48 protein-coding genes and 1 pseudogene (1 of these 49 running past the window's edge) are annotated in these 57671 nt (G+C 71.4%); 38 read left to right on the plus strand and 11 right to left on the minus strand.

The features are described 5' to 3' along the window. Positions 1–49 precede the first annotated feature (49 nt). The gene (locus AXW62_RS03710) at positions 50–1279 is read right to left on the minus strand and encodes a DUF349 domain-containing protein (RefSeq protein WP_060943221.1); all 1230 of its coding nucleotides are present in this window, start codon (positions 1277–1279) and stop codon (positions 50–52) included. 208 nt (positions 1280–1487) lie between these two features. Continuing rightward, a complete protein-coding gene (locus AXW62_RS03715; RefSeq protein WP_060943222.1) occupies positions 1488–2351 on the minus strand; it encodes a peptidylprolyl isomerase in 864 nt (287 codons plus the stop codon). A gap of 151 nt (positions 2352–2502) precedes the next feature. Between AXW62_RS03715 and AXW62_RS03720 the strand changes: the two genes are divergently transcribed. Continuing rightward, a complete protein-coding gene (locus AXW62_RS03720; RefSeq protein WP_060943223.1) occupies positions 2503–3219 on the plus strand; it encodes an MBL fold metallo-hydrolase in 717 nt (238 codons plus the stop codon). Positions 3220–3233: 14 nt separating this feature from the next. Beyond that, positions 3234–4496, plus strand: a complete 1263-nt coding sequence (hisS, locus tag AXW62_RS03725) for a histidine--tRNA ligase (RefSeq protein ID WP_060943282.1) — start codon at positions 3234–3236, stop codon at positions 4494–4496. 10 nt (positions 4497–4506) lie between these two features. Here hisS and AXW62_RS03730 read toward each other — a convergent pair whose 3' ends face one another. Together AXW62_RS03730 and AXW62_RS45405 are read right to left on the minus strand one after the other, a co-directional pair. After that, positions 4507–4716 carry a helix-turn-helix domain-containing protein gene (locus tag AXW62_RS03730; RefSeq protein ID WP_060943224.1) on the minus strand — a complete coding sequence of 70 codons (210 nt, stop codon included), beginning with the start codon at positions 4714–4716 and terminating at the stop codon, positions 4507–4509. 49 nt (positions 4717–4765) lie between these two features. Then, positions 4766–5117 (minus strand): annotated as a pseudogene (locus tag AXW62_RS45405) (ATP-binding cassette domain-containing protein); the annotation flags it as partial. A 178-nt stretch (positions 5118–5295) separates the two neighbouring features. Between AXW62_RS45405 and AXW62_RS03735 the strand changes: the two are divergent. Together AXW62_RS03735 and AXW62_RS03740 are read left to right on the plus strand one after the other, a co-directional pair. Beyond that, positions 5296–5952, plus strand: coding sequence for a vitamin K epoxide reductase family protein (locus tag AXW62_RS03735; protein WP_030826743.1), 657 nt, complete (start codon positions 5296–5298; stop codon positions 5950–5952). Positions 5953–6079: 127 nt separating this feature from the next. Continuing rightward, positions 6080–7468 (plus strand): replication-associated recombination protein A, encoded by a 1389-nt coding sequence (locus AXW62_RS03740; protein WP_060943225.1) that lies wholly within the window; start codon positions 6080–6082, stop codon positions 7466–7468. A 483-nt stretch (positions 7469–7951) separates the two neighbouring features. On the opposite strand, the gene AXW62_RS03745 is transcribed toward AXW62_RS03740, so the two are convergent. Next, positions 7952–8872 carry a DUF2470 domain-containing protein gene (locus tag AXW62_RS03745; RefSeq protein ID WP_079105465.1) on the minus strand — a complete coding sequence of 307 codons (921 nt, stop codon included), beginning with the start codon at positions 8870–8872 and terminating at the stop codon, positions 7952–7954. 55 nt (positions 8873–8927) lie between these two features. Here AXW62_RS03745 and rpsD point away from each other — a divergent pair, with 55 nt between their 5' ends. The 14 genes from rpsD (at position 8928) to nusB (ending at position 23299) form a co-directional block, all read left to right on the plus strand. Beyond that, the gene (gene rpsD, locus AXW62_RS03750) at positions 8928–9539 is read left to right on the plus strand and encodes a 30S ribosomal protein S4 (RefSeq protein ID WP_060943227.1); all 612 of its coding nucleotides are present in this window, start codon (positions 8928–8930) and stop codon (positions 9537–9539) included. A 299-nt stretch (positions 9540–9838) separates the two neighbouring features. Then, the gene (locus tag AXW62_RS03755) at positions 9839–10285 is read left to right on the plus strand and encodes a DUF948 domain-containing protein (RefSeq protein ID WP_060943228.1); all 447 of its coding nucleotides are present in this window, start codon (positions 9839–9841) and stop codon (positions 10283–10285) included. 8 nt (positions 10286–10293) lie between these two features. Next, a complete protein-coding gene (locus tag AXW62_RS03760) occupies positions 10294–10626 on the plus strand; it encodes a DUF6167 family protein (protein ID WP_030826728.1) in 333 nt (110 codons plus the stop codon). Further along, positions 10626–13295: an alanine--tRNA ligase gene (alaS, locus tag AXW62_RS03765; RefSeq protein ID WP_060943229.1), complete on the plus strand. Its 2670-nt coding sequence runs from the start codon at positions 10626–10628 to the stop codon at positions 13293–13295. Before AXW62_RS03760 ends, alaS begins: the two co-directional genes overlap by 1 nt. A gap of 5 nt (positions 13296–13300) precedes the next feature. Continuing rightward, positions 13301–13765, plus strand: a complete 465-nt coding sequence (gene ruvX / locus AXW62_RS03770; RefSeq protein WP_037645482.1) for a Holliday junction resolvase RuvX — start codon at positions 13301–13303, stop codon at positions 13763–13765. A 91-nt stretch (positions 13766–13856) separates the two neighbouring features. Then, positions 13857–15731 (plus strand): endolytic transglycosylase MltG, encoded by a 1875-nt coding sequence (gene mltG, locus AXW62_RS03775; RefSeq protein WP_060943230.1) that lies wholly within the window; start codon positions 13857–13859, stop codon positions 15729–15731. A gap of 6 nt (positions 15732–15737) precedes the next feature. Next, a complete protein-coding gene (locus AXW62_RS03780; RefSeq protein WP_060943231.1) occupies positions 15738–16565 on the plus strand; it encodes a shikimate dehydrogenase in 828 nt (275 codons plus the stop codon). 197 nt (positions 16566–16762) lie between these two features. Beyond that, the gene (aroC, locus tag AXW62_RS03785) at positions 16763–17947 is read left to right on the plus strand and encodes a chorismate synthase (protein WP_060943232.1); all 1185 of its coding nucleotides are present in this window, start codon (positions 16763–16765) and stop codon (positions 17945–17947) included. A gap of 20 nt (positions 17948–17967) precedes the next feature. Continuing rightward, the gene (locus tag AXW62_RS03790) at positions 17968–18468 is read left to right on the plus strand and encodes a shikimate kinase (protein ID WP_236259074.1); all 501 of its coding nucleotides are present in this window, start codon (positions 17968–17970) and stop codon (positions 18466–18468) included. Further along, entirely contained in the window at positions 18465–19622 is a 1158-nt protein-coding gene (gene aroB, locus AXW62_RS03795; protein WP_060943233.1) for a 3-dehydroquinate synthase, read from the plus strand. The genes AXW62_RS03790 and aroB overlap by 4 nt, the downstream gene beginning before the upstream one ends. Before the next feature lie 341 nt (positions 19623–19963). Next, a complete protein-coding gene (locus AXW62_RS03800; RefSeq protein WP_060943234.1) occupies positions 19964–20845 on the plus strand; it encodes a Pro-rich N-terminal domain-containing protein in 882 nt (293 codons plus the stop codon). Positions 20846–21070: 225 nt separating this feature from the next. Beyond that, complete coding sequence (locus tag AXW62_RS03805) at positions 21071–22183, plus strand: aminopeptidase P family protein (RefSeq protein WP_030826705.1); 1113 nt, start codon at positions 21071–21073, stop codon at positions 22181–22183. A gap of 103 nt (positions 22184–22286) precedes the next feature. After that, positions 22287–22853: an elongation factor P gene (gene efp, locus AXW62_RS03810; protein WP_030826702.1), complete on the plus strand. Its 567-nt coding sequence runs from the start codon at positions 22287–22289 to the stop codon at positions 22851–22853. A 2-nt stretch (positions 22854–22855) separates the two neighbouring features. Then, positions 22856–23299 carry a transcription antitermination factor NusB gene (gene nusB, locus AXW62_RS03815; RefSeq protein WP_030826699.1) on the plus strand — a complete coding sequence of 148 codons (444 nt, stop codon included), beginning with the start codon at positions 22856–22858 and terminating at the stop codon, positions 23297–23299. 140 nt (positions 23300–23439) lie between these two features. Here nusB and bldD read toward each other — a convergent pair whose 3' ends face one another. Next, the gene (bldD, locus tag AXW62_RS03820) at positions 23440–23940 is read right to left on the minus strand and encodes a transcriptional regulator BldD (protein WP_014056259.1); all 501 of its coding nucleotides are present in this window, start codon (positions 23938–23940) and stop codon (positions 23440–23442) included. A gap of 222 nt (positions 23941–24162) precedes the next feature. On the opposite strand from bldD, the gene pyrR reads away from it, so the two are divergent. The 13 genes from pyrR (at position 24163) to metK (ending at position 38640) form a co-directional block, all read left to right on the plus strand. Beyond that, the gene (gene pyrR / locus AXW62_RS03825) at positions 24163–24744 is read left to right on the plus strand and encodes a bifunctional pyr operon transcriptional regulator/uracil phosphoribosyltransferase PyrR (protein WP_030826696.1); all 582 of its coding nucleotides are present in this window, start codon (positions 24163–24165) and stop codon (positions 24742–24744) included. A 138-nt stretch (positions 24745–24882) separates the two neighbouring features. After that, a complete protein-coding gene (locus AXW62_RS03830) occupies positions 24883–25863 on the plus strand; it encodes an aspartate carbamoyltransferase catalytic subunit (RefSeq protein ID WP_030826693.1) in 981 nt (326 codons plus the stop codon). Between the two features lie 2 nt (positions 25864–25865). Then, positions 25866–27161, plus strand: coding sequence for a dihydroorotase (locus AXW62_RS03835; protein ID WP_060943235.1), 1296 nt, complete (start codon positions 25866–25868; stop codon positions 27159–27161). Then, positions 27158–27793, plus strand: coding sequence for a PH-like domain-containing protein (locus AXW62_RS03840; protein ID WP_060943236.1), 636 nt, complete (start codon positions 27158–27160; stop codon positions 27791–27793). Before AXW62_RS03835 ends, AXW62_RS03840 begins: the two co-directional genes overlap by 4 nt. After that, entirely contained in the window at positions 27790–28929 is a 1140-nt protein-coding gene (gene carA / locus AXW62_RS03845) for a glutamine-hydrolyzing carbamoyl-phosphate synthase small subunit (protein WP_060943237.1), read from the plus strand. The genes AXW62_RS03840 and carA overlap by 4 nt, the downstream gene beginning before the upstream one ends. Then, positions 28922–32233 (plus strand): carbamoyl-phosphate synthase large subunit, encoded by a 3312-nt coding sequence (gene carB / locus AXW62_RS03850; protein WP_060943238.1) that lies wholly within the window; start codon positions 28922–28924, stop codon positions 32231–32233. Before carA ends, carB begins: the two co-directional genes overlap by 8 nt. A gap of 112 nt (positions 32234–32345) precedes the next feature. Then, positions 32346–33455: a quinone-dependent dihydroorotate dehydrogenase gene (locus AXW62_RS03855; RefSeq protein ID WP_060943239.1), complete on the plus strand. Its 1110-nt coding sequence runs from the start codon at positions 32346–32348 to the stop codon at positions 33453–33455. Beyond that, positions 33452–34303 carry an orotidine-5'-phosphate decarboxylase gene (gene pyrF, locus AXW62_RS03860; protein WP_060943240.1) on the plus strand — a complete coding sequence of 284 codons (852 nt, stop codon included), beginning with the start codon at positions 33452–33454 and terminating at the stop codon, positions 34301–34303. The genes AXW62_RS03855 and pyrF overlap by 4 nt, the downstream gene beginning before the upstream one ends. A gap of 204 nt (positions 34304–34507) precedes the next feature. Next, positions 34508–34831: an integration host factor gene (locus AXW62_RS03865; protein ID WP_009713618.1), complete on the plus strand. Its 324-nt coding sequence runs from the start codon at positions 34508–34510 to the stop codon at positions 34829–34831. A gap of 38 nt (positions 34832–34869) precedes the next feature. Then, entirely contained in the window at positions 34870–35436 is a 567-nt protein-coding gene (gene gmk, locus AXW62_RS03870) for a guanylate kinase (protein WP_060943241.1), read from the plus strand. Between the two features lie 58 nt (positions 35437–35494). After that, positions 35495–35755, plus strand: coding sequence for a DNA-directed RNA polymerase subunit omega (gene rpoZ / locus AXW62_RS03875; RefSeq protein WP_020867048.1), 261 nt, complete (start codon positions 35495–35497; stop codon positions 35753–35755). A gap of 151 nt (positions 35756–35906) precedes the next feature. After that, positions 35907–37115: a bifunctional phosphopantothenoylcysteine decarboxylase/phosphopantothenate--cysteine ligase CoaBC gene (gene coaBC, locus AXW62_RS03880; protein ID WP_060943242.1), complete on the plus strand. Its 1209-nt coding sequence runs from the start codon at positions 35907–35909 to the stop codon at positions 37113–37115. 301 nt (positions 37116–37416) lie between these two features. Continuing rightward, the gene (gene metK, locus AXW62_RS03885) at positions 37417–38640 is read left to right on the plus strand and encodes a methionine adenosyltransferase (RefSeq protein WP_060943243.1); all 1224 of its coding nucleotides are present in this window, start codon (positions 37417–37419) and stop codon (positions 38638–38640) included. A gap of 73 nt (positions 38641–38713) precedes the next feature. On the opposite strand, the gene AXW62_RS03890 is transcribed toward metK, so the two are convergent. Genes AXW62_RS03890 through AXW62_RS03905 form a run of 4 tightly spaced genes read right to left on the minus strand, consistent with a single transcriptional unit; the run spans position 38714 to position 43802 of the window. Further along, entirely contained in the window at positions 38714–39826 is a 1113-nt protein-coding gene (locus AXW62_RS03890; protein ID WP_060943244.1) for an SdpI family protein, read from the minus strand. After that, the gene (locus tag AXW62_RS03895) at positions 39823–41760 is read right to left on the minus strand and encodes an nSTAND3 domain-containing NTPase (RefSeq protein WP_060943245.1); all 1938 of its coding nucleotides are present in this window, start codon (positions 41758–41760) and stop codon (positions 39823–39825) included. The genes AXW62_RS03890 and AXW62_RS03895 overlap by 4 nt, the downstream gene beginning before the upstream one ends. After that, positions 41760–42497 carry a toll/interleukin-1 receptor domain-containing protein gene (locus AXW62_RS03900; RefSeq protein ID WP_060943246.1) on the minus strand — a complete coding sequence of 246 codons (738 nt, stop codon included), beginning with the start codon at positions 42495–42497 and terminating at the stop codon, positions 41760–41762. The genes AXW62_RS03895 and AXW62_RS03900 overlap by 1 nt, the downstream gene beginning before the upstream one ends. Before the next feature lie 15 nt (positions 42498–42512). Then, complete coding sequence (locus tag AXW62_RS03905) at positions 42513–43802, minus strand: NsdA family TPR-like regulatory protein (protein WP_060943284.1); 1290 nt, start codon at positions 43800–43802, stop codon at positions 42513–42515. 202 nt (positions 43803–44004) lie between these two features. Here AXW62_RS03905 and AXW62_RS03910 point away from each other — a divergent pair, with 202 nt between their 5' ends. Continuing rightward, a complete protein-coding gene (locus AXW62_RS03910) occupies positions 44005–46179 on the plus strand; it encodes a primosomal protein N' (protein WP_060943247.1) in 2175 nt (724 codons plus the stop codon). A gap of 195 nt (positions 46180–46374) precedes the next feature. Here the strand turns inward: AXW62_RS03910 and AXW62_RS03915 are convergent, their stop codons facing one another. Continuing rightward, positions 46375–46890 carry a hypothetical protein gene (locus AXW62_RS03915; RefSeq protein WP_030826658.1) on the minus strand — a complete coding sequence of 172 codons (516 nt, stop codon included), beginning with the start codon at positions 46888–46890 and terminating at the stop codon, positions 46375–46377. 297 nt (positions 46891–47187) lie between these two features. Here AXW62_RS03915 and fmt point away from each other — a divergent pair, with 297 nt between their 5' ends. From fmt to AXW62_RS03945, 6 genes are all read left to right on the plus strand, one after another. Next, positions 47188–48120, plus strand: coding sequence for a methionyl-tRNA formyltransferase (gene fmt, locus AXW62_RS03920; protein ID WP_060943248.1), 933 nt, complete (start codon positions 47188–47190; stop codon positions 48118–48120). A gap of 87 nt (positions 48121–48207) precedes the next feature. Continuing rightward, positions 48208–50148, plus strand: a complete 1941-nt coding sequence (locus AXW62_RS03925; RefSeq protein WP_060943249.1) for an ABC transporter ATP-binding protein — start codon at positions 48208–48210, stop codon at positions 50146–50148. Positions 50149–50191: 43 nt separating this feature from the next. Then, positions 50192–51664, plus strand: a complete 1473-nt coding sequence (locus AXW62_RS03930; RefSeq protein WP_060943250.1) for an RsmB/NOP family class I SAM-dependent RNA methyltransferase — start codon at positions 50192–50194, stop codon at positions 51662–51664. 230 nt (positions 51665–51894) lie between these two features. Next, the gene (locus tag AXW62_RS03935; RefSeq protein WP_079115460.1) at positions 51895–54954 is read left to right on the plus strand and encodes a TnsA-like heteromeric transposase endonuclease subunit; all 3060 of its coding nucleotides are present in this window, start codon (positions 51895–51897) and stop codon (positions 54952–54954) included. Continuing rightward, a complete protein-coding gene (locus tag AXW62_RS03940; RefSeq protein WP_060943251.1) occupies positions 54951–56090 on the plus strand; it encodes a TniB family NTP-binding protein in 1140 nt (379 codons plus the stop codon). The genes AXW62_RS03935 and AXW62_RS03940 overlap by 4 nt, the downstream gene beginning before the upstream one ends. Further along, positions 56090–57671: the 5' portion of a TniQ family protein gene (locus AXW62_RS03945; protein ID WP_060943252.1), read on the plus strand. It continues 719 nt past the right edge of the window; the window shows 1582 of its 2301 coding nt (coding positions 1–1582); the start codon lies at positions 56090–56092; its stop codon lies beyond the right edge, outside the window. The genes AXW62_RS03940 and AXW62_RS03945 overlap by 1 nt, the downstream gene beginning before the upstream one ends.

Consider the following 57671-nt stretch of genomic DNA (forward strand, 5'->3'; position numbering starts at 1 on the left):
CGAGTGCGCCGGGGGCCGCCGCCGTATCGCACGGGCGCCACGGGTGGCGTCAGCCGCCGAACTCCTGCAGGCCCTTCAGCGCCTGGTCGAGCAGCGCCTGCCGGCCCTCGAGCTCCTTGGAGAGCTTGTCGGCCTTCGCGTTGTTCCCCGCCGCACGGGCCGCGTCGATCTGCCCCCGCAGCTTGTCGACGGCGTCCTGCAGCTGGCCGGTGAGCCCCTGGGCACGCGCCCGCGCCTCCGGGTTGGTCCGCCGCCACTCCGCCTCCTCGGCGTCCTGGATGGCGCGCTCCACCGCGTGCATCCGGCCCTCGATACGGGCACGGGCGTCCCTCGGCACATGGCCGATGGCCTCCCACCGCTCGTTGACCGACCGGAAGGCCGCGCGGGCCGCCTTCAGGTCCGAGACCGGCAGCAGCTTCTCCGCCTCGGCGACCAGCTCCTCCTTACGGGTGAGATTCTCCCGCTGCTCGGCGTCGCGCTCCGCGAAGACCTCGCTGCGCGCCTGGAAGAAGACGTCCTGCGCCCCGCGGAAGCGGTTCCACAGGTCCTCCTCGGCCTCGCGCTGCGCACGGCCCGCGGCCTTCCAGTCGGCCATCAGCTCCCGGTACCGGGCCGCGGTCGGACCCCAGTCGGTGGAACCGGACAGCGCCTCGGCCTCGGCGACCAGCTTCTCCTTGGTCTGCCGGGCCTCCTCGCGCTGGGCGTCCAGCGCGGCGAAGTGCGCCTTGCGCCGCTTGGAGAACGCCGAGCGGGCGTGCGAGAAGCGGTGCCACAGCTCGTCGTCCGTCCTGCGGTCCAGTCGGGGCAGGCCCTTCCAGGTGTCCACCAGGGCGCGCAGCCGCTCCCCGGCCGCCCGCCACTGCTCGCTGGCGGCCAGTTGCTCGGCCTCGGCGACCAGCTCCTCCTTGGCCCTGCGGGCCTCGTCGGCCTGGACCGCCTTGGCCGCCTTGCGCTGCTCGCGCCGGACCTCGACCTCCCCGGCGAGCTTGTCGAGCCGCTTCCTCAGCGCGTCCAGATCGCCGACCGCGTGGTGCTCGTCGACCTGCTGCCGGATGTGCTCGATGGCCGCCGTGGCGTCCTTGGCCGACAGATCGGTGGTCCTGACCCGGCGCTCGAGGAGGCCGATCTCGACGACCAGGCCGTCGTACTTGCGCTCGAAGTAGGCGAGGGCCTCGTCCGGAGATCCCGCCTGCCACGATCCGACGACCTGCTCCCCGTCGGCCGTACGCACGTACACGGTCCCCGTCTCATCGACGCGGCCCCAAGGCTCGCTGCTCACAGCGCCTCCTCCACATGATGCCGGGGCGGGCGCGCGGCCCGCGGGCATCGTCCACAGTTTCTTCCGGCCGGGATACGCCCGGCCGGTCTCACGGCAGGGCGGCGGCCACCGGGGGCAGGCGCCCTACACAACGCCAACATAGGCGACCGGTGCCCCGGCTGTCCGTATCCTGCGCGACCGAAATTTCGCAGTACGCACGTCAGGGACCTCAGGACGCGGTGACCGTCGCCTTGTTGATCACCACGCTGGCGTTCGGGGCGGTGTTCATCGTCTGGTCGGCGGGCGCGGCCCCGGCGGCGGCGATCTTCTTCAGGACCTTCATCCCGGCCTTGTCGACGGTGCCGAAGGGCGTGTAGTCCGGCGGGAGCCGGCTGTCCTGGTAGACCAGGAAGAACTGGCTGCCGCCGGTGTTCCGGCCCTGCTTGGTCTGGGGGTTGTACTGGTTGGCCATCGCGACCGTGCCGGCCGGGTACGTGCCGCCCTTGAGCGAGGAGTCCTTCAGGTTCTCGTCCGGGATGGTGTAGCCGGGGCCGCCCATACCGGTGCCCTGCGGATCACCGCACTGCAGCACGTAGATCTGCGAGTTCACCAGCCGGTGGCACTTGGTGTGGTCGAAGAAGCCCTTTCCGGCCAGGAAGTTGAAGGAGTTGACCGTGTGCGGCGCCTTCCCTGCGTCCATGGCGATGGAGATGTCCCCGCAGGTGGTCTGCAGCCGCATGGTGTACGAGGCCGACTTGTCGATGGTGACCGCCGGCTCCTTCTTCCACGACATCTTCTTCGGCTTCTTGTCCGCGACCGCCTTCGCCTCCTTGGCGCAGGGGTCCGGCGCCTTGCTGGTGGGGGCGGCTGAGGGGGTGCCGGACGCGGCGGCGTCGTCCTTCTTGTCCTTGTCGTTCCCGGACAGCGCGCCCGTGGCCGCCACGGCACCGCCCCCGGCCAGGACCACGGCCAGGACGGAGGCGATCACCACATTGCGCTGGCGCGCTTTGCGCCGGGCGGTTTCGCGCCGCTGCTGCTGCCGAAGGTACTTCTCCCGGGCGAGTTGCCGCCGCCGCTGCTCGTTACTGACCACCGGGTCGTCTCCTCATGGCGTGTGCCGTCGGTGTCCTGCTGTTGTGTATGAGGGTTCGGGCGTACCGTATACGGGTTCGCTGTGGCGAGGGCGCCGCCGGTAGGCTCTGAAGCCGCTGACAACTTCCACCGGACGACCCTGAAGGACGATCGTGCTCATTGCCGGGTTCCCCGCCGGGGCCTGGGGGACCAACTGTTACCTGGTCGCCCCCGCCGCCGGTGAGGAGTGCGTGATCATCGACCCGGGCCATCAGGCGGCCCAAGGCGTCGAGGAGGCGGTCGCCAAACACCGGCTCAAGCCCGTCGCCGTCGTCCTCACCCACGGCCATATCGACCATGTCGCCTCGGTGGTCCCGGTCTGCGGCGCGCATGACGTGCCGGCCTGGATCCACCCGGCCGACCGCTTCATGATGAGCGATCCCGAGAAGGCCCTCGGGCGCTCCATCGGCATGCCGCTGATGGGTGAACTCACCGTGGGGGAGCCGGACGACGTCAAGGAGCTGGCCGACGGCGCCGAGCTGAAGCTGGCCGGTCTGGAGTTCGGCGTCGCGCACGCCCCGGGCCATACCAAGGGGTCGGTGACCTTCCGGATGCCCGAGCAGGCGGACGTCCCGTCCGTCTTCTTCTCGGGCGACCTGCTCTTCGCCGGCTCCATCGGACGCACCGATCTGCCCGGCGGCGATCACGCCGAGATGCTCGAGTCGCTGGCCCGTGTGGTCCTGCCGCTCGACGACTCGACCGTGGTGCTGTCCGGCCACGGCCCCCAGACCAGCATCGGCCGTGAGCGCGCCACCAACCCGTATCTGCGCGAGGTGGCCGCCGGCCTGGGAGACGGCGCGCAGCGCCCGGCTCCGCGACGAGGAATGTGACGAGAGACTTCACCTTGAGCACCTTCAAGGCCCCCCGGGGCACGTACGACCTGATCCCGCCGGCCTCCGCGACGTACCTCGCGGTGCGCGAGGCGATCGCCGCACCGCTCAAGCGCTCCGGCTACGGCTACATCGAAACCCCCGGTTTCGAGAACGTGGAGCTTTTCGCCCGGGGCGTCGGCGAGTCCACCGACATCGTGACCAAGGAGATGTACACCCTCACCACCAAGGGTGGTGACCAGCTCGCGCTGCGCCCCGAGGGCACCGCCTCGGTGCTGCGCGCCGCCCTGGAGGCCAATCTGCACAAGGCCGGATCCCTGCCGGTCAAGCTCTGGTACTCGGGCTCGTACTACCGCTACGAGCGGCCGCAGAAGGGCCGCTACCGCCACTTCTCGCAGGTCGGCGCGGAGGCGATCGGCGCCGAGGACCCGGCCCTGGACGCCGAGCTGATCGTCCTGGCCCACGACGCCTACCGCTCGCTGGGGCTGCGCGACTTCCGCATCCTGCTGAACTCGCTGGGCGACGCCACCTGCCGCCCCGCCTACCGCACCGCACTCCAGGACTTCCTGCGCGGCCTGGACCTGGACGAGGACACGCGGCGGCGGGTGGAGATCAACCCGCTGCGGGTGCTGGACGACAAGCGCGAGGCGGTGCGCAAGCAGCTGGCCGACGCCCCGCTGCTGCGCGACCACCTGTGCGAGGAGTGCACGGCGTACCACGCGGAGGTCCGCGAGCTGATCACCGCGCAGGGCGTGAGCTTCGAGGACGACGCGAAGCTGGTGCGCGGCCTGGACTACTACACCCGGACGACCTTCGAGTTCGTCCACAACGGGCTGGGCTCACAGTCCGCGGTCGGCGGCGGCGGCCGCTACGACGGGCTGTCCGAGATGATCGGCGGCCCGGCGCTGCCCTCGGTGGGCTGGGCGCTCGGCGTGGACCGCACGGTGCTGGCCCTGGAAGCCGAGGGCGTCCAGCTGGACCTGCCCGACGCGGTCAGCGTCTTCGCGGTGCCGCTGGGGGAGAAGGCCCGGAAGGTCCTCTTCGGCGTGGTCGGCGACCTCCGTACGGCGGGTGTCGCCACGGACTTCGCCTACGGCGGCAAGGGGCTGAAGGCCGCGATGAAGGCCGCCAACCGCAGCGGTGCGCGCTACGCGATCGTGGCCGGCGAGCGCGACCTGGCCGAGGACGTGGTCCAGCTGAAGGACATGGAGTCCGGCGAGCAGGCGCCGGTGCCGCTGACCGAGGTGGTCGAGGCGGTCCGCTCGCGCCTGGCCTGAGCGAGGCTCGTCAGGGGAGGCTCGTCAGGGGGCCCGGGGGAACGCCCCGGGCCCCTTCTGCGGCTTCCTGCAGCAGGCCCAGCCGTATCGCGCTGGTGACCGCCGCGGTGCGGTCGTCCACGCCGAGCTTGCCGAAGGCCCGCAGCGGATGGGCCGACCGGGCCCGCCCGGCGACCAGGGCGCGGGCCTCCGCGAGGTTCTCCCGGGCGGTACGCCCCATGAGGCCCCAAGGGCGGCGGACCGGCGGCATGTCGTGGTGCCGGCTCCGACACGACCTCGTCGGGATCGCGCGAACGCGGGGAGGAGCGCGCGAAGTGCCGCACCGTCTCCCGCACCGTCAACTCGGCCGGGGCCGATTCATCCTGCCAAACGATGCCGACCCGGGAACGCCGCTGCCGCCCGCCGGAGGCGGGGTCCCGGCCCAGCACCGTGACCTCACCCGCGTCCCGGCTCCGGTGACCCCGGAGATCTCCACCGTGGTGCCCTCGCCCGCCCCGTCGGGCCCCAGGATCCCGAACCCTCACCGTGCCGGATGCCCAGGTCAACGCCGTCCGGCGCGGTCACCGCGCCGTATCGCTCGCGCAGCCCGCGCACCCGTACCGCTTCTTCCGCCATGGCCATGAGCCCGACGCTGCCGCGCGGGCCCCGGGGACGACCGGGAAGCCCGTCTTATGTCCTCCGAACGGAGGACCGGGCACCATGGCATGACCCCGCCGAGTGCGCCCTGCGGCGAGGGCGGGTGCGGCACAATGGCCGTGCCCGACGGGGCTGGCACTGTGGAGAGCGACGGACGGCGAGTATGGCGACGACAGTGATGGACGACGTGGAGTCCGGCGAGGCACACGAGGGCGGGCGGGGCGGGACGGGGGGCGGCCGTGCCTTCGCCCTGCTGCTCGTGATCACGGGCGCCCTGGGTCTCCTCGCGGCCTGGGTCATCACGATCGACAAGAACAAGATCCTTGAGTACAAGGCCGACGGTAAGGTCTTCACTCCCGGTTGCAGCCTCAACCCCGTCGTCTCCTGCGGCAACATCATGGAGAGCGACCAGGCGCAGGCGTTCGGCTTCCCCAACCCGATGCTCGGACTGGTCGCCTACGGCATCGTGATCTGCGTGGGCATGTCGCTGCTGACCGGGGCGCGCTTCCCCCGCTGGTACTGGCTGACCTTCAACGCGGGCTGCCTCTTCGGCGTCGGCTTCGTGACCTGGCTGCAGTACGAGTCGCTGTACGTGATCGGCTCGCTGTGCCTGTGGTGCTGCCTCGCCTGGGTCGCCACGATCGTGATGTTCTGCTACGTCACCGGCCACAACCTCAAGCACGGGTACCTGCCCGCCCCGGACGGGCTGCGGCGCGGGCTCATGGAGTTCCACTGGGTGGTCCCGGTGCTCTGGATCGGCGTGATCGGGATGCTGATCCTGACCCGCTGGTGGGACTTCTGGACGGGTGCGCAGGGCTGAGCCCGATCCCCGCCGGTACGTAGTCGCACCCGCGTCGGTACGGACCGCGCCCCCGCCGACACGGAGTCCGACCCCCGTCGGCACGGAGCCTGGCAGCGTTGTCGGTGGCTTGGCATAGGCTTCCCGCGTGGAGCCAGACCTGTTCACCGCCGCCGCAGAAGACCGCCAGGAGAAGGACCCGGCCAGCAGCCCGCTGGCCGTGCGGATGCGTCCGCGCACCCTCGACGAGGTCGTGGGCCAGCAGCATCTGCTGCGCCCCGGGTCCCCGCTGCGCCGGCTCGTGGGCGAGGGCGGCGGCGGCCCGGCCGGGCCGTCCTCGGTGATCCTGTGGGGCCCGCCCGGCATCGGCAAGACGACGCTGGCGTATGTGGTCAGCCAGGCCACCCAGAAGCGCTTCGTCGAGCTGTCGGCCATCACCGCGGGGGTCAAGGAGGTCCGGGCCGTCATCGACGGCGCGCGGCGCTCCTCCGGGGCGTACGGGCGGGACACCGTGCTCTTCTTGGACGAGATCCACCGCTTCAGCAAGGCCCAGCAGGACTCCCTGCTGCCCGCCGTCGAGAACCGCTGGGTGACGCTGATCGCCGCCACCACCGAGAATCCCTACTTCTCGGTGATCTCCCCGCTGCTCTCCCGCTCGCTGCTGCTCACCCTGGAGCCGCTGACCGACGACGACCTGCGCGGGCTGCTGCGGCGCGCGCTCACCGACGAGCGGGGGCTCGGTGGAGCCCTCACTCTTCCCGAGGACGCCGAGGCACATCTGCTGCGCATAGCGGGCGGGGACGCCCGGCGGGCGCTCACCGCACTGGAGGCGGGCGCCGGGGCGGCCCTGGACAAGGGCGAGTCCGAGATCGCGCTCGGCACGCTGGAGGAGGCGGTCGACCGGGCCGCGGTGAAGTACGACCGCGCCGGCGACCAGCACTACGACGTGGCCAGCGCCCTCATCAAGTCCATCCGCGGCTCGGACGTGGACGCGGCGCTGCACTATCTGGCCCGGATGATCGAGGCGGGCGAGGACCCGCGGTTCATCGCCCGGCGGCTGATGATCTCGGCGAGCGAGGACATCGGCCTTGCCGATCCGACCGCCCTGCCCACCGCCGTGGCGGCGGCGCAGGCCGTCGCCCTGATCGGTTTCCCGGAGGCGGCGCTCACCTTGAGCCACGCCACCATCGCCCTGGCGCTCGCGCCCAAGTCCAACGCGGCCACCACGGCGATCGGCGCGGCGCTGGCGGATGTGCGGGCGGGGCTCGCCGGTCCGGTGCCGCCGCATCTGCGCGACGGCCACTACCAGGGCGCCAAGAAGCTCGGCCACGCGCAGGGCTATCTCTACCCGCACGACCTGCCGGGCGGGATCGCGGCGCAGCAGTACGCACCGGACAAGATCCACGGCAAGCGGTACTACGAGCCGACGCGGTACGGCGCTGAGGCGCGGTACGCGGACGTGGTGGAGCGGGTGCGGGCGCGGCTGCGGGGCGATCCGCCGCCGTCCGCCGACGGTCCGGCCCCGGCCTCTTCCTAGCTCCGGCCCCGGCTTCTTCCTAGCTCCGGTCCCGGTCCTGGCCGTCTCCCGGCTCCGGCCCGAGGCTTGGCCGTGGCCCGGTCCCGGCTTCTTCCCAGCTCCGGTCCGAGGCCCGGCCTCGACCCGGTCCCCGGCCTCTTCTCCCTCCCCGGTCCCGTCCCCGGGTCTGATCCCGTCCCCGGGTCTGATCCCTGGGCCCGATCCCGGTCCCCGGCTCGGCCGCGGGCTTGGCCGGTCCCTGTGCCGTCCCCGGTCCCGGGCTCGGCCCGTCCCGATCCCGGATCGGGACGGCCCCGGCCCGGTCTCGGTCGCGGGTTCGGCCGCGGGCTTGGCCTGTCCCGGCCCCGGTTCCGGGCTCGGCCTCCCGGTCCCGGTCCCGGTCCCGGTCCCGGTCCCGGGACCGGGACCGGGACGGACTCGGCCTCCGTCCCGGCCCCCGCCGCCGCGCCCGGTCGTCCCGCCGCGCCGGTCCCGGCGGGCGTCTCAGCCGGTCGCCGCGTCGAACAGGGCGTGCATCGCCCGCCGCAGCTCGGACACGCCCCGCACCGGCTCGGGGAAGTCGAAGCGGGCGTCGAACGGCCGGTCCGCCTCGTCCGTGAAGCGCACCCGCAGGCCGAAGCGGTCCAGCGCCACCGGTGTGGCCGGGCCCCGGGTGCAGACCATGGCGGAGCGGTCGCCGAGCAGCGCGCACAGTCCGCGCACCTGCTCGCCGTGGGCGGCGTGCAGATGCTGGAGCAGATCGGCCTCGTGCCGGACGAGCGGATCGGGGGTGGCCGTCGCGAAGTCGTCCGGTTCCACGGTGTCCGCGCCCCACAGGTCGTCCACGTACGCCTCGCCGACCTCCAGCCGCAGCAGCGTCCAGGCGGCCCGCCCGGCGGGCCCGATCCCGGCGGCCGGGCCGCCGGGCTCCGGGGGCCGCATCGCGTGGTCGAGGGCGAGCAGTTCGCCCACCGGATGCCGCTCGGCCAGCAGCGCCGCCGCGGCGCGCGTCCGCTCACCGCACGGGACGGGGGTGAGCCAGCCGGCCACCCGGGCGCGGCCGCGGATCCGGTGGGGCATCGCGACGGGGGCGACGTCGGTGATCTCCATCACGCAGGTCAGCTCGTCGTCCCGGGCGTACCCGGCGGCGCGGGCGACGGGGGAGCCGCCGGGCACCAGCAGCAGCACATCGCCGTCGGGGGCGACGGTACGGGCGGCCGGACCGTCCGTCCCCAGGTCGTCCGGGGCCTCGTTTCCGGGACGGTCCTCGGTTCCGGGAATCGTCAGTGACGCCGTAGCCTTGGATTCCACGAGAGTCCGTACGCGCTCTGCCGGCGTTGGCCGCAGGGTGTCTTCCATGGGACGCGGCTGACCCTCCTCGGGGCTCTGACCAGTGCTGGGCAGGGGGATCCCAGGTCGAAACATGCGTTCTCCTCGGCTAAGGTAAGGCTTACCTAACGTACATGGAGGTCCGTTCCCCGTGAACCAGTCGCGTCCCAAAGTCAAGAAGTCGCGGGCGCTCGGCATCGCTCTGACCCCGAAGGCCGTCAAGTACTTCGAGGCTCGTCCCTACCCGCCGGGTGAGCACGGCCGCGGCCGCAAGCAGACCAGTGACTACAAGGTCCGGCTGCTGGAGAAGCAGCGTCTGCGCGCTCAGTACGACATCAGCGAGCGCCAGATGGTGCGTGCCTACGACCGCGCCCGGAAGGTCGAGGGCAAGACGGGCGAGGCCCTCATCGTCGAGCTCGAGCGCCGTCTGGACGCGCTCGTTCTGCGGTCCGGAATCGCCCGCACCATCTACCAGGCCCGCCAGATGGTCACCCACGGCCACATCGAGGTCAACGGCCGGAAGGTCGACAAGCCGTCCTTCCGGGTCCGCCCGGACGACGTGGTGATGGTCCGCGAGCGCAGCCGCGACAAGCACCCCTTCCAGGTGGCGCGCGAGGGTGGCTACGCCCCCGACGGCGAGACCCCGCGCTACCTCCAGGTCAACCTGAAGGCGCTCGCCTTCCGGCTCGACCGGGACCCCAACCGCAAGGAGATCCCGGTGATCTGCGACGAGCAGCTCGTCGTCGAGTACTACGCCCGCTGATCCGGCGGAGCGCACGGTACGCAGCAAGCCCGCGGGTTCCCCTCGACGCCGGTCGGCGGGGGACCCGCGGGCTTGTCCGGTAGCCGGTCCGGGCGGGCCGTCCGGACCGGCCGGACGGCGGGGTGGCCGGCGGCCCTTATCCGTTTCGGGTGCGCCTGCCCGGCGCGATAAGGTCGATACCTGCCGCCCGCGCCCGGAGACCGCCCGAGAGCGGCGGGCGACGACCCGAAGACAAGCAGCACGACCAGCACGACCAGAACGAACCAACGACGACGAGCGGCGACAGGGAGCGGTGCGACGTGTCCGGTGGAGAGGTGGCCGGGATCCTCGTGGCCGTCTTCTGGGCGATCCTGGTGTCCTTCCTCGCCCTGGCGCTGGTGAGGCTGGCCCAGACGCTCAAGGCGGCCACCCGGCTGGTGGCGGAGGTCACCGACCAGGCGGTGCCGCTGCTCAGCGAGGCGTCCGCGACGGTGCGCGAGGCCAACACCCAGCTCGCCCGGGTGGATTCGATCGCCGCGGACGTCCAAGAGGTCACCTCCAACGCCTCCGCGCTCTCCTCGACCGTCTCCACCGCCTTCGGTGGACCGCTGGTCAAGGTGGCCGCGTTCGGCTACGGCGTCCGGCGGGCGATCGGCCGCAAGGGCCGGGCGGAGGACGCGCCCGCGCCCGCGCGCACCGTCGTCGTCGGCAAGACCCTGCCGTCCGCCCGCCGGGGCGGCCGCCGCAACCGTGGATCGAAGGGCTGACAGACCGGATGTTCCGCCGCACATTCTGGTTCACCACCGGCGTCGCCGCCGGAGTGTGGGCCACCACCAAGGTCAACCGCAAGCTCAACCAGCTCACCCCGGAGAGCCTGGCGGCCCAGGCCGCCGACCGCGCGGTGCTGGCGGGCCGGCGGATCAAGGTCTTCGCCCTCGACGTACGGGACGGCATGGCCGACCGCGAGGCCGCGCTCAAGGACGCGCTCGGGCTCACCGCGCCGCCGCCGGACGACCGCAGACAGCTTCCGGCCCAGCGCGGCCGGGCCCAGCTCACCCGCACTTCCTCCCCCTACAAGCTCCACAAAGCCGGAAATGAGGACCACTGATGGAGTCGGCTGAAATCCGCCGCCGCTGGCTGCGCTTCTTCGAGGAGCGCGGGCACACCGTCGTGCCGTCGGCGTCGCTCATCGCGGACGACCCGACGCTGCTGCTGGTCCCCGCGGGCATGGTGCCCTTCAAGCCGTACTTCCTCGGCGAGGTCAAGCCGCCGTTCGACCGCGCCGTCAGCGTGCAGAAGTGCGTACGCACCCCGGACATCGAAGAGGTCGGCAAGACCACCCGCCACGGCACCTTCTTCCAGATGTGCGGGAACTTCTCGTTCGGCGACTACTTCAAGGAAGGCGCCATCCGTTACGCCTGGGAGCTGCTGACCAGCTCCCAGGACGAGGGCGGCTACGGCCTCGACCCCGAGCGGCTGTGGATCACCGTCTACGAGCAGGACGACGAGGCCGAGCGCATCTGGCGCGAGGTGATCGGCGTTCCGGCGGAGCGCATCCAGCGCCTGGGCATGGGCCCGAACTACTGGTCCATGGGCGTCCCCGGCCCCTGCGGCCCCTGCTCCGAGATCAACTACGACCGCGGTCCGGAGTTCGGCGAGGAGGGCGGCCCGGCCGTCAACGACGAGCGCTACGTGGAGATCTGGAACCTGGTCTTCATGCAGTACGAGCGCGGGCCGGGCGAGGGCAAGGAGGACTTCCCCATCCTCGGCGAACTGCCCAGCAAGAACATCGACACCGGCCTCGGCCTGGAACGCCTCGCGATGATCCTGCAGGGCGTGCAGAACATGTACGAGACCGACACGCTGCGCGTGATCATGGACAAGGCCACCGAGCTGACCGGCGTCGCCTACGGCGCCGCCCATGACACCGACGTCTCGCTGCGCGTGGTCGCCGACCACATGCGCACCTCCGTCATGCTCATCGGCGACGGCGTCACCCCCGGCAACGAGGGCCGCGGCTACGTACTGCGCCGCATCATGCGCCGGGCCATCCGCAACATGCGCATCCTGGGCGCCACCGAGCCGGTCGTCGGCGAGCTGGTGGACGTCGTCCTCAAGACGATGGGCCAGCAGTACCCGGAGCTGCTGACCGACCGCAAGCGCATCGAGACCGTCGCCCTCGCCGAGGAGTCGGCCTTCCTCAAGACGCTCAAGGCCGGCACCAACATCCTCGACACCGCCGTCACCGACACCAAGGCCGCCGGGGGCAGCGTGCTCTCCGGCGACAAGGCGTTCCTGCTCCACGACACCTGGGGCTTCCCGATCGACCTCACCCTCGAGATGGCCGCCGAACAGGGCCTCTCGGTGGACGAGGAGGGCTTCCGCCGCCTGATGAAGGAGCAGCGGGAGCGCGCCAAGGCCGACGCCAAGGCCAAGAAGACCGGCCATGCCGACCTGTCCGCCTACCGCGAGGTGGCCGACAGCTCCGGCCTCACCGAGTTCACCGGCTACAGCCACACCGAGGGCGAGTCCACCGTCGTCGGTCTGCTGGTCGACGGGGTGTCCTCGCCCGCCGCCTCCGAGGGCGACGAGGTCGAGGTCGTCCTGGACCGCACCCCGTTCTACGCCGAGGGCGGCGGTCAGCTCGCCGACACCGGCCGGATCAAGCTCGACACCGGCGCCGTGGTGGAGGTCCGGGACGTCCAGCAGCCGGTGCCCGGGGTCAGCGTGCACAAGGGCGTCGTCCAGGTCGGCGAGGTGACGGTCGGCGCCGGTGCGCACGCCCGGATCGACGTCAAGCGCCGCCGCGCGATCGCCCGCGCCCACAGCGCCACCCACCTCACCCACCAGGCGCTGCGCGACGCCCTGGGCCCGACCGCCGCCCAGGCCGGTTCGGAGAACTCGCCCGGCCGCTTCCGCTTCGACTTCGGCTCGCCGACCGCCGTGCCCGGCACGGTGCTCATGGACGTCGAGCAGAAGATCAACGAGGTGCTCTCGCGCGAGCTCGACGTCACCGCCGAGGTGATGAGCATGGACGAGGCCAAGAAGCAGGGCGCCATCGCCGAGTTCGGCGAGAAGTACGGCGACCGGGTGCGCGTGGTGACCATCGGCGACTTCTCCAAGGAGCTGTGCGGTGGCACGCATGTGCACAACACCGCCCAGCTGGGTCTGGTGAAGCTGCTCGGCGAGTCCTCCATCGGCTCCGGCGTGCGCCGGGTCGAGGCCCTCGTCGGCGTGGACGCGTACAACTTCCTCGCCCGTGAGCACACGGTCGTCTCCCAGCTCACCGACCTGGTCAAGGGCCGTCCCGAGGAGCTCCCGGAGAAGATCTCCGGCATGCTGGGCCGGCTCAAGGAAGCCGAGAAGGAGATCGAGCGGTTCCGCGCCGAGAAGGTGCTGCAGGCCGCCGCCGGTCTCGCCGCGGGCGCCAAGGACATCCGGGGCGTGGCCCTGGTCGCCGCCAAGGTGCCGGACGGCACCTCGGCCGACGATCTGCGCAAGCTCGTCCTGGACGTGCGCGGGCGCATTCCGGGCGACCGCCCGGCCGTCGTCGCCCTCTTCACCGTGGGCGGCGGCCGTCCGCTGACCGTGATCGCCACCAACGAGGCCGCCCGCGAACGCGGTCTCAAGGCCGGTGACCTGGTCCGCACCGCCGCCAAGACGCTCGGCGGCGGAGGCGGCGGCAAGCCGGACGTCGCCCAGGGCGGCGGGCAGAACCCGGACGCCGTGGGCGAGGCCATCGAGGCCGTCGAGCGGCTCGTCACGGAAGCGGCCTGATCGCCGTGCGACGCGGCAGGCGGATCGCCGTCGACGTCGGGGACGCCCGGATCGGGGTCGCCTCGTGCGACCCCGACGGGATCCTCGCCACGCCCGTGGAGACGGTGCCGGGCCGCGACATCCCGGCCGCCCACAAGCGGCTCGTGGCCGTCGTCGAGGAGTACGAACCCATCGAGGTCGTGGTCGGCCTTCCGCGCTCGCTCAGCGGGCGCGAGGGCCCGGCAGCGGCCAAAGTACGCACCTTCGCACGGGAGTTGGCGCGGCGGGTCGCCCCGGTGCCGGTGCGGCTGGTCGACGAGCGTATGACCACCGTCACAGCGTCCCAGGGGCTGCGCGCCTCGGGGGTGACGTCGAAGAAGGGCCGTTCGGTGGTTGACCAGGCGGCCGCCGTGGTGATCCTGCAGAGCGCGCTGGAGACGGAGCGGGTTTCCGGCCGGGCTCCGGGAGAAGCCGTCGAAGTGGTCATCTGATCGCGATACGGTAACGTTCCGCGCGACATGGCCGCCGTCGCTTGTGCCACGACCACACCGAGCGGCGGCCACCTCCGTCGCTAGGGGTTCGATGACTGAGTACGGCCGGGGACCCGGCTCCCAACCGTGGCATCCCGAGGATCCGCTGTACGGCGACCGGGAGTGGACCGGACACCAGACGGTGGCCGGCCAGGACGCCTACGCCCAGGGTGCCTACCCCCAAGACCCCTATGCGCAGGACGCCGCCTACGCACAGGACCCGTACAGCCAGGACCCGTACAACCAGGACCCGTACGGCCAGGGATCGCACGGTCAGGGCCACGGCCAGGGCCACGGCCAGGGCCACGGGCAGGGTGCCCACGGCCAGGGCCACGGCCAGGATCCGTACGCCCAGGACCCCTACGCGCACCAGCAGTATCCGCACGGATATCCGCAGGACCCGCACCAGCACCAGCACCAGCAGCCCCAGTGGGACGGCCAGGAGGCCGGCTACCCCCACCAGCCGCACCATCAGGAGCAGTTCCCCGGCCACGGCGGTTCCTACCCGGCCCAGGACGGCTCGTACGCGGGCGCGGACCCGCACGACCCCTACGGCGGCCAGGGCGCCTCGTATCCGGCCCAGGACGGCTACCAGGGGCAACAGCAGTCGCCGCAGCCCCCTCACGGGTCCCAGGACGGCCATGAGGTGCAGGGGACGCAGCAGATGCCCGTGGTGTCCGCGGAGCACCAGGTGCCGCGCCAGCGTCAGGCCCCCGAGGAGCCGGCCGCCGAGGAGCCTGAGGAGGAGCAGCACCCGTTCTTCCTCGACGGCGACGGCCGGGACGCGGACGAGGCGGACGACGACGAGCCCGTCGGGCGCACCGCCAAGAAGGGCAAGGGCAGACAGCCCAAGAAGCGCCGCAGCGGCGTGGCCTGCCTCTTCGTGACCGTCGTCCTGGTGGGCGCGGTCGGCGGAGGCGGCTACTTCGCCTACGACTTCTGGCAGACCCGCTTCGGCCCGGCCCCCGACTACTCCGGCGAGGGCACCGGCCGGATCGAGGTGGAGGTGCCGCCCGGCTCCGGCAACGCCGAGATCGGCTCGATCCTCGCCGACAAGGGTGTCGTCAAGAGCAGCGGCGCCTTTGTCGAGGCCGTGGAGGACAGCGGCAAGTTCGTCCAGCCGGGCACGTACAGCCTGCGCAAGGAGATGTCCGGCGCGGCGGCGGTCAAGCTGATGCTCGACCCCACCAGCAGCAACGCCCTGATCGTCACCGAGGGCATGCGCGACGCCGCCGTCTACGCGGCGATCGACAAGAAGACCGGCGTCAAGGCGGGGACCACCGCGGACATCGCCAAGAAGGAGGCCAAGAACCTCGGGCTGCCCTCCTGGGCCGATGACAACAGCAAGATCAAGGATCCGCTGGAAGGGTTCCTGTTCCCGTCCCGCTACAGCGTGGGCAAGGGCGCCAAGCCCGCGGACGTGCTGCGGAAGATGGTCGCCGAGGCCAACCGCAACTACGCCCAGCTGGACCTGGAGAGCAAGGCGAAGGACCTGGGCCTGGACGGCCCGTTCCAGCTGATCACCGTGGCCAGCCTGGTCCAGGCGGAGGGCGTCACCCACGACGATTTCCGCAAGATGGCCGAGGTCGTCTACAACCGGCTCAAGCCCACGAACCCCGAGACCTGGGGCAGGCTGGAATTCGACTCCACGTACAACTACATCAAGAACCAGAGCAAGCTGGACATCCCGATCAGTGAGATCAAGGGATACGACAACCCGTACAACACCTACTTCTACAAGGGCCTTCCGCCCGGTCCGATCGGAAATCCCGGCCATGACGCGCTGAAGGCCGCGATGAATCCGACCAGCGACGGCTGGTATTACTTCGTGTCGGTCGACGGCAAGACGAGCCACTTCACCAAGACCTACGCGGAACACCAGAAGTGGGTCGACAAGTTCAATAGACAGCGCACGAACAACGGCTGAGGAAAGATGTCGGAAAACCGCAGAGCAGCGGTGCTCGGCTCGCCGATCGCCCACTCCCTGTCACCGGTGCTGCACCGCGCCGCGTATCGCGAACTGGGCCTGACCGGCTGGACGTACGACCGCTTCGAGGTGGACGAGACCGGGCTGCCGGACTTCTTCAAGCGGCTCGGCGAGGACGGGGGACCGGCCTGGGCCGGGCTGTCGCTGACCATGCCGCTCAAGCGCGCCGTCATCCCGCTGCTGGACGAGATCAGCGACACCGCGGCCTCGGTGGAGGCCGTCAACACGGTGGTCTTCGGCGACGACGGCCGCAGGCGTGGGGACAACACCGACATCCCGGGCATGCTGGCGGCGCTGCGGGAGCGCGGCGTCGGGCGGGTGGCGCGCGCCGCCGTGCTGGGCGCCGGGGCCACGGCCTCCTCCGCGCTGGCCGCGCTCTCCCGGATCTGCGACGGCGAGGTCACCGCGTATGTGCGCAGCGCGGCCCGCGCCGCCGAGATGCGGCAGTGGGGCGAGCGGCTGGGCGTCGCGGTGCGCACGGCGGACTGGGGCGACGCGGCCGAGGCGCTCGGCGCGCCGCTGGTGATCGCCACCACCCCCGCGGGCACCACCGACGCGCTCGCCGCGGCCGTACCGGACCGCCCCGGCGCGCTCTTCGACGTCCTCTACGAGCCCTGGCCCACCCCGCTCGCCGCCGCCTGGTCGGCGCGTGGCGGCTCGGTCGTCGGCGGTCTGGACCTCCTGGTGCACCAGGCGGTGCTCCAGGTCGAGCAGATGACCGGCCGCGCCCCCGCGCCGCTGGCCGCGATGCGCGAGGCGCTGACCGCCCGCTGACCCCCTCACCGGCCCGCTGACCCTCTCGACGGCCATCCGCCCGGCCCGCCCCCGCCTCGCCTTCCGGATACCGGTCCACCCCATGGACCACCAACCGGGAAGACCCCCGCTCGTGGGAGGATCGAAAGGTGCGGGCCGGAGTCGCGCGGACCGGGCCGCGCCGCACGACGTCGAGGGACGCGCATGAGGGAGCACCGTTGAGCAGGTTGCGCTGGCTGACCGCGGGGGAGTCGCACGGCCCCGCACTCGTGGCGACGCTGGAGGGGCTGCCCGCCGGGGTGCCGATCACCACCGACATGGTGGCGGACGCCCTGGCCCGACGGCGGCTCGGCTACGGCCGCGGCGCCCGGATGAAGTTCGAGCGCGACGAGGTCACCTTCCTCGGCGGCGTACGGCACGGGCTGACCCTCGGCTCCCCGGTCGCGATCATGGTGGGCAACACGGAGTGGCCGAAGTGGGAGCAGGTCATGGCCGCCGATCCGGTGGACCCCGAGGTCCTCCAGGGGCTGGCCCGTAACGCCCCGCTCACCCGCCCCCGCCCCGGTCACGCCGACCTCGCGGGGATGCAGAAGTACGGCTTCGACGAGGCCCGGCCGATCCTGGAGCGCGCCAGCGCCCGGGAGACCGCCGCCCGCGTCGCCCTCGGCACCGTCGCCCGCTCCTACCTCAAGGAGACGGCCGGGATCGAGATCGTCTCGCATGTCGTGGAGCTGGCCGCCGCGAAGGCGCCGTACGGCGTCTACCCCAAGCCCTCCGACGTCGAGAGGCTCGACGCCGACCCGGTGCGCTGCCTGGACGCCGACGCGAGCAAGGCGATGGTGGCCGAGATCGACCAGGCCCACAAGGACGGCGACACGCTCGGCGGCGTGGTCGAGGTGCTCGCCTACGGCGTGCCGGTGGGCCTCGGCTCCCATGTGCACTGGGACCGCCGTCTCGACGCGCGGCTGGCCGGTGCGCTGATGGGCATCCAGGCCATCAAGGGCGTCGAGGTCGGCGACGGCTTCGACCTCGCGCGGGTGCCCGGCTCCCAGGCCCATGACGAGATCGTCCCGGCGGACGGCGGCATCCGGCGCGCCTCGGGCCGCTCCGGCGGCACCGAGGGCGGGCTGACCACCGGCGAGCTGCTGCGCGTCCGGGCCGCGATGAAGCCGATCGCGACCGTGCCGCGGGCGCTGGCCACCGTCGACGTGACCACCGGCGAGCCCACCAAAGCCCACCACCAGCGCTCCGACGTCTGCGCCGTCCCGGCCGCCGGGATCGTCGCCGAGGCGATGGTCGCGCTGGTGCTGGCCGACGCGGTCGCGGAGAAGTTCGGCGGCGACTCGGTCGCCGAGACGCGGCGCAACGTCAAGGGCTTCCTCGACCACCTGGCCATCCGGTGAGCGGGCCGAACGGTCCCGCCGTGGTGCTGGTCGGACCCATGGGGGTCGGCAAGACCACCGTCGGGCAGGTGCTCGCGGAGCGGCTCGGCACCACGTTCCGCGACACCGACATCGACATCGTCGCGACCGCGGGCAAGGAGATCTCGGAGATCTTCATCGACGAGGGCGAGCCGCACTTCCGCGAGCTGGAGCGGGAGGCCGTACGGACCGCCGTCGCCGAGCACCCGGGCGTACTGGCCCTGGGCGGCGGCGCGATCCTGGACGAGCGCACCCGGGCACTGATCGCCGGGCTTCCCGTCGTCTTCCTGGAGATGGGGGTCCACGAGGCGGTCAAGCGCACCGGGCTGGACGCCCCGCGCCCGCTGCTCGCGGTCAACCCGCGCCAGCGCTGGCGTGAGCTGATGGAGCAGCGCCGCCCGCTGTACACCGAGGTCGCCCGCGCCGTGGTGTCGACCGAGGACCGCACCCCCGAGGACGTCGCCGACGCCGTCCTGGACGCACTGGAGCTGAAGAACGCATGACCCCGCCCGTGTCCGATACCCCCACCCGCATCCAGGTCGGAGGCACCGCGGGCAGCGCGCCGTACGAGGTGCTGGTCGGCCGGCAGCTGCTCGGCGAGCTTCCCGGGCTGATCGGCGCGCCCGCCCGTCCGTCCCCCGGCACCGCCCGGGGCGGTGCCGCCGCGCGCCGCGGCCCCGTCCAGCGCGTGGCCGTCCTGCACCCCGAGGCGCTGGCCGAGACCGGTGAGGCCATCCGCCAGGACCTCGCCGAGCAGGGGTATGAGGCCATCGCGATCCAGCTGCCCAACGCGGAGGAGGCCAAGACCGCCGAGGTCGCCGCGTACTGCTGGAAGGCGCTCGGCCAGACCGGCTTCACCCGCACCGACGTGATCGTCGGCGTCGGCGGCGGCGCGACCACCGACCTGGCCGGGTTCGTCGCCGCGACCTGGCTGCGCGGAGTGCGCTGGATCGCCGTCCCCACCACCGTGCTGGCCATGGTCGACGCCGCCGTCGGCGGCAAGACCGGGATCAACACCGCGGAGGGCAAGAACCTCGTCGGCGCCTTCCACCCGCCGGCCGGGGTGCTGTGCGACCTGGCCGCGCTGGAGTCGCTGCCGGTCAACGACTACGTCAGCGGGCTCGCCGAGATCATCAAGGCGGGCTTCATCGCCGACCCGGAGATCCTGGAGCTGATCGAGCGGGACCCGGCCGCCGCCCGCACGCCCGCCGGCCCGCACACCGCCGAGCTCATCGAGCGCTCCATCCGGGTCAAGGCCGAGGTCGTCTCCAGCGACCTCAAGGAGTCCGGGCCGCGGGAGATCCTCAACTACGGGCATACGCTCGCCCACGCCATCGAGAAGAACGAGCGCTACAACTGGCGCCATGGCGCGGCCGTCTCCGTGGGCCTGGTCTTCGCCGCCGAACTGGGCCGCCTCGCGGGCCGCCTGGACGACGCCACGGCCGACCGGCACCGCGCCGTGCTGGAGTCCGTGGGGCTGCCGCTCACCTACCGCGGCGACCAGTGGCCCAAGCTGCTGGAGACCATGAAGGTCGACAAGAAGTCCCGGGGCGACCTGCTGCGCTTCATCGTCCTGGACGGCCTGGCCAAGCCCACCGTCCTGGAGGGCCCGGACCCGGCGGTGCTGCTCGCCGCGTACGCCGAGATCTCCCGCTGACCCGGCTCCGGTCCGTCGTTCTGCGTCCTTCTCCGGCGTTCTCCGGCGTTTTCTGTCGTTTCCGGCGTTTTCCGTCATCGGTACGTCACAACTTCGTCATCGCCCTCGAAAGCCCGCGGTCCCGCCGCGGGCTTTCGAACACCCCCCGGCCCCTTGCGGTTACCGGCCATGCGGGACGACATGCCTGGCCGGCCGGGGACGGCGGGCACGCGGCGGGTTCGTGGGGCGTTCACACAGCGGCGGTCCGGGCAGGTACCGTTCGGTAGAAGCGGCCTCACCGCCGTATCAGCACACGACAGTTGCCGGACGAGAACCGCCTGTACGAGACGGAGTGCCACCGGATGCAGCATGCAGTGGGAGCTCCGCTGCCGCCGCCCCACCAGCCGGGGCCGGTCCCCGGACCGCAGGGCGCGGGCTGGGCCCAGGGCGCGAGTGCGAGCCATCACCCGGGACCCGGGCCGCATCCCCCCGCACCGCCCGCGCCCCCCATGCCGGGACATCCCGCACCGCCCGCGCAGCATCCGGTGTCGCCTCCGCCGGCTCCGCAGGCGCCCCCCGGGGCGCCGCTGGAGACGGTGAGCACCACCGGCCATGTCCAGCTGCCGCCCGGCGGCCCGGTGCCGCTGCCGCACCCGCCGGCGGACCCGTCGGTCGCCGACGCCTCGCAGGCGGCGGTGGCGGTGCTGCTGATCGGGCCGGCCGGGGCGGGCAAGACCACGGTCGCGCGCTACTGGGCCGACCGCCGCCGGGTGCCGACCGCGCACATCAGCCTGGACGATGTGCGGGAGTGGGTCCGCTCCGGCTTCGCCAACCCCCAGTCGGGGTGGAACGAGCACTCCGAGGCGCAGTACCGTCTCGCCCGCCGCACCTGCGGCTTCGCCGCCCGTAACTTCCTGGCCAACGGCATCTCCTGCATCCTCGACGACGCCGTCTTCCCCGACCGCCCGGTGGTCGGCCTCGGCGGCTGGAAGCGCCATGTGGGCCCCGGTCTGCTGCCGGTGGTGGTCCTGCCGGGCCTGGAGATCGTGCTGGAGCGGAACGCGGCCCGCACCGGCAACCGCCGCCTCAGCGACGAGGAGGTGGCGCGGATCCACGGCCGGATGGCGGGGTGGTACGGCTCCGGCCTGCCGATCATCGACAACTCCACCTACGACGTGGAGACCACGGCCCGCATGCTCGACGAGGTGGTCACCCGCTCCATCGCGAGCCCGCCCAGCTGGTAGCCGCCTTGATTCCAGGCCCGGTCCGCCTCCGGGGCGCTTGAGCCTCCTGGCGGCTGCCGCCGGGACGGGGCCGCCGGCCTCCGGGCCCGGCATGACTGTTGCCCCCTGTACGCGCCCCTCCGGCTCACTCGCCGGGGCGGCCCGTGGACGGCGACACGCCCGCCGGCTCACTCGCCGGAGCCACTGGAGGGGCCGTTGCCGCCGGGCGTGCGTACGCTCGGGACCATGTCCGAGGTGTACGCGGCCCGACGTGCCCGTCTGCACGATCAGTGCACCGCGGCCGGGAGCGCGGCGGCGCTGGTGTCCCGGCCCGCCAATGTGCGCTATCTGTGCGGCGCCGTGCCGCCCGGCGCGGTGCTGCTGCTCGGCCCCGTCCAGGACGTGCTGGTGGCCGCCGAGGTCCCCTCCGTCCCGCCGCTCCCGTCCGCCCCACCGCGTGCGGAGGAGCCGCGGCTGCTGGTGCTGCCCGGTGCGGAGGGCGATCCGGCGGCGGCCGCGGCCGATCTGGCCGCCGCGGACGGCGCCGAGTCGCTGGCCGTCGAGGAGCACGATCTGACCGTCGCCCGCCATCGGGCGCTGGGCGCCGCCGCGCCCCGGATCCGGCTGGCCGATCTGGGCCGGGCCGTGGAGCAGTTGCGGATCGTCAAGGACGACGAGGAGATCTCCTGTATGCGGATCGCCGGGGAGCTCGCCGATCAGGCGCTCGGCGAGCTGCTGGAGTCGATCCTGGTGGGCCGCACCGAGCGTCATCTGGCGCTGGAGCTGGAGCGCCGGCTGGTGGACCACGGCGCGGACGGCCCGGCCTTCCCCACCGTCGTCGCGGCGGGGCCCAACGCGGGGCGCCCCGGCCATCTGCCCACCGACCGGCGGGTCGAGGAGGGCGACTTCCTCACCATCCGCCTCGGCGCCGACTACCGCGGCTACCGCTGCCAGGTGGGCCGTACCTTCGTCGTCGGGCCCTCGCCCGCGGACTGGCAGGTCGAGCTGTACGACGTCGTCTTCGCCGCTCAGCGGGCGGGGCGGGAGGCGCTGCTGCCGGGCCGGGCGTGCCGGGACGTGGACCGGGTGACCCGTCAGGTGCTGGACGCGGCGGGCTACGGAGACGTGCTGGAACCCCGCACGGGACACGGGGTGGGCCTGGAAATCGACGAGGACCCTCGGCTCAGCCCGTCCGCCATGGGTAAACTGGACGCTTGTGTGCCGGTCACCGTCGAGCCGGGGGTCCACCTCCCGGGCCGGGGCGGTGTCCGGATCGATGACACGCTCGTCGTCCGCCCCGAGGCGGACGGCGGACCCGAGCTACTCACCATCACGACCAAAGAGCTGCTCGCGCTCTAGGCTTCGGCCGCGGCTCGGCTACGGCCTCCGTCCCGGCTTCCGGCCGGGAGAGCGGCGCAGCGCTCTGGTCTCCGCCAGCTGCAGTCCAGGAGATCCCGCAACCGTGGCATCCACGAACGACCTCAAGAACGGCATGGTGCTCAAGCTCGAAGGCGGCCAGCTGTGGTCCGTCGTCGAGTTCCAGCACGTCAAGCCCGGCAAGGGCCCTGCTTTCGTGCGCACCAAGCTCAAGAACGTGCTGTCCGGCAAGGTGGTCGACAAGACCTTCAACGCCGGTGTGAAGGTCGAGACGGCCAATGTCGACAAGCGCGGCATGCAGTTCTCGTACAAGGACGGCGAGAGCTTTGTGTTCATGGACATGGACACCTTCGACCAGATCTACATCACCCCCGAGGTCGTCGGCGACAACGCCCGCTACCTGCTCGAGGGGTTCGAGGCCGTCGTGGCGATGTACGAGGGCAACCCGCTCTACGTCGAGCTGCCCGCGGCCGTCGAGCTCGTGGTCGAGTACACCGAGCCGGGCGTCCAGGGTGACCGCTCCACCGGTGGCACCAAGCCCGCCAAGCTCGAGACCGGCTATGAGATCGGCGTGCCGCTGTTCATCACCACCGGTGAGAAGATCAAGGTTGACACCCGCTCCGGTGAGTACCTCGGTCGGGTGAACAACTAGCCGTGGCTGCCCGCAACAAGGCCCGAAAGCGTGCCTTCCAGATCCTCTTCGAGTCCGATCAGCGCGGCAGCTCCGTGCAGACAGTGCTCGCGGACTGGATCCGGCACGCCCGGACCGACGACCGGCAGCCGCCGGTCAGCGAATACACGATGCAGCTCGTCGAGGGATATGCCCAGCACATCGACCGGATCGACGAGCTGATCGGCACCTACGCGGTGGGCTGGACGCTGGACCGGATGCCGGTCGTCGACCGGAACATCCTGCGGCTGGGCGCCTATGAGCTGGTGTGGGAGGACGCGACCCCGGACGCGGTGGTGATCGACGAGGCGGTGCAGCTCGCCAAGGAGTTCTCCACCGATGACTCGCCGGCCTTCGTCAACGGCCTGCTGGGCCGTATCAAGGAGCTGAAGCCGAGTCTGCGTCGCGATCAGGAGCGCCAGGCATAGCGCGCCGGACCATCAAGGCCGGACAAACGGACGCCTACGGGCGCGTCATGACGACAAAGCCGCCGGGGGCGGTGGCGGACCCGGAAGGGCCCCACCGCCCCCGGCGGCACGTTTCTGCTGGTGGCGGGGGAGAAGAGGACTCAGACGTCTTCGTGCTGGACCGCGCGGCGGGCGTCGGCGCCCAGCACGCCCCAGCTGATCAACTGCTCGGTCAGCACGGACGGCGACTGGTCGTAGATGACGGCGAGGGTGCGCAGATCGTCCTGGCGGATCGAGAGCACCTTGCCGTTGTAGTCACCACGCTGGCTCTGGATCGTCGCGGCGTACCGCTGCAGCGGTCCCGCCTTCTCGACCGGCACATGGGCCAGCCGCTCAAGGTCCAGTACCAGCTTCGGCGGCGGCTCCGCCGCCCCGGCCGGGCTCGTGCCCGGAAGCAGCTCCTGCACCGGGACGCCGTAGAAGTCGGCCAGCTCGGCGAGACGCTGCACGGTCACGGCACGGTCACCGCGCTCGTACGATCCCACCACCACGGCCTTCCAGCGGCCCTGGGACTTCTCCTCGACACCGTGGAGGGAGAGGCCCTGCTGGGTGCGGATGGCGCGGAGCTTGGCCCCGAGCTGTTTGGCGTATTCGCTGGACATAAAGCTCCCCGGACGCTGTATCGACGTGCGGCTGTGCCGCGCGGCTGGTCACTCACTGTGAGGTTACGCAGCGTAATTTCCATTCGTCAAGCCGAACGGAGCGGAGGGGCTCCCGCCAGGGGCGTTGACGGGGGCACTCCCTATCCCTGCTAGTGTGAATGGCGCAAATCCGACCGTCCTTTAAGGTCCGTCCCGTGAGGCGGAGAAGGAGGTCCGTTTCGTATGGACGCACATACCTCGGACGCCGCGCGCTCCGTGCTGGAAGCACCGGATATCGCCCGCGTTCTGACCCGCATCGCCCACGAGATCGTGGAACGCGCCAAGGGCGCCGACGACGTGGTGCTGCTCGGCATTCCCACCCGCGGTGTCTTTCTCGCCCGGCGGCTGGCCGCCCGGCTCGAAGAGATCACCGACAAGCCCGGCCGGATCCCGGTCGGCTCGCTCGACATCACGATGTACCGCGACGATCTGAGGCTGCGCCCGGCCCGCGCGCTCGCCCGCACCGAGATCCCCGACGACGGCATCGACGGCCGCCTGGTGGTCCTGGTGGACGACGTGCTCTTCTCCGGCCGCACCATCCGCGCCGCGCTCGACGCCCTCGGTGACATCGGTCGGCCGCGCGCCGTCCAGCTCGCGGTCCTCGTCGACCGCGGCCACCGTGAACTGCCGATCCGCGCCGACTACGTCGGCAAGAACCTCCCCACGTCGCTGCGGGAGACGGTCAAGGTCCAGCTCACCGAGGAGGACGGCCGCGACAGCGTGCTCCTCGGGCTGCGCGGGACCACCCCCGCGGACGGGAAGTAGCGCCCCGCACCGACGGCGGGTGCCGCCCGGCGACCGAAGGGAACCCGCCCGACGGACCACCGGTGCCCGCCAGGACACCGGCCCGCGCGCCTGCCCGCCCGCACGCCCGCTCATCTCCCTCACCCACGGAGCAACCGGATGAAGCGCCACCTCATCTCGGCCGCCGACCTCTCGCGCGATGACGCCGTCCTGATCCTCGACACCGCCGAGGAACTGGCCCGGCTCGCCGACCGGCCGATCAAGAAACTGCCGACCCTGCGCGGCCGTACCGTCGTCAACCTCTTCTTCGAGGACTCCACCCGCACCCGCATCTCCTTCGAGGCGGCCGCCAAGCGGCTGTCCGCCGATGTGATCAACTTCTCCGCCAAGGGCTCCTCGGTCTCCAAGGGCGAGTCCCTCAAGGACACCGCGCTCACCCTGGAGGCGATGGGCGCCGACGCCGTCGTCATCCGCCACCACGCCTCCGGCGCCCCGCACCGGCTCGCCACCTCCGGCTGGATCAACGGCGCCGTGGTCAACGCGGGCGACGGCACCCATGAGCACCCCACCCAGGCGCTGCTCGACGCCTTCACCATGCGCCGCCACCTGAGCGGGGAGGGCCCCGGCGTCGGACAGGACCTGGCCGGGCGCCGGATCACCATCGTCGGCGACGTCCTGCACAGCCGGGTGGCCCGCTCCAACGTCCATCTGCTGGCCACCCTGGGCGCCGAGGTCACCCTGGTCGCCCCGCCGACGCTGGTCCCCTTCGGCGTGGAGAGCTGGCCCTGCGAGATCAGCTACGACCTGGACGCGGTGATCGGCAAAACCGACGCCGTGATGATGCTGCGCGTCCAGCGCGAGCGCATGAACGCCGCCTTCTTCCCCACCGAGCGGGAGTACGCCCGCCGCTACGGCCTGGACGGCGACCGCATGGCGCGGATGCCGGAGCACGCCATCGTGATGCACCCCGGCCCCATGAACCGCGGTATGGAGATCACCGCGGAGGTCGCGGACTCCGACCGCTGCACCGCCGTCGAGCAGGTGGCCAACGGCGTCTCGATCCGCATGGCCGTCCTGTACCTGCTGCTCGGCGGGAACGAATCCGCCGTCGCCGCCGACCGCACCGAGGAGAGCAAGTGACCATGAGCGACACGGACAAGACGCTGCTGCGCGGCGCGAAGGTGCTCGGCGGCGAGCCGCGGGACGTGCTGATCGAGGGGGAGCGCATCGCCGCGGTCGGCTCCGGGCTGGACGCGGCCGGCGCCACCGTGATCGACGTCACCGGGCAGATCCTGCTGCCGGGCCTGGTCGATCTCCACACCCATCTGCGCGAGCCCGGCCGTGAGGACTCCGAGACGGTCCTGACCGGCACCAAGGCCGCCGCCGCTGGCGGTTTCACCGCCGTCCACGCCATGGCCAACACCTTCCCCGTGGCCGACACCGCGGGCGTCGTGGAGCAGGTGTGGCGGCTCGGCAAGGAGTCCGGCTACTGCGATGTGCAGCCGGTGGGCGCGGTCACCGTCGGCCTGGAGGGCAAGAAGCTGGCCGAGCTGGGCGCGATGCACGACTCGGCCGCCGGGGTGCGGGTCTTCTCCGACGACGGCAAGTGCGTGGACGACGCGGTGATCATGCGTCGGGCGCTGGAGTACGTGAAGGCGTTCGGCGGCGTCATCGCCCAGCACGCCCAGGAGCCCCGGCTGACCGAGGGCGCCCAGATGAACGAGGGCGTCGTCTCCGCCGAGCTGGGCCTGGGCGGCTGGCCGGCCGTCGCCGAGGAGTCGATCATCGCCCGTGATGTGCTGCTCGCCGCGCACGTCGGCTCCCGGGTGCACATCTGCCACCTGTCCACCGCGGGCTCGGTCGAGCTCATCCGCTGGGCCAAGTCCAAGGGCTGGAACGTCACCGCCGAGGTCACCCCGCACCATCTGCTGCTGACCGACGAGCTCGTACGCTCCTACAACCCGGTCTACAAGGTGAACCCGCCGCTGCGCACCGAGGCCGATGTGATGGCGCTGCGTGAGGCGCTCGCCGACGGCACCATCGACTGCGTGGCCACCGACCACGCCCCGCATCCGCACGAGGACAAGGACTGCGAGTGGGGCGCCGCGGCCATGGGCATGGTGGGCCTGGAGACGGCGCTGTCCGTGGTCCAGCACACCATGGTCGACACCGGGCTGCTGGACTGGGCGGGCGTCGCCGACCGGATGTCGGTGCGGCCCTCGGCCATCGGCCGCCTGGCCGGCCACGGCCGCCCCGTCGCCCCCGGGGAGCCCGCCAACCTCACCCTGCTCGACTCCGCTTACCGTGGTGTGGTGAACCCCGCGGGCTTCGCCTCCCGCAGCCGCAACACTCCCTACGAGGGCCGCGAACTGCCGGGCCGCGTGACGTACACGTTCCTGCGGGGGCGGGCGACGGTTGTGGACGGGAAGCTGGCGTGACACCTCTGAGTCATCCGGTGGCGGGCCTCGCGGGATACGCGGGCCTGGCGGCCGAACAGAAATCGCAGGAAGTGACGGACTGGGCCGCCCGGATCGGCTGGGTCGCCGGGCTGCTGCTGGTCATCGCGCTGGTCTACTGGCTGATGCGCGAGGGCTGGAAGTGGCGCGGAACCCTCCAGGGCGACCTCCCCGAGCTGCCCTCCGCCCCCGGCGAGCCCGGTGCGGCCCGCCTCGCGCTCAGCGGCCGCTACCACGGCTCCACGACCGCCGGACAGTGGCTGGACCGGATCGTCGCCCACGGCCTGGGCACCCGCAGCCGGGTCGAGCTCACCCTCACCGACCTGGGCGTGGGTGTCGTACGGCCGGGCGCCCGGGACTTCTTCATCCCGGCCGCCGCGCTGCGCGGCGCCCGGCTGGACAAGGGCATCGCCGGCAAGGTCCTCGCCGAGGGCGGGCTGCTGGTGATCACCTGGCAGCTGGGCGAGCGGCTGATCGACTCCGGTTTCCGCTCCGACCACGCCGCCGAGCACCCCGCCTGGGTCGACGCCGTCACCGCGCTGAGCCCCAGCGGCCCGAGCGACCCGAGCAACGCAAGCAACCCCAGCAACCAGACGGAAGGCGCCGCACGATGACGACCTCCACCCGGGGGGCCAGCGCCCCCGCCGTACTCGTCCTGGAGGACGGCCGCACCTTCCGCGGCCGGGCCTACGGGGCCGTGGGGGAGACCTTCGGCGAGGCCGTGTTCTCCACCGGGATGACCGGCTACCAGGAGACCCTGACCGACCCCTCCTACCACCGCCAGGTCGTCGTGATGACCGCCCCGCACATCGGGAACACCGGCGTCAACGACGAGGACCCGGAGTCGCAGCGGATCTGGGTCTCCGGCTATGTGGTGCGCGACCCGGCCCGTACGCCCTCCAACTGGCGCTCCCGTCGCTCGCTGGACGAGGAGCTGACCGCCCAGGGCGTGGTCGGCATCAGCGGGATCGACACCCGCGCCCTCACCCGCCACCTGCGCGAGCGCGGCGCCATGCGCGTCGGCATCTTCTCCGGTGAGGCGCTCGGGGACGAGGCCGCGCTGCTGGCCAGGGTGCGGGCCGTCCCGCAGATGAAGGGCGCCGACCTCAGCGGCGAGGTGGCCACCGCCGAGGCGTACGTCGTCCCCGCGATCGGGACCAGGAAGTTCACCGTCGCCGCGATCGACCTGGGCATCAAGGGCATGACCCCGTACCGGATGGCCGAGCGCGGCATCGAGGTGCACGTGCTGCCCGCGACCGCGACGGTCGAGGACGTCTACGCGGTCGGTCCGGACGGGGTGTTCTTCTCCAACGGCCCGGGCGACCCGGCCACCGCCGACCACCCCGTCTCGCTGATGCGGGCCGTGCTGGAGCGCTCCACGCCGCTGTTCGGCATCTGCTTCGGCAACCAGATCCTCGGCCGGGCGCTCGGCTTCGGCACCTACAAGCTCAAGTACGGGCACCGCGGGATCAACCAGCCGGTGCAGGACCGCACCACCGGCAAGGTGGAGATCACCGCCCACAACCACGGCTTCGCCGTGGACGCCCCGCTCGACGCGCCGTCCGACACCCCCTACGGCCGCGCCGAGGTCTCCCACGTCTGCCTCAACGACAACGTGGTCGAGGGGCTGCGGCTGCTCGACCGCCCCGCGTTCAGCGTCCAGTACCACCCCGAGGCGGCCGCCGGTCCGCATGACGCCGCGTACCTGTTCGACCGCTTCGTGTCCCTGATGGAGGGCCAGCGTGCCTAAGCGCACCGACATCCAGTCCGTTCTGGTCATCGGCTCCGGCCCGATCGTCATCGGCCAGGCCGCCGAGTTCGACTACTCCGGCACCCAGGCGTGCCGGGTCCTGAAGTCCGAGGGCCTGCGGGTCATCCTGGTCAACTCCAACCCGGCCACGATCATGACCGACCCGGAGATCGCCGACGCCACCTACGTCGAGCCGATCACTCCGGAGTACGTCGAGAAGATCATCGCCAAGGAGCGCCCCGACGCGCTGCTGCCCACCCTCGGCGGCCAGACCGCGCTCAACACCGCGATCTCCCTGCACGAGGCGGGCACCCTCGAGGAGTACGGCGTCGAGCTGATCGGCGCCAACGTCCAGGCGATCCACAAGGGCGAGGACCGCGACCAGTTCAAGGAGGTCGTCGAGGCCGTCCGCGCCAAGATCGGCCACGGTGAGTCCGCCCGCTCGGTCATCTGCCACTCCATGGACGACGTGCTCGCGGGCGTCGAGCAGCTCGGCGGCTACCCCGTCGTGGTCCGCCCCTCCTTCACCATGGGCGGCGCGGGCTCCGGCTTCGCCCACGACGAGGACGAGCTGCGCCGTATCGCCGGCCAGGGCCTGACCCTCTCGCCGACCACCGAGGTGCTCCTGGAGGAGTCCATCCTCGGCTGGAAGGAGTACGAGCTGGAGCTGATGCGCGACAAGCGCGACAACGTCGTGGTCGTCTGCTCCATCGAGAACTTCGACCCCATGGGCGTGCACACCGGTGACTCGATCACCGTCGCCCCGGCGATGACGCTCACCGACCGCGAGTACCAGATCCTGCGGGACATCGGCATCGCCGTCATCCGCGAGGTCGGCGTCGACACCGGCGGCTGCAACATCCAGTTCGCGGTCAACCCCGAGGACGGCCGGGTCATCGTCATCGAGATGAACCCGCGCGTCTCCCGCTCCTCGGCGCTCGCCTCCAAGGCCACCGGCTTCCCCATCGCGAAGATCGCGGCCAAGCTGGCCGTCGGCTACACGCTGGACGAGATCCCCAACGACATCACGCAGGAGACCCCGGCGTCCTTCGAGCCCACGCTCGACTACGTCGTGGTCAAGGTGCCGCGCTTCGCCTTCGAGAAGTTCCCGGCCGCCGACGCCCGGCTGACCACCACCATGAAGTCGGTCGGCGAGGCCATGGCCATCGGCCGCAACTTCACCGAGGCGCTCCAGAAGGCGCTGCGCTCGCTGGAGAAGAAGGGCAGCCAGTTCGACTTCACCGGGGACCCCGGCGACAAGGCCGCACTGCTGGAGGCGGCCACCGCCCCGACCGACGGCCGGATCAACACCGTGATGCTGGCGATCCGCGCCGGGGCCACCCCCCAGGAGGTCTTCGACGCCACCCGGATCGACCCGTGGTTCGTGGACCAGCTCTTCCTGATCAAGGAGATCGCGGACGACCTCGCCGCCGCCGACAAGCTCCACCCCGAGCTGCTCGCCGAGGCCAAGCGGCACGGCTTCTCCGACGCCCAGATCGCCGGTATCCGCTCGCTGCGCGAGGACGTGGTCCGCGAGGTGCGGCACGCGCTGGGCATCCGCCCCGTCTACAAGACGGTCGACACCTGCGCCGCCGAGTTCGCCGCCAGGACCCCGTACTTCTACTCCTCCTACGACGAGGAGTCCGAGGTCGCCCCGCGGCAGACCCCCGCGGTGATCATCCTCGGCTCGGGCCCCAACCGCATCGGCCAGGGCATCGAGTTCGACTACTCCTGCGTCCACGCCTCCTTCGCGCTGCACGACGCGGGCTACGAGACCGTCATGGTCAACTGCAACCCGGAGACCGTCTCCACCGACTACGACACCTCCGACCGGCTCTACTTCGAGCCGCTCACCCTGGAGGACGTGCTGGAGATCGTCCACGCGGAGACGCAGGCCGGACCGGTCGCGGGCGTCATCGTCCAGCTCGGCGGCCAGACCCCGCTGGGCCTGGCCCAGGCGCTCAAGGACAACGGAGTGCCGATCGTCGGCACCTCGCCCGAGGCGATCAACCTCGCCGAGGAGCGCGGCGCCTTCGGCCGGGTGCTGACCGAGGCCGGGCTGCCCGCGCCCAAGTACGGCACCGCCTTCTCCTTCGACCAGGCCAAGGGCATCGCGGCCGAGATCGGCTACCCGGTCATGGTCCGCCCCTCGTACGTCCTGGGCGGCCGCGGGATGGAGATCGTCTACGACGAGCCCTCGCTCGCCGCGTACCTGGAGCGGCACGCCGGGCTGATCTCCGAGCACCCCGTGCTCATCGACCGCTTCCTCGACGACGCCATAGAGATCGACGTGGACGCGCTCTACGACGGCCAGGATCTCTACCTCGGCGGTGTCATGGAGCACATCGAGGAGGCCGGGATCCACTCGGGCGACTCGGCCTGCGCCCTGCCCCCGATCACCCTCGGCGGCTTCGACATCAAGCGGCTGCGCGCCTCGACCGAGGCCATCGCCCGCGGGGTGGGCGTCCGCGGACTGATCAACATCCAGTTCGCGCTGGCCGGGGACATCCTCTACGTACTGGAGGCGAACCCGCGCGCCTCCCGTACCGTCCCCTTCACCTCCAAGGCCACCGCCGTACCGCTGGCCAAGGCCGCCGCCCGGATCTCGCTGGGCGCCACCATCGCCGAGCTGCGCGCCGAGGGGCTGCTGCCCTCCAGCGGCGACGGCGGCACGCTGCCGCTGGACGCGCCGATCTCCGTCAAGGAGGCCGTGATGCCGTGGAGCCGGTTCCGGGACGCCTCCGGGCGCGGGGTGGACACCGTCCTCGGCCCGGAGATGCGCTCCACCGGGGAGGTCATGGGCATCGACTCGGTCTTCGGCGCGGCCTACGCCAAGTCGCAGGCCGGGGCGTACGGCGCGCTGCCGTCCAAGGGGCGTGCGTTCGTCTCCGTCGCCAACCGCGACAAGCGCTCGATGATCTTCCCCGCCCGGGAGCTGGTCGGCCTCGGCTTCGAGCTGCTGGCCACCTCGGGCACGGCGGACGTGCTCAAGCGCAACGGCATCAACGCCACCGTGGTCCGCAAGCACAGCGAGGGCGAGGGCCCGAATGGTGAGAAGACCATCGTCCAGCTGATCCACGAGGGCGAGGTCGACCTGATCGTCAACACCCCGTACGGCACCGGCAGCCGGCTGGACGGCTATGACATCCGTACGGCGGCCGTCGCCCGCGGCGTCCCGTGCCTGACCACCGTCCAGGCGCTCGCGGCCGCCGTACAGGGCATCGAGGCGCTGGGCCGGGGCGCGGTCGGCGTCCGGTCGCTCCAGGAACACGCGGACCATCTGACCGCCGCCCGCGAGGAGTGAGGCGGGGGAGGGGGACACCGGCCGGTGTCCCCCTCTTCATGAGCCCGCCCCCACGGCAGCCCGCCCGCCTCCCTCCCCCCCGGCCCGTCCCCCGCGATCCGAAAGCCCCCGCATGTACCCGCTCCTGTTCCACCTGATCTTCCGGCGAATGGACCCGGAGAAGGCCCACCACCTGGCCTTCTCCTGGATCCGGCTGGCCGCCCGCACTCCGGTCCTGCGCACCTTCGCCGCCGCCGTCCTCGCCCCCCGCCACACGGCGCTGCGCACCGAGGCGCTCGGCCTGCGGATGCACGGGCCCTTCGGGCTCGCCGCCGGCTTCGACAAGAACGCCACCGGGATCGACGGCATGGCCATGCTGGGCTTCGACCATGTCGAGATCGGCACGGTCACCGCCCAGCCGCAGCCCGGCAACCCCAAGCGGCGGCTCTTCCGGCTGGTCGCCGACCGCGGCCTGATCAACCGGATGGGCTTCAACAACGAGGGCTCGGCGGCGGTCGCGGCCCGGCTCGCGGCCCGCCGCCCGGTCTTCCGCACGGCGGTCGGCGTCAACATCGGCAAGACCAAGGTCGTCCCGGAGGGGGAGGCCGTCGCCGACTACGTGACCTCCACCGAGCGGCTCGCCCCCCACGCCGACTACCTCGTCGTCAACGTCTCCTCGCCCAATACCCCCGGACTGCGGAATCTCCAGGCCGTGGACCAGCTGAAGCCGCTGCTGACCGCGGTCCGCGAGGCCGCCGACCGTACGGTCACCGGCCGCCGGGTGCCACTTCTGGTCAAAATCGCGCCGGACCTCGCCGACGAGGACGTGGACGCGGTCGCCGATCTCGCGGTCGAGCTCGGCCTGGACGGCGTCATCGCCACCAACACGACCATCGCACGGGACGGCCTCGGCCTGGCGTCCCCCTCCCGGCTCACCGCCGAGACCGGCGGTCTGTCCGGCGCCCCGCTGAAGGCGCGCTCCCTTGAGGTGCTGCGCCGCCTGTACGCCCGAGTGGGGGACCGGCTGACTCTGGTCGGGGTCGGCGGGATCGAGACCGCGGACGACGTGTGGGAGCGGATCCTGGCCGGTGCCACGCTGGTGCAGGGCTACAGCGGCTTCATCTACCGGGGCCCGTTCTGGTGCCGTGAGATCCACCGCGGCCTGGCCGCCCGCCTGGCCGCGAGCCCGTACGCCACCCTCGCCGAGGCGGTGGGGGCGGACGCCCACAAGGAGAACGCATGACGACCCCCTTCGGCGCCCGCCTGCGCGCCGCCATGGACGCCCGGGGCCCCCTGTGCGTCGGCATCGACCCGCACGCCTCCCTCCTCGCCGACTGGGGCCTGGGCGACGACGTGGCCGGTCTGGAGCGGTTCACCCGGACCGTCGTGGACGCCCTCGCCGAGCGGGTCGCCGTCCTCAAGCCGCAGTCGGCCTTCTACGAGCGGTTCGGCTCCCGGGGCGTCGCGGTGCTGGAGCGGGCCGTCGCCGACGCCCGCGCCGCCGGGGCGCTGGTGCTGATGGACGCCAAGCGCGGCGACATCGGGTCGACCATGGCCGCGTACGCCTCCGCCTACCTGGACCCCTCCGGCCCGCTGTTCTCCGACGCGGTCACCGTCAGCCCCTACCTCGGCTTCGGCTCGCTGCGCCCGGCGCTGGACGCGGCGCGGGCCGCCGGGGCGGGCGTCTTCGTCCTGGCCCTGACCTCCAACCCGGAGGGCGCCGAGGTGCAGCACGCGGTCCGGCCCGACGGGACGACCGTCGCCGCCTCGGTGCTGGCCTCGCTCAAGGCCGAGAACGCCGCCGAGGCCGCCGGGGGCCGCCTCGGCTCCTACGGCGCGGTCGTCGGGGCGACGCTGGGCGGGGCGGCCGGGGAGGCGGGCGCCGATCTGGCGATCGACGGGCCGCTGCTGGCCCCGGGCATCGGCGCCCAGGGCGCGACCCCCGCCGATCTTCCGGCGGTCTTCGGCCCGGCGGTCCGGAACGTCGTTCCGAGCGTCAGCAGGGGGGTGCTCCGGCACGGCCCGGACGCCGCGTCGCTGGTCGAGGCCGCGTCCCGAATGGCTGAGGAAGTGCGTGCCGTGGCCGAATAACCCAGTTACTTTGTCCGTAAATGTCTGAGTCGAGCGAGTCTGACCAGGACTTTTCGTCTGTTCTCGCTGACTGGAGCGGAATGGGCCGCTAGTCTCCGACGAGAGCGAACGCGCGCTTGCGTTGCGCGTTGCTCCCCAGGTGAGGGGCGACTAGGTTCCTCACCGGTCCATATCCGACAGTTCGACATCCGAGGTGACGTAGGCGTGGCTCTTCCGCCCCTTACCCCTGAACAGCGCGCAGCCGCGCTCGAAAAGGCCGCCGCGGCTCGCCGGGAGCGCGCCGAGGTCAAGAATCGACTCAAGCACTCCGGCGCGTCCCTGCACGAGGTCATCAAGCAGGGCCAGGAGAACGACGTCATCGGCAAGATGAAGGTGTCCGCTCTCCTCGAGTCCCTGCCCGGCGTCGGCAAGGTCCGCGCCAAGCAGATCATGGAGCGGCTCGGCATCTCCGAGAGCCGTCGTGTGCGGGGTCTGGGCTCCAACCAGATCGCATCGCTCGAGCGTGAGTTCGGCGGCGCCGCCGGCTGACGTTTCCAGGCACTCCCGGGAACCTGGATAATCGCTGCATGGCAGCACACTCCGCACGACCGCGACTGACCGTGCTCTCCGGCCCCTCCGGGGTCGGCAAGAGCACGGTCGTCGCCCATCTGCGCAAGGAACACCCCGAGGTCTGGCTCTCGGTCTCCGCCACGACCCGCCGGCCGCGCCCGGGTGAGCGGGACGGCGTCCACTACTTCTTCGTGGACGACGGGGAGTTCGACAAGCTCATCGCCAATGGTGAGCTGCTGGAGTGGGCGGAATTCGCGGGCAACCGCTACGGCACCCCGCGCGAGGCGGTCATGGACCGCCTCGACGCGGGCGAGCCGGTGCTGCTGGAGATCGATCTGCAGGGCGCCCGGCAGGTCCGCGACTCCATGCCGGAGGCACGGCTGGTCTTCCTCGCGCCGCCGAGCTGGGAGGAGCTGGTGCGCCGGCTCACCGGCCGGGGGACCGAGGCGCCCGAGGTCATCGAGCGGCGGCTGGAGGCCGCGCGGACCGAGCTGGCTGCCGAGTCCGAGTTCGATACGACCCTGGTCAACACCTCCGTCGAGGACGTGGCGAACGAGCTGCTAGCCTTGACGCGAGTGGCTTGATCTTCGATTCACTCCTGCCATGAGGCGAAATAAGGAAGGCTAGAGAGTGTCCTCTCCCATGACCGCGCCCGAGGGGATCATCAACCCTCCGATTGATGAGCTGCTCGAGGCCACCGACTCCAAGTACAGCCTGGTGATCTACGCGGCCAAGCGTGCGCGGCAGATCAACGCGTACTACTCCCAGCTCGGCGAGGGCCTGCTCGAGTACGTCGGCCCCCTGGTGGACACCCACGTCCACGAGAAGCCCCTCTCGATCGCGCTCCGCGAGATCAACGCGGGCCTGCTGACCTCCGAGGCCATCGAGGGCCCGGCGCAGTAGGTTCCGGATCGCCCACCACCGGCCCGGCAGCGATGCCGGGCCCGTGGTGTGTCATGGGATACGTGAGGTGACCGGGCGCACCGCGACCGGGCGTACCGTAACGGGGCGTACAACGTACGGCGTACGACGTACCGGTGGGGAGAGCCGAGCGATGGACAAGCCCAAGGTGGTCCTGGGGGTCAGCGGCGGGATCGCCGCCTACAAGGCGTGCGAGCTGCTGCGCCGCCTCACCGAGTCGGGCCACGAGGTACGGGTCGTACCGACCGGCTCGGCGCTGCACTTCGTCGGCGAGGCGACCTGGTCGGCGCTGTCCGGACAGCCGGCGGCGACCGAGGTCTGGACTTCCGTCCACGAGGTGCCCCACGTCCGCATCGGCCAGTCCGCCGACCTGGTCGTGATCGCCCCCGCCACCGCGGACCTGCTCGCCAGGGCCGCCCACGGGCTGGCGGACGACCTGCTCACCAATACGCTGCTCACCGCGCGCTGTCCGGTCGTCTTCGCGCCCGCGATGCACACCGAGATGTGGGAGCACCCGGCCACCCAGGAGAACGTGGCGACCCTGCGCCGCCGCGGCTCGATCGTCATCGAGCCCGCCGTGGGGCGGCTCACCGGGGTGGACACCGGCAAGGGACGGCTGCCCGACCCCGGGGAGATCTTCGAGGTCTGCCGCCGGGTGCTGGCCCGCGGCGCCGAGGCGGTCACCCCCGATCTGGCCGGCCGCCATGTCGTGGTGAGCGCCGGGGGCACCCGCGAGCCGCTGGACCCGGTGCGCTTCCTCGGCAACCGCTCCACCGGCCGGCAGGGGTACGCCCTGGCCCGTTCCGCCGTCGCCCGGGGCGCGCGGGTGACGCTCGTCTCGGCCAACAGCGAGCTGCCCGATCCGGCCGGTGCCGATGTGGTGCGCGTGGGCACCACGGCACAGCTGCGGGAGGCCGTGCTCAAGGCCGCCGCGGACGCCGACGCCGTGGTGATGGCCGCCGCCGTCGCCGACTTCCGTCCCGCGCGCTACGCCGAGGGCAAGATCAAGAAGCGTGACGGCCAGGAGCCGGAGCCGCTCTCCCTGGTACGGAATCCGGACATCCTCGCGGAGCTTTCCGCCGAGCGCGCCCGCCCCGGCCAGATCGTCGTCGGCTTCGCCGCCGAGACCGACGACGTGCTCGCCAACGGCCGCGCCAAGCTCGCCCGCAAGGGCTGCGATCTCCTCGTGGTGAACGAGGTCGGGGAGCACAAGACCTTCGGCGCCGAGACCAACGAGGCCGTGGTGCTCGCCGACGACGGCACCGAGACTCCCGTGCCGTACGGCCCCAAGGGCGCCCTCGCCGACACCGTCTGGGATCTGGTGGCCCGCCGTCTGGGATGAGCCCGCACCCGTGCCCCGCCGGACCGCGGGCGGCGGCCCGGCGGGTCCGGCGGCGGGGGGCCGGGGGCGAGCCCGCGGGAGCGGCCGATCGGGCTCATGACACGTGACCGATCCGGCGGCGTGGCTGTTTTTCCGCTCGGGTCAAGGTATGTTTCCCGGACACGGCCTGCCCGTTCTGTGGGACGGGGATGATTGACCGGTGGACGTGCCGGATAAACTGGCCCAGGAGCCGCACCGGGCGCAGCCCCCGAGCGGTTCCGACCATGATCAGCCAGCAGCCGCTGCAACCCCAGGGAGCGATGTGTCCCGCCGCCTGTTCACCTCGGAATCCGTGACCGAGGGTCACCCCGACAAGATCGCCGACCAGATCAGCGACACCATCCTCGACGCCCTCCTCAAGGAGGACCCGACCTCCCGGGTCGCCGTCGAGACCTTGATCACCACCGGCCTGGTGCACGTGGCCGGGGAGGTGACCACCAAGGCGTACGCCCCGATCGCGGCGCTCGTCCGGAACAAGATCCTCGAGATCGGCTACGACTCGTCGAAGAAGGGCTTCGACGGCGCTTCCTGTGGTGTCTCGGTGTCCATCGGCGCACAGTCCCCGGACATCGCCCAGGGTGTGGACTCCGCCTACGAGCTGCGGGTCCAGGGCGCCGCCGAAGGGGAACAGGGCGACGAGCTGGACAAGCAGGGCGCCGGCGACCAGGGCCTGATGTTCGGGTACGCGTGCGACGAGACCCCCGAGCTGATGCCGCTGCCGATCAACCTGGCGCACCGGCTCTCCCGCCGTCTGTCCGACGTCCGCAAGAACGGGACCATCCCCTACCTGCGCCCGGACGGCAAGACCCAGGTCACCATCGAGTACGACGGCCACAAGGCGGTCCGGCTGGACACCGTCGTGGTCTCCTCCCAGCACGCCTCCGACATCGACCTGGACTCGCTGCTGGCCCCCGACATCCGGGAGTTCGTGGTCGAGCACGTGCTGAACGAGCTCGTCGAGGACGGCATCAAGCTGGAGACCGAGGGCTACCGCCTGCTGGTCAACCCCACCGGGCGCTTCGAGATCGGCGGCCCGATGGGCGACGCCGGCCTCACCGGCCGCAAGATCATCATCGACACCTACGGCGGCATGTCCCGCCACGGCGGCGGTGCCTTCTCCGGCAAGGACCCCTCCAAGGTCGACCGCTCCGCCGCCTACGCCATGCGCTGGGTCGCCAAGAACGTGGTGGCCGCCGGCCTCGCCCAGCGCTGCGAGGTACAGGTCGCGTACGCCATCGGCAAGGCCGAGCCGGTCGGCCTCTTCGTCGAGACCTTCGGCACCGCCGCGGTCGACGCCGAGAAGATCGAGAAGGCCATCTCCGAGGTCTTCGACCTCCGCCCGGCCGCGATCATCCGCGACCTCGACCTGCTGCGCCCGATCTACGCCCAGACCGCGGCCTACGGCCACTTCGGCCGCGAGCTCCCCGACTTCACCTGGGAGCGCACCGACCGCGTCGACGCCCTCCGCGCGGCGGCGGGCCTGTAAGGCCCGGCCGGATACCACGACACCTCGGCGAAGGCCCGCCACGTCCCTGCGGCGTGGTGGGCCTTCGCCCGCGTCAAGCCGTCTCGCCGACAGAGCCGAAAGTGCCAGGGCCCAGGTCCGGCTCGGGTGGAGGTGGAGGTTCGTCGAAGCGCTGTCTGACCTCCTCCGCGATGTCCGCAAAGCCTTGGGCGCGCAACGCGTCAGCGATCCGTCGCCCGAGCATCGCTCGGCCATCGGAGTCCTCATCCAGCCGCAGCAGGTCCATCGCCCGTTCGAATAGATCCGCCACACTTGCTTCCTCGAACCCACGTGTGGTGTGGAAGGAGCCGTCGTAGAACAGGTCGTCGGGCGCGGGGCGGCTCTCGCCCCATGCCGGTTCTCGCTCTGGTGGGAGATCGCTCACCAGATGCCGGAATCGCTCGGGGATCTCCGTGTTGTTCGCCGCTGACGACAGCTGCGCCAGCGGGCCGATGAGATTGACGGCCTTCTCGATGTGGTCGTCGTTCTTCGCCATCCACCACACGACGGCGCTTCCAGGGTCCTTGAACACGTCCTCGCCGAGGTACGCGCGCTTATTGCGCTCGTAATTGCGTTCGTGCTCCCAGACCTCTTCGTCCTTCCGCACGGTGGAAAGCTTGCGCAGGCGCTCCATATCAGCCTCGGTGAGCCTGAGCGTGACGTCCTCGGCCAGCGCCTTCACTCTCCCGGTGGAGTCCGCCGCCATAGTGCCCAGCGCTCCATTGAGCTGGTGCTGGGCGAGCGAGCTCCGGTGCGGGGGCTGCGTCGCGGTGATGCGCCGAGCCCGATCGAGTACCGCGTCGACGGCGAGCGCACCCGGGTTGACGTATGGAGCATCGGCTGAGGAGTGGCCGGGGCACCAGCGGATCGTGGCGGAGAACAGGAAGTCGTAGTCGGGCACGGCGCTGGGCAGAGCCACCTCGCTCACCACGCACTCCCAACGCTCCGGCTCAGGAACGGGCAGATCGGGCTCCAGCGTGCGGTCCGGGGGAATCGGTCCATGGGACGGGCCCACCGCTCTGGCGGTCAGCGCTGAGCCGGTCAGGAGTAGCACGGCGATGACGGTCCAGACCCATAGGGGCCAGTTCATCAGCAGGCCGACGATGGCCAGGATCAAGCCGCAGATCACGGTGAGGAAACCTGTCATCGTCTTGTGACCGGAACTCATGGCACAGTCTCCTCGGTCTGGATGCCCTGGGCGGCATCGATCTTCTGTACGAAGCGGTGGGCGAGAGGTTGGCGCGCGGCCCAATCGGTGGACGAGGCCGAGGCCCAATTCCGCGAGATGACATAGAGCCGGTTGAAAGCGTCCGTGCGTTGTTCGCAGGCGCCGACCAGTACATCCAGCAGCGCCTCGCGGTGCGTGGCCGCCGCTCCGGCTGCGTCCAACCAGGCTTCGACGGGCTCTCGCCACGTCTCACGTGGGCGTGCTCGCATCAAGGCTGCCCAGCCCCTGGTGAGTACGTGTCGTACTGCCAGGGTCACGTACAGTGCGCGAGTGCGGGAGGCGGTGTCGGCCAGAGCCAGGAAGATATCGGCGTCGGCGGAGTAGCGCTCGATGTCGATGCGTTCCAGCAGCAGACGGAAGAGCCGACTGTCGCTCCGTGCGAGCGTGAGCAACTCGTCCTGGGCCCGGTCCTTGCCGGTTCCGTTCTTCCGGCGAGCCAGGTGGTGCAGTCGCACCAGCGCCTGATCGGGGTGACGGACGGCCATCACCTTGGAGCAGACAGTGATGAGGGCGTGCCTTCGCCATCTGGGCAGATCGGCGACGAGGGAGGAAAAGTAGATCTTACGGCGGAAGACATGGCCGAACCGGTCGTGCCGGAGCCCTTCGGCCAGTGCCTGAGTCGCGTCCGCCAGTACATCCCCCGTGGAGTCCGCTCCGGTCCACTGCTCGGCCAGCCACCAAAGGTCTTCCGGACGGCCGGTCCGCAAAACTTGCTCTGCGAACCGTCCGATCAGCGCGGTGCGGGTGCTCTGGTCGAGCCAGTGCACGCAGTCCCGTACCCAGCGGCGGAACTCGTTCCGTAAGTCTGGGAAGTATGTCCAGAAGTGGGCGCGGACTGCCGAGTCGTAAGCCCAGGTTTCGAAGCGAACCCGCCCGTCCGGGCCGGTGGTGGCTCCAATCTCCGTGAACTGCCGAGCCAGATCGGTGCGATTCAGTCGGGGGCTCTCGTGATCCGGGTGACCCACCACGGTGAGCAGAGAGGTCGCGCCCCGGAAGACGGTGTCGGGCGTGGATTTGTGGAACATGGCCAGGGACAGGAGCAGGGCCCGCTGACGCCCATCCCCCAGAGATGCGACGCGCGCCGCGACTTCGCTGCCCCGGTCGGTCAGTGCGGCGAGGGCCTTCTGGGCCCATTGGGCAAAGGAGTCGGTGGGCTCTCCGTCCTCCTTGGCGCGCCGTATGAGGTCGGCCAGTCTCGCCAGCTCCCCTGCTCCCGCTGCCGCCGTGTACCGAGCCAGCTCGGGCGACGCCAGTTCGGTGAGGGCAGGGCGGATACCGCCGACTCGCAGATGGCGCATGAGCAGATCATTTGCGTCCGGCTGTTCGACTTCGGCGGTGAACGGCAGGAATTCGGCTCCTCGGGTCTGATCGATCTGCTGGGGCAGCACGATCACGAGTCGGCATCCGCGCTGTTGCACCTTGGACCGGAGCCCGGAGAGCTCGTTCTGTAGCGTGCTGTAGCGGATTCCATCCATCTCGGAGAGGTCCAGCAGCATGCTCTCGCCTTCGCGGACGGCATGACCGGCCAGGAAGGGTGCTTCGTCCTCGACGTCGAGTTCGTGAATTCCGCCGGAGTCGTCAGACAGCTGGTGCAGCAGCATGAGCGCCGCCGTCCGCCGCCCGCTGCCCGGCGGGCCGGAGAGCAGGACGCTGCCGTGCTGGAGCAGAAGGCCGCGAGCCTGTGCGAAGCCCTTCGGGGCGACGAAGCGGAGGGAGAGGCTGTCGAGCTGGTCCTGGGCGATGGTGTGAGGGTCCTTGCCCCGGGCCCCGACCCGTGCCGACGCGGCGCTGATGTAATAGATGTACTGGTTGCCGTCGCCCGTATGCGTGGTCCCATGAGCCTCATGGACGTAGGTGCTGGTGGCCTCATGCATCACTGGTCGTCCCCGCGGCGGCGGGCGGTCCCGAACTGGACGCTGCCATGGTTGTCCCCGGCGACGTAGTTGGTGTTCTCGCCGTGAAACTGTGGCTTGTTGATCTGCTGGTGTCCGCTTCCGGTGTGAAGCGGACCGTAGGACTCCTGGACGAACGTTCCGAGCGTCCCGTGGACCGTTCCGACGCCGCCGTGCTGATCGTGATGGTTCGTACCGGTCTCATGCGCGAGGTCTGGGGCGGCCGCCTGCTTGTCGAGGTCGGCCAGCCTCGGTACTTGTTTGACAAGACGGTCGGCCAGCCGGTTGATATCGGCCTCCGGGCTGCGTAGCGAAAACCGCTCGTACTGGCACTCGGCGAGCTTGCCGAGCGACTTCGGCAGCCGTCGTGGATCCAACTGCTCGACTCCTCGTCCGAGGAGGACAGGGACGACGAGCACCCCATGGGCGAACGCCTCCTCGATTTCCCGGCGCACCCAGTCGTCCGGATTGGTCAGTGCCCGGCGTCCTGCGCGCTTGCGGTCCGGAGCGTCCAGCCACTGCTCTCCGATGAGCGCGAGCAGGACACTGCTCCTCCGGACGCCGCTCAGCATGGTGTCGATGTAGTTGGCGCCGGGATCGATGGACTTGGTGGCGCGGAACACACTCTCGGTCCCAAACCGTGCCGAGAGCTTTTCGTCAAAGATGAAGGCGGCTTCTTTTCCGTCCTTGGTGCGGTAGTTGATGAACACTTCTTCCACGGTGCTGGGTCCTTCCTAGGCAGCTGTGGTGGTCAGAACAGCGGACAGATCCGGGCTGAGCGCGCGCACGGAGGCGTTACGCGGATGGCGTCCCAGCACCCTGGCGAGCCGACGCAGATCGGCTCCGATCGTGGCGGAATGGACGAGCCCGACCGAGCCGAGGAGACCGCGTGTCAGCTCGCAGGCGTGGTCGACTTCCCCCGCCGCCGCATGCGCCAGAGCGAGGCGGATGCCGTACCGGGACCGGGCGCGCAGGGCGTGTTCCGGGAGCTTGACCGTCTCCTTGCCCAGGGTCTCGGCTGCTTGCTGGGGGCGTCCCAGCTCGTACAGGCACCAGCCGGTGAACATGGACACGACGTCGGTCAGCTGTGAGGTGCCGATCACCGGCGCTTCCTGCTCCCTGGCGTCGATGGCCAGCAGCTCACGGGCCAGGTCCAGACTGCGCATGCAGGCCGTGTAGTCGCCGGCGACGGCATGGCTCTGAGCCAGCTTCTGGGCGGCGAGGCCCTGGACACGGGGTGGTGCGTTGCTGTCCCGCGCGGCCTCGGCCAGCGCGATGGCCCTGGCCACGTCACCGCTGAAAAGGCTGATCAGGGCCTGGCGGACAAGGCCGTACGTGGCGAGACCTTGGTCCTCGCACGCCGTCGCCAGCGCCACCGCCCGGTCCGTCCACCACAGCGCGGCTCCGTCGTTCCCGGACTCCTGCGCCATCCAGCCGGTGTACTCGGCATACCGGGACGCGAGAGTCAGCAACTCGTGTCGTGCGCGAGGCCCCGAGCGAGACGCCAACTGCTCCAAGGAGTGGGTCTGCGCAATGAGCGGCGGTAGCACCGCGCCCGGCCCCGCGGCCTGGCCGAGCTGCCGGAACTGGATGAATAACGCTCTAGACGCGTCGACCAGGCTCATGCCGCCGGCTTCGGCCGATAGACGAATGCCATCGACTCCCATCGCTAGGAAGGAGGACGCCCCCGCCGCGATGACCTGGCGGCGGTCCATCCGCCGGAAGGAGCTCGATCCGTTTTTACTTAGGCGCATCAACCACACCTCACCGTCCTGGCTGGTTTTTGGTACGGCGCGGGCCATCGGAGTCTGGTTGGGCACCAGGTCCGCCAGCGCGCCTCCGGCCTTCAATTGCGTGTCGCAGAGCCTGGCCAGCTCCGGTGTGGGGCGTTTGAGTCCACGCTCCACCTTGCTCAGCTGGCCCTTGCTGTAGTGCACCAACTTGCTCAGCCGCTCCAGCGACAGCTCCGCCGCGAGACGTCGCCTGCGTAGCTCTCGCCCGAACTCGTGAGACTGCTCCAGCACATCGACCTCCGTGACCGTCCGCCGGAGCAGCCAGCGGCCGCCGCGTGTCAGGTTGCGGCCAGGCAGCACCGCGGAACAAGGCGAAATGGGGGGTTTCCCGTTTCCTCTTAGCAGGCAAGTGCAATCGGCTCGGCCTGTCGAGATGGCCGAGCGGCAGCACTACGCCGCGTCCCTGTCGGCGGCTTCTGATAGGACTGAAGCTGTGAGCAGGGACAACGAGCGGCCGAGGGACCCGGCGGAGCCGTCGGAGGGCGAGCAGCTCGCGCTCATTCGGGAGACCGTGCGCAAGGCCAAGGTGGAGCGGGCCAAGCCGCGGACCTGGCGGGGGGCCGCGCTGGCCGGGGAGCTGCCGGTGGCGCGGGTGCTCGTCGACAAGGGGCCGGTCCACCTCGACAAGCTGTGGGACTACGCGGTGCCCGCCGAGATGGACGCCGAGGCCCGGCCCGGGGTGCGGGTGCGGGTGCGGTTCGGGGCCGGGACGGGGAAGGTGCGCGAGGGGCGGCGCGAGGGCGGCGGGCTGCTCGACGGATACCTCATCGAGCGCGTCGCCGAGTCCGAGTACCGGGGCCCGCTGGCCGCCCTCGCGCAGGTGGTCTCCCCGGAGCCGGTGCTGGGGCCGGGGCTGCTGGCGCTGTGCCGGGCGGTCGCCGACCGGTACGCCGGATCGCTCGCCGATGTGCTGCAGCTGGCCGTGCCGAAGCGCAACGCCCGCGCCGAGGCCGAGCCCTCACCGCCGCCGCTGCCCCCGCCGCCGGTGCCCGCGCCCGGGAGCTGGGCGCGCTATCCGGCCGGGCCCGGGTTCCTGGAGGCGCTCGCGGGCGGGGACCGGCCGCGGGCCGTCTGGACCGCGCTGCCCGGACCGCACTGGCCGTGGGAGTGGGCCACCGCCGTGGCCGCCACGCTCGCCTCCGGCCGCGGGGCGCTCGTCGTCGTCCCCGACGGGCGGACCGCCGCGCGGGTGGACGCGGCGCTCCTGGAGGTGCTCGGCGGTCCGGGGCGGCATGTGCTGCTCACCGCCGACCTCGGGCCCGAGGAGCGCTACCGCCGCTGGCTCGCGGTCAGCCGGGGCTCGGTCCGGGCCGTGGTGGGCACCCGGGCGGCGATGTTCGCACCGGTCCGGGGCCTCGGGCTGGTGGGGATCTGGGACGACGGGGACCGCAGCCACAGCGACGACCGGCTGCCGCAGCCACACGCCCGCGATGTGCTGCTGCTGCGCGCCGTCCACGAGCGGACGGGCTTTCTGCTGGGCGATCTGGGCCGCACCGTCGAGGCCGCCCAGCTGGTGGAGAACGGCTGGGCCCGGCCGCTCGAAGCCGACCGTGAGCAGGTCCGGGCCGCCGCCCCGCTGATCCGTACCGTCGACGAGGGGGAGGTGGCCCGGGACGCGGAGGCCCGTGCCGCCCGGCTGCCCACGCTCGCCTGGCAGACCGTACGGGAGGCGCTGACCCGGGGCCCGGTGCTGGTGCAGGTGCCGCGCCGGGGCTATGTGCCGAAGCTGGCCTGTGAGCGCTGCCGGGAGCCCGCGCGCTGCGCCCACTGCTCGGGTCCGCTGGAGGCGCGGGACGCGGACCATCTGGTGTGCGGATGGTGCGGGCGGGCCGAACCCTCCTGGCACTGCGGCGCATGCGGGGGCGTGCGGCTGCGGGCGTCCGTCGTCGGCGCCCGGCGCACCGCCGAGGAGCTGGGCCGGGCCTTCCCAGCCGTTCCCGTCCGCACCTCCGGCCGTGACCATGTGCTCACCTCCGTTCCGGACCGTCCGGCGCTCGTCGTCTCCACACCGGGCGCCGAGCCGGTCGCGGAGGGCGGTTACGCGGCGGCGCTGCTGCTCGACGGCTGGGCCCTGCTCGGCCGCCCCGATCTGCGCGCGGGCGAGGACGCGCTGCACCACTGGCTGGAGGCGGCGTCGCTGGTCCGCGGCCATGGCGCGGGCGGTGGGGACGGGGAGAGCGGCCGGGGCGGCACCGTGGTGATCATGGCCGAGCCGACGCTGCGGCCCGTCCAGGCGCTGGTGCGCTGGGACCCGGCCGGTTATGCCGCGCGTGAGCTGGCCGAACGGTCCCAGCTGGGCTTCCCGCCGATCTCGCGGATGGCGGCGGTGACCGGGCCCGCGGAGGCGGTGGCCGAGCTGATCGCCTCGGCCGGGCTGCCCGAGGGGGCCGAGACGCTGGGCCCCGTGCCGCTTCCCCCGGTGCCCCCCGGCCGCCCGCGCCGCCCCGGAGACCCGCCGCCGGGCGAGCTCTGGGAGCGTGCGCTGCTCCGGGTGCGGCCCGGCCAGGGCAGCGCCCTGGCGGCGGCTCTCAAGGAGGCGAAGGCGCGCCGCCTGGCCCGGGGGGAGAGGGACCCCGCGGTACGGGTGGATCCCCTGGACATCGGCTGAGTCCGCCGCGGGGTCTCGAAACGTCGCGGGCTCTTGAACGCCGTGGGTCTGTGAACGCCACGGGGCTTCGGATGCCGCGTGGGCCACCGCGGACCCTCACCAGCCGGGGTCCCGGAACGCCGCGCGTCCTCCCGCACCGGGGGCCGCTCCTACCGGGAGCCGCCGAAAACCGCGCGTCCTGGGCGAGGCGAGCCCTCAGAAGGGGGGCCGGGGGCTCGGGAGGGTGCCGGGCCGGGAATCCTCGCGGACCGACGGCGTCGACCGCGGCGGGACCGTGCGCGCGGCGGGCACCGAGGGGACGCCGGCGGGCTCGGCCGAGCGGCCCGTGGACGTCTCGCCGCCCTCGGACGCGTTCTGCGCGGCGGCCCGGCGGGCGCCGTAACGGCGGTGCACCGCCTGCTTGGTGACGCCGAGGGCCGAGCCCACCGCGTCCCAGGAGAAACCGAGCGAGCGATCGAAGTCGACCGCCGCCGTGACCAGCGTCTCGACGCTGTCCCGCAGCTCTTGGGCGAGCCGCACGGTGGGGGCCGGGGCGCGTCCGTACACCACGAAACCGGCGGACGGGCCGGTGCGCCGCGGGCGGTAGACGTTGCCGAGCTGGGCGGTGAGCGTGCGCAGCGCGTCCACCTGTCGGCGAACCCGCTCGATGTCCCGGACCAGGAGGTGCAGGCTGGCCCGTGCCTGGGCGTCATGAGTTGCGTGGTCGGCCATGTACAAGCCTCTCGAACCGGCGTTGACGGGGGAATGTGGGGGGGATGGGGGTGACGGTGAGGGGAGGGAGGGGGCTGATGCGGGTGAGTTGGGGACGGACGGACGGCGGGAAACGCATCGGGCCGCGACAGCGGCCCGATGCGGTCAATCTGCCTTGACCAACGCGGCACCCGCCCGTCGGTCACGGTCCGGGGCGTGCGGGAGTCCGCTCGTACGCCCCCTCAGCCGGCGGACCATAGACTTCCCCCTGTCCGCGACGTCCCGCCGTATCCGCTGTCGAGAGGTAGTTCGCCACCCATGAGGCTCGTCTTCGCCGGTACCCCCGAGGTCGCCCTGCCCGCTCTGGACGCGTTGATCGCGTCGGAGAGGCACGAGGTGGTGGCCGTGGTGACGCGTCCCGACGCGCCCGCCGGGCGCGGTCGCCGGATGGTGGCCAGCCCGGTCGCCGAGCGGGCCGAGGAGGCGGGCATCGAGGTGCTCAAGCCGGCCAGGCCGCGCGATCCGGAGTTCCTCGCCCGGCTCGGCGAGATCGCGCCCGACTGCTGCCCGGTGGTGGCCTACGGCGCGCTGCTGCCCAAGGCCGCGCTGGACATCCCGGCGCACGGCTGGGTCAATCTGCACTTCTCGCTCCTCCCGGCGTGGCGGGGCGCGGCCCCGGTGCAGCACGCCGTGCTCGCGGGTGACGAGATGACCGGCGCCTCGACCTTCCAGATCGAGGAAGGGCTGGACTCCGGGCCGGTGTTCGGGGTGGTGACGGAGGAGGTGCGGGCCACCGACACCAGCGGCGATCTGCTGACCCGGCTGGCCTTCGCCGGTGCCGGGCTGCTGGAGGCCACGATGGACGGCATCGAGAACGGCACCCTGCGCCCGGTGCCGCAGCCGGCCGAGGGCGTCTCGCTCGCCCCGAAGATCACCGTCGAGGACGCGGAGATCGACTGGACGGCCCCCGCCCTGCGCGTCGACCGGCTGGTGCGGGCGTGCACCCCCGCCCCGGGCGCCTGGACCACCTTCCGGGGGGAGCGGCTGAAGGTCGTCTCGGCGCGGCCGGTGGCGGACCGTACGGATCTGGAGCCCGGCCGGCTGGCCGCGACCAAGAAGGCGGTGTACGTGGGCACCGGCAGCCACGCCGTCGAGCTGACCTGGGTGCGGCCGCAGGGCAAGAAGCCGATGCCCGCGGCGGACTGGGCGCGCGGCGTGCGGATCGCGGAGGGCGAGCGGCTCGGGGCCTGAGCGGGACCGCCGGCACGCCGGGGCGGCGGAGTTGACCTCAACCTTAGTTGAGGTTCTACGTTCCTCACGAGACCTCGGAGGTACGTGATGGACATGCAGGCGACCGCCTGGCAATCCCTTTACCGGACGGCCCATGCCGCGGACGACCGGCGGCCCTTCTCCCGCGAGACGCTGCGCCGCATCGGCGCCTTCGCCCGCCCGCACCGCCGCCCGCTGCTGCTGTTCCTGGTGCTGAGCACCGTCACGGCGGTGCTCGCGGTGGCGACGCCGCTGCTGGCCGGCCGGGTGGTGGACGCGATCGTCCACCGTTCGGGACAGGACACGGTCCTCGGACTGGCCGGGCTCATCGCCGCGATCGCCGTGGCCGAGGCGGCGCTCGGGCTGCTGACCCGCTGGCTGTCGGCGAACATCGGCGAGGGGCTGATCCTCGATCTGCGCACCGCCGTCTTCGACCACGTCCAGCGGATGCCGGTGGCGTTCTTCACCAGGACCCGCACCGGCGCGCTCGTCAGCCGGCTCAACAACGACGTGATCGGCGCGCAGCGGGCGTTCAGCGACACCCTCTCCGGGGTGGTCGGCAACATCGTGACGCTGCTGCTCACCCTGGCCGTGATGATCGGGATCTCCTGGCAGATCACCCTGGTGACGCTGCTGCTCCTGCCGCTCTTCCTGCTGCCCGCGCGCCGGGTGGGCGGACGGCTGGCCAGGCTGCGGCGCGAGGCGGCCGCGCACAACGCCGCGATGAGCACCCAGATGACCGAGCGCTTCTCCGCGCCCGGGGCGACGCTGGTCAAGCTCTTCGGCCGGCCCTCGGAGGAGTCCGCCGAGTTCGCCGCGCGGACCCGCCGGGTGCGGGACATCGGGGTGCGGACCGCGATGGTCCAGGTGTCCTTCGTGACCGCGCTGACCCTGGTCTCCGCCCTGGCCCTCGCCCTGGTCTACGGCCTCGGCGGCTGGTTCGCGCTGCACGGGCGGCTCGACCCCGGCGCGGTCGTCTCGCTCGCGCTGCTGCTCACCCGGCTCTACGCGCCGCTGACCGCGCTGGCCGGGGCGCGGGTCGAGGTCATGAGCGCGCTCGTCAGCTTCGAGCGGGTCTTCGAGGTGCTCGACCTCGAGCCGCTGATCAGCGAGAAGCCGGACGCCACGGAGGTCCCGGAGGGGCCGGTGTCCGTCGAGTTCGACCGGGTCGACTTCGGCTACCCGGCCGCGGACAAGGTCTCCCTCGCCTCCCTGGAGGAGGTCGCCACCCTGGACACCCGCGGTGGCGTCCAGGTCCTGCACCAGGTGTCCTTCCGCGCCGAACCGGGCCAGATGGTCGCCCTGGTGGGCTCCTCCGGCGCCGGGAAGTCCACCATCGCGCAGCTGCTGCCGAGGCTCTACGACGTCGACGGGGGCGCGGTACGGCTCTCCGGCGTGGACGTCCGCGACCTGACCGCCGCGTCGATCCGCGCCACCCTCGGCATGGTCACCCAGGACGGCCACCTCTTCCACGACTCGATCCGTGCCAATCTGCTGCTGGCCCGGCCGGAGGCCACCGACGAGGAGCTGTGGGAGGCGCTGCGCCGGGCCCGGCTGGAGGGGCTGATCGCGGCCCTGCCGGACGGGCTCGACACCGTCGTCGGCGAACGCGGCTACCGGCTCTCCGGCGGGGAGCGCCAGCGGCTGACCATCGCCCGGCTGCTGCTGGCCCGCCCCCGGGTGGTGATCCTCGACGAGGCCACCGCGCATCTGGACGCCACCTCGGAGGCCGCCGTGCAGGAGGCGCTCGCCGAGGCGCTGGACGGCCGCACCGCGGTGGTGATCGCCCACCGGCTGTCCACGGTGCGGGCCGCGGACCTCATCCTCGTCGTGGAGGACGGGCGGATCGTGGAGCGCGGTACGCACAGCGCGCTGCTGGCCGCCGGAGGCCGCTACGAGGAGCTGTACCGCACCCAGTTCGAGCAGTCGGCGGCGGTGCGGGACGAGTTCGCCGCCGACGGGACGGCCGGGCCCGGTGGCCCCGCGACCGCCAAGACCCCGGCGACGTAGGCTGGACCCTTCAGCCCGATCCGTCCCCCGGAGCACATTCCCCGTGACCGACCAGTCCCGTCGTCGCCGTCCCACCGCCCCGAACCGGCCAGGCAAGCCCTACCGCCGTCCGCAGAAGGACCCCGTGCGGATCCTCGCCTTCGAGGCGCTGCGGGCGGTCGACGAGCGGGACGCGTACGCCAACCTCGTTCTCCCGCCCCTGCTGCGCAAGGCGCGGGAGAGCGCGGAGGCCGGCAGCGGGCCGCGGTTCGACACCCGGGACGCCGCGCTCGCCACCGAGCTGGTCTACGGCACCCTGCGCCACCAGGGCACCTATGACGCGATCATCGCCGCATGCGTGGACCGGCCGCTGCGCGAGGTCGATCCGCCGGTGCTCGATGTGCTGAGCCTCGGCGCCCACCAGCTGCTCGGCACCCGGATCCCCACACACGCCGCCGTCTCCGCGAGCGTCGAGCTGGCCCGGGTGGTGCTCGGCGACGGACGGGCCAAGTTCGTCAACGCCGTGCTGCGCCGGATCGCCACCCATGACCTCGACGGCTGGCTGGAGCGGGTCGCCCCGCCCTACGACGAGGATCCCGAGGCGCATCTGGGCGTTCGCCACTCGCATCCGCGCTGGGTCGTCTCCGCCCTGTGGGACGCGCTCGGCGGCGGCAGCGCCGCTATGGAGGAGCTGCTGGCCGCGGACAACGAACGGCCCGAGGTCACCCTCGTCGCCCGGCCCGGCCGGTCCACCACCGGGGAGCTGCTGGCCGCGGTGGGCGAGGGGGCCGCGGTGCCGGGCCGCTGGTCCCCGTACGCGGTGCGGCTCACCGAGGGCGGGGAGCCCGGGGCGCTGGAGGCGGTGCGCGAGGGCCGCGCCGGGGTGCAGGACGAGGGCAGCCAGCTGGTGGCCCTCGCGCTGGCCAACGCTCCGCTGGAGGGGGAGGACCGGCGCTGGCTGGACGGCTGCGCGGGCCCCGGCGGCAAGGCCGCGCTGCTCGGCGCGCTCGCCGCCGAGCGCGGCGCCTGGCTGCTGGCCGCCGAGAAGCAGCCGCACCGGGCCCGGCTGGTGGCCAGGGCCCTGGCCGGCAATCCGGGTCCGTACCAGGTGATCGCCGCGGACGGCACCCGGCCGCCGTGGCGGCCGGGCGGTTTCGACCGGGTGCTGGTGGACGTGCCGTGCACCGGCCTCGGGGCGCTCCGCCGCCGCCCGGAGGCCCGCTGGCGGCGCCGCCCGGAGGACCTCGACGGGTTCGCCCCGCTGCAGCGCGGGCTGTTGCGGGAGGCGCTGGCCGCGGTGCGGATCGGCGGGGTGGTCGGCTACGCGACCTGTTCCCCGCATCCGGCCGAGACCAGGGCCGTGGTCGAGGACGTCCTCAAGGGGCGCGGCGGCCCGGCCGCCGGCGCGGAGTGGATCGACGCCCGTCCGCTGATGCCCGGGGTGCCCGAGCTGGGCGACGGCCCCGACGTCCAGCTGTGGCCGCACCGGCACGGCACGGACGCCATGTACCTGGCGCTGCTGCGCCGCACCGGCTGACCGGCCGCCGGCTGTAGCGTCTCAGAGTGAGTGACCTTTTCTCATTTCCAGTGGCCCCTGTCTGGCCCATGGGCCACGAAAGTGAGACGAACGGGCGTCCGTTGGTTCGCCTGGGGTCGTGAAATTTCAAGCGCCCCCCTGTACCGGCCCTGGGCTCCCGTGTGACCGTCGAGCTACGGAGTCGTCGGCTCGCGCCGTCGGCCCACCGCACACGCGTCCTCGGGAGTCGCATGTCTGGTGCCGCCGGATCTGTCTCAGTGAGCATGCGCCGTGCCGATGGTGCGATCGTGCCGTCGGCCTGGCCTCACGCATGCATCAATGACCTGGAGACCTTGACTCCGTGGCGGACGTTCCGCTGGCGTCACGGACAGAAGCATTATTCGGGGACATATTGGTCCTCGACGATGCGTGCTCACGTGATCTACGAGTCGAGGTTGGAGCTTACGCGCCTGCTGTATGCAGACTTTTCGCGTGACGAGCGTACCGTCTTCGCCCAGCCTTTTCTGATCACTGCGGAGGTGGACGGGAAGGTGCGGCGTCACGTGCCGGACTTTCTGATCCTCCGCGAGGGTCGGGTTCCTTTGGTGGTGGACGTCAAGCCCCGCGAGCTGCTCATACGTCCCAAGATCGCGTTTTCGCTCGGCTGGGCCCGAGAGACCGTGGAGGCATGCGGTTGGGACTATCAGGTCTGGTGTGAGCCGCCGGAGGAGGAGTTGGCCAATGTGCGATTCCTGGCTGGCTATCGACGCGATTGGCTCTTCGCCCCGGACCTGTTGGAAGAGTTGCGCAGCACTGACCTCGATGGGGCGACTCTGGGCGAGGCGTTTCGGTGCCTCCCACACCAGCCGCCCGAACTGGTGCGAGCGAGTGTGCTGCATCTGCTGTGGTCACAGGACTTCTCCACAGATCTGAGTGAGGTCCTGTCCAAGCGGCATGTGCTGCACCGAGGCCGAGCCTCAGTACTGGGGGCGGTACTGGATACGCCTCGTCAGCTTGTTGCGGAGCCCAAGGGCCGGGTGAGCGAAGCGAACCTGCCGCACCCAGGCGCAGTCCGAAGGAGGACAGGACGGATGAGCGGGAAAGGCGCGGTACGTGTCGGGGTGGGGACACGGTTTCGCTATGACGGTGAAGTCGTCACGGTCGAGGAAATGTTCGGGGCTGCTGCGGGCAATGAGATCCTCGTCAAGGATGGGCGCGGCCGCAGATTCCGCCTCTCTCTGAGGGAGATCCTCACCTCCGGTCGCGGAAGTGTCATCGCGGAGGAGCCGGGACCGGCGTCGGACGACCCGGGGGAGGTGGCCTCGGTGGTTCTGGCCCAGCTCGATGAGGGCGAACTGGAGAGGGTCCGTGAACGGGCGGCTCACCTCAACGAGGTCATCTGTGGCTATAGGTCCGGCTCTCCTGAGCTGGCGGCGCCTGGGGAACCGCGCCCACAGTACGCGCCGGGCACCCCGAAGATGGCCCGTTACCAGGCCAAAGCAGATGAACTCGGAGTGGGCCTGCGCACTGTCAAGCGGTGGGTCAGCGCGTTCCACCATGAGCGGGAAGCCGCACTGACACGCGGCCTTTCGGAGCGGCCGGCGGAGGCGGGGGGTGTGGGGCGGGCCGATCCGCGGTGGGTCGAGATGGCCTTGGAGATCATGGCGGAGCATACCGAGGCGTCTACTCCGAGCCAGGCGAAGGTCATCCGCAGCATGCGCCCTCGCTTGGAGGCTCGCTTTGGCAAGGGCGAGGTGCGGATCCCCGCACGGGCGACGGCCTACCGGTGGCTGAGCGAGTTGGAGAAGCGGCGACCGACGTTCCGGCTGAGCGCGAAGAGGAACCGGGACATCGCCGCCCGCCCGTCCGGTGTGTACGGCAAGCTGCGGCCGACCCGGCCGGGCGAGTACCTGCTGATGGACACCAACCGGCTCGATGTCTTCGCGATGGATCCCTTGACGCTGCGCTGGGTGCAGCCGGAGCTGACCGTCGCGATGGACTGGTATGACAGGTGCGTCACCGGGCTGCGGCTCACCCCGGTGTCCACCAAGGCCGTCGATGTCGCCGCAACCCTCTTTCAGACCTATCGCCCCGGCCCGGCGGGGAAGGACTGGCCACGCCATGCGGTCTGGCCCGACCACGGCATCCCCCGCACGGTTCTGCTGGACCGGGACGCGATCGAGGGCCCGATGGCGGACGCGGCAGCCAGGGTGACAGGACAGGGCGCTGCGGGGCCGGCGCTCGTTCCGGAGACGCTGGTGGTCGATCACGGCAAGGTCTACGTCTCTGAGCACATCACCTCTGTCTGCCAGCGGCTGGGCATCTCCATCCAGCCCGCCCGCCTGCGCACGGGCCGCGACAAAGGACCCATTGAGCGGTTCTTCCGGACTCTGCGCGAGGGACTTTTGGAGACGCTACCCGGCTACAAGGGGCCGGACATCTACGCACGGGGTGTGAACCCGGAGGGGGAGGCGTTCTTCTTCCTCAACGAGTTGGAGGCGATCATCCGTGAGTGGGTCGCCGTGATCTACCACCACCGCCCCCACGATGGTCTCGTCGATCCGCGCGTGCCGGGGCTGGATCTGTCTCCGGCGGTCATGTTCGACCACGGCATCGCCCGCGCCGGATACGTCGAGGTCCCGCGCGATAGGGATCTGGGCTTTGAGTTCCTCAAGACGGACTGGCGACCGATTCATCACTACGGCGTGGAGATCCGCAGCTGCCGCTACAACGGTCCCGGGCTCAACGGGCTACGCAATCAGACTAGCCCCTACACCGGACCGCGAGCCAAGGGGCGCTGGCCCATCCAGATCGATCCCGACGACATCAGCCGTGTCTTCTTCCGTCACCCCGAAACCCGTAAGTGGCACACGCTGACCTGGGAACATGCACCAGCTGCGAAGTTCCCCGTCAGCGAGGAGGCTTTGGAGCTGGCCCGGCGGATGGCCGCGCACAAGTACCGCTACCCCGACGACGAGAGCGCGGTGGCTGAGCTGCTGGAGCGCTGGAACCTCGGGCTGGGCATGACGATGTCCGAGCGGCGGATCGCCCTGCGGATGGCACGGGAGCAGCCCGCCATCGAGCTTCCCTCCACCGATGCCGCCGACGAGGTCGCCGCGCTGCCGTCCGTGGCACGGGTCCTGGCAGCCGGCTCCACGGCCGACCAGGAGGAAGAGGAGGAAGCGGGGCTGTATGAGGGGCAGCTGGCCGGTGATGACGACGATGACGACGAACTCGACGGCCCCGACCCCCATGGCGAGGGGCCCGGTGACGAGGACGACTTCTATGCAGACGCCCTGGAGGACGCGTGAGCGAGCCGAGGAGCGAGCGGCCACGGCTCGACAACCTGACGCTCTCCCGTAAGGAAGGTTTTCGCCAGCTGGCGCAGGCGCCACCGCGTATCCAGCCCGATGCACTCACGGCGGCAGACCTCGCCGCGCTTGGTGCCGCGGCACGCGCCGCCTATGACCGGCAGCGACGCAACTGGCACGCCAATCTCGGGCCCATCCGGACTCCGCAATTGGCCGCACTGCAAGAGGACCTGTGGGACATCGTCGACAGCAACGTCCAGGACGGCGACAAGCCCAAAGGGGCGATCGCGGTCGATGCGTTTCCGGGTCTGGGAAAGACGACGGCCGTGCTGCACTTCGCACAGAAATTCCATCTGCGCGAGATCGGGGAAGAGGGCGAGTTCACCGAAGCCGGCCACGAACGGTGGCCAGTATGCCGAGTGGGCTTGACCAGCAACGTCGGCATGAAGGACTTCAACCGCGCCATCTTGGAGTTCTTCGCCCACCCGGCCCGCTTCAGGGGGACGGGCGCTCAATTCCTGCAGCGGGCGCTGGACTGTGTCCTTGACTGCGAGACCAAGGTCTTGATCATCGACGATCTGCACTTCTTGAGGTGGTCGGGCCGCAACGGCCGGGAGGTCAGTAACCACTTCAAGTACATCGCCAACGAGTTCCCCGTGACCTTGATCTTCGTGGGTGTCGAACTGGCCAGCCGAGGCCTGTACTCCGAGGCGGACGAGGGCGGCGACGTCACGCTTGCCCAGACAGCCCGCCGCACCACACCCCTCACGATGGGGCCGTTCGCGGTGAACGATGACAAGCGTCGCCGTGAGTGGCGGAACCTTATGCTGTGGCTGGAGAAGCGCATCGTGCTCGCGGAGAAGTTCCCCGGCATGCTGGCAGATGAGCTGTCGGACTATTTCTATGCCCGCACCACCGGACACATCGGCTCCCTGATGACACTGGTCAACCGCGGCTGTCAGCGGGCAATAAGGACCGGCACCGAACGGCTCGATGAGGACCTCTTGAACAGCGTCACGATCGACGCTGCTTCTGAGAAGGCTCGCCAACAGCTACAAGCGTCCCTGCGGGCCCGACGCTGGACGTCCAAGACAACCGCAGGCCGCAGCGCAACCACCAAGGTAGCCCGCGGCTGATGGGCCCGGTGCGCACGATCCCCCTGCGGACCGAGCCTGTGGCAGGGGAGGCACTGGACAGCTGGCTCGAAGCCCTGGCGTCCAGCAGCAGGGCCCCACTGACCCAGGTCGCCGACGCACTGGGACTTGGCGGACAGCGTTTCTCCAATCCACGGTGGGCCATCGCCCTGAGGCCCACGGAGCGTGAGCATCTTGCCGTGGCCACCGGCGTTGCTCCGGACGTTCTGCAGCGCATGACATTGGAACGCTGGCACGGCAGAGCACTCTTCATCGATCCCCAACGCCCCAGCGTCGACAGGCGGCGGTTGTGGGGAAGGGCATGCGGGTCCCGCTACTGTCCCCAGTGCTTGAAGGAATCCGGCGGACGCTGGCAGCTGTCGTGGCGTCTGGCCTTCACCTTCGCCTGCACACGCCATCACATGCTCCTGGCGGATACCTGCCCGGCATGCGGTCAGATCCCCCGCAGCACGGCCCACTACACGGGAACCACACCCGCTTTGGGAATCTGTCCCACGCGAGCACGCGACGCACCGCGAGAACGCTGCAGGTACGACCTCCGCGAAACAACCACCCCACAGCTTCCCACCGACAGCCCCCTTCTTGGGACACAGCGACAGCTGAACGAACTGATCGAGGAAGAGCACGAGACAACGACAGCCTTTGCCGGCGTCTACGGCAGCAAGCACATTGCCATCGCGCAGGTCCTGGCGGACCTGCGGACCTTGGCCTTCCGCGTGTTGACCTGCGCTCACGACGACGACCTCGCCCGTTGGGGCGACGATGAGCTGGTACGCGCCTGTCACGCCTACCGTCAGGCCCCGCTCACCAGCTACGGAGGCGGCCGCCGGGCTCCACACACGAGAGGCTCATGGGTAGCACCCACCGACGCCGCAGCAGCCGGCCTTGCTCTCTCGGCGGCCTTCGACGGCCTGAGCGGCTGGGACGCGGACCGTCCCGTGGAGCGCCTCGAGTGGTTCACCGACCGCTTGCAGGAAGCAGGAGGCGGCATCGCCCACTGCGATATCGAACAGTGGAGCTCGGAGGTATCACCCGAGCTCGTCGCCCTCGTCCTCGGCGCGGTACACCGCAGCCAAGGTCGCCGGGCGGTACGCCTACACTACCGCAGCACCACAGGGCGACCCCGACGCCCCGCCAAGGGGCTCTACCTACCACAGGCCAGAGCGCAGAAGATGCCGGCGAGCCTGTGGGACACCTGGACCCTACGGATGATGCCGCAGTCCTTCAGCGGAAACCTGCGCTGGGCCACGGTCCAACAGGCCCTCGCGGTCAGCACACTGCAGGTCGGAGCCTGGGTCAACCTGCGCCAAGCCATGGACATGCTGGGCACGAACCTGCAGATGAAGACCCTCTCCCGAACAGTGGACACCCTCCACACCCATGAAAGTGGCCCCGAGATCCTTCGGACCCTGACCCTGCTTGCCGACCTGCTGGACAGCGACGGCTCCCCGATCAACTACGCACGACGCCGGAAGATCTTCGGAAAGCGCAGGGACTTCATCACCCTCGACGAATGGACGTGTATCAGGAGAAATGCAGGCCACAACTACCCCGCAAACTCCT

Origin of the sequence: Streptomyces hygroscopicus subsp. hygroscopicus (assembly GCF_001553455.1) — a bacterium.
Classification (GTDB): domain Bacteria; phylum Actinomycetota; class Actinomycetes; order Streptomycetales; family Streptomycetaceae; genus Streptomyces; species Streptomyces hygroscopicus.

What these genes read in the sequence shown, in the direction of transcription:
- AXW62_RS03835 (WP_060943235.1), top strand. Translation starts at nt 25,866, where the DNA reads ATGAGCGACACGGACAAGACGCTGCTGCGCGGCGCGAAGGTGCTCGGC.
- AXW62_RS03830 (WP_030826693.1), top strand. Translation starts at nt 24,883, where the DNA reads ATGAAGCGCCACCTCATCTCGGCCGCCGACCTCTCGCGCGATGACGCC.
- pyrF (WP_060943240.1), top strand. Translation starts at nt 33,452, where the DNA reads ATGACGACCCCCTTCGGCGCCCGCCTGCGCGCCGCCATGGACGCCCGG.
- AXW62_RS03805 (WP_030826705.1), top strand. Translation starts at nt 21,071, where the DNA reads ATGTCCGAGGTGTACGCGGCCCGACGTGCCCGTCTGCACGATCAGTGC.
- rpoZ (WP_020867048.1), top strand. Translation starts at nt 35,495, where the DNA reads ATGACCGCGCCCGAGGGGATCATCAACCCTCCGATTGATGAGCTGCTC.
- bldD (WP_014056259.1), bottom strand. Translation starts at nt 23,940, where the DNA reads ATGTCCAGCGAATACGCCAAACAGCTCGGGGCCAAGCTCCGCGCCATC.
- gmk (WP_060943241.1), top strand. Translation starts at nt 34,870, where the DNA reads ATGGCAGCACACTCCGCACGACCGCGACTGACCGTGCTCTCCGGCCCC.
- AXW62_RS03915 (WP_030826658.1), bottom strand. Translation starts at nt 46,890, where the DNA reads ATGGCCGACCACGCAACTCATGACGCCCAGGCACGGGCCAGCCTGCAC.
- AXW62_RS03745 (WP_079105465.1), bottom strand. Translation starts at nt 8,872, where the DNA reads ATGTTTCGACCTGGGATCCCCCTGCCCAGCACTGGTCAGAGCCCCGAG.
- AXW62_RS03760 (WP_030826728.1), top strand. Translation starts at nt 10,294, where the DNA reads ATGTTCCGCCGCACATTCTGGTTCACCACCGGCGTCGCCGCCGGAGTG.
- alaS (WP_060943229.1), top strand. Translation starts at nt 10,626, where the DNA reads ATGGAGTCGGCTGAAATCCGCCGCCGCTGGCTGCGCTTCTTCGAGGAG.
- AXW62_RS03935 (WP_079115460.1), top strand. Translation starts at nt 51,895, where the DNA reads ATGTCTGGTGCCGCCGGATCTGTCTCAGTGAGCATGCGCCGTGCCGAT.
- fmt (WP_060943248.1), top strand. Translation starts at nt 47,188, where the DNA reads ATGAGGCTCGTCTTCGCCGGTACCCCCGAGGTCGCCCTGCCCGCTCTG.
- coaBC (WP_060943242.1), top strand. Translation starts at nt 35,907, where the DNA reads ATGGACAAGCCCAAGGTGGTCCTGGGGGTCAGCGGCGGGATCGCCGCC.
- AXW62_RS03730 (WP_060943224.1), bottom strand. Translation starts at nt 4,716, where the DNA reads ATGGGGCGTACCGCCCGGGAGAACCTCGCGGAGGCCCGCGCCCTGGTC.
- AXW62_RS03800 (WP_060943234.1), top strand. Translation starts at nt 19,964, where the DNA reads ATGCAGCATGCAGTGGGAGCTCCGCTGCCGCCGCCCCACCAGCCGGGG.
- AXW62_RS03735 (WP_030826743.1), top strand. Translation starts at nt 5,296, where the DNA reads ATGGCGACGACAGTGATGGACGACGTGGAGTCCGGCGAGGCACACGAG.
- AXW62_RS03895 (WP_060943245.1), bottom strand. Translation starts at nt 41,760, where the DNA reads ATGCATGAGGCCACCAGCACCTACGTCCATGAGGCTCATGGGACCACG.
- AXW62_RS03925 (WP_060943249.1), top strand. Translation starts at nt 48,208, where the DNA reads ATGGACATGCAGGCGACCGCCTGGCAATCCCTTTACCGGACGGCCCAT.
- AXW62_RS03890 (WP_060943244.1), bottom strand. Translation starts at nt 39,826, where the DNA reads ATGAGTTCCGGTCACAAGACGATGACAGGTTTCCTCACCGTGATCTGC.
- pyrR (WP_030826696.1), top strand. Translation starts at nt 24,163, where the DNA reads ATGGACGCACATACCTCGGACGCCGCGCGCTCCGTGCTGGAAGCACCG.
- carA (WP_060943237.1), top strand. Translation starts at nt 27,790, where the DNA reads ATGACGACCTCCACCCGGGGGGCCAGCGCCCCCGCCGTACTCGTCCTG.
- aroB (WP_060943233.1), top strand. Translation starts at nt 18,465, where the DNA reads ATGACCCCGCCCGTGTCCGATACCCCCACCCGCATCCAGGTCGGAGGC.
- AXW62_RS03780 (WP_060943231.1), top strand. Translation starts at nt 15,738, where the DNA reads ATGTCGGAAAACCGCAGAGCAGCGGTGCTCGGCTCGCCGATCGCCCAC.
- AXW62_RS03855 (WP_060943239.1), top strand. Translation starts at nt 32,346, where the DNA reads ATGTACCCGCTCCTGTTCCACCTGATCTTCCGGCGAATGGACCCGGAG.
- mltG (WP_060943230.1), top strand. Translation starts at nt 13,857, where the DNA reads ATGACTGAGTACGGCCGGGGACCCGGCTCCCAACCGTGGCATCCCGAG.